Consider the following 50,052-nt stretch of genomic DNA (forward strand, 5'->3'; position numbering starts at 1 on the left):
TAGATTTCCAAACTTTGGTTTTATGAACCATTGGTCTAGAACTCTATAATCTCGTATGGTTTTAGGGTCCCAATTTGTCATCGGCTTACGCTGTGTAAGCATTAGAGACCATGATGATTTAGACATTTCATTTATTTTTTGAATTTTTGCTCTCATCTGATCTGTTATATTTTCAAAATGATCATATATTTCTTCTGTTGAATCAAATGTTCTAGCCATAGTAACTAGTCCCATAGGGTTAGACCAAGATTTTGTTAAAAATCCTATTCCTGACCATCCAAACATAGATCTTAATTCTTTTAATCCATCTAGGACTGCATCAGCATCACCAGGTGATGTTTGCTTAAATGTTCTTAACACATATTTCATATTTCAAATTCCTTTCTATTAATCAAACATTAATCTAGTTATATGTCTCCTGGGAGGCTCAATCAAAAAATCTTGAACTGATTCCATAACTTTAATATTTGATTTAGATTCTTCAAATGTTGGTAAAAAGGAAAGATTTGGAAAAGGTAATGTCATAACAATATCTCCTGGTTCCATAGATCCAATAGGTACAGATATTCCAGGCATATTACCATTTCTTCCTACAGAATTTTTAATTACTGCATCTGCAAGATCCCATCTTTTACCTATTTTAGCTTTCATCCAAAATTGAATAACATATTTATTTTTTTTCATGTTTTCAAAATTAGGCCCTGATGGTGATCTAAGTACTTCAAAAACAGTATTAACATACATATCACAATAAGAATTTAGTTCACTAATTTTGTTTCCAACTTCTTTATTTGAAGACATTTTTTCAAAATGTTGATCTATTTCTTCCATTGATTCAAATCTCTTGAAATGACTTATTAAGCTAACTGTATTTGTAAAGGGTAAAGTTATTCCTCCTTGTCCTGACCAACCCATCAATTTTCTCAATTCTATTGTTCCTTCCGTTACCTCTCTTATTTTAGAAACGTGAGGTTTTCTAAAACTTCTAAATGTATATGGCATTTTCTTTCCTTTCTTTTTACAATCTGAAGAAGATTTAAAAATAAACCTACAAGGTTTTATTATTAGATTTATGTACATTAAGTAAATAGAATGTAACAAAATTACATATTTAGATACTAATTGCTAAGGTCATTAACTTACAGCTAAGCTTTTAGTTCAAGTGTCAATAAAAACTTTTTTTTCTCTATGCCACCGCCATAACCAGAAATGTCTCCTATGTTAGATATGATTCTATGACAAGGAACTATTATAGATATAGGATTTTTATTATTTGCATTCCCTACAGCTCTGTATGCTTTAGGATTTTTTATAGATTTAGCTATATCACTATAACTTTTGGTTTTTCCATACTCAACATTCTTAAGTTCATTCCAGACTTTTTTTTGAAAATCTGTACCATAAATATATTTGATAGGTATATCAAACTTTCTTCTTTTACCTAAGAAATACTCATCTAATTGAATGATTGATTTATCTATAACTTTATTTGAAAAATTATTTATTTTTTTTTTATAAAAATACCTACTGAAATTTCTTTCAGGTTGATAAAACTTTAACATGCAAAGATTATTTTCATCAGAAATAAGTAAGAGTGGACCTACAGATGATTGATATATTTTAGAGAAATATTCCAATTATTTTACGCTAATACTTCTTTTATTTCTGAAGATATTTCCCTTGTAGAATCTACTAGATAATCAATCTCTTTTTCTGACATTAATATATTCAGGGCACCAGCATTCTTTAGCTGCAATAATATGCCTTTATTTCTAAGATAAGAAAATAAAATTTTTGTCATTTCTGAATTATTTTCAATAAATGATCTATAATCTCTTATTTGATTATCGTTAAAATTAATACCAAACAAAGATCCATATCCTGTTACCTGTACAGGTAAGTCTATTTCGTTAAAAACTGAAGATAATTTAATTCTAAGAGTTTCGCCTAATTCATTCATTTTATTAAAATTATTCTCAGTTAGATTTTCCATCACAGTTACTCCAGCTTCCATAGTAAGTGGATTTCCATTAAAAGTTCCAGCATGAGCAATATCATAATTAGGACTGGTGGGATCAAATAATTCCATAATTTCTTCTTTTCCACCAAATGCTCCCACTGGTAATCCTCCACCTATTATTTTCCCTAGAGTAGTCATATCTGGTGTAATATCAAATGATTCTTGAGCTCCTCCAGAAGCTACTCTAAAACTTTGAATTTCATCAAATATAAGTAGAATCCCTAGCTCTTCAGTTATATCTCTGATAAATCTAATAAATTCAATATCTAAAGGTAAATATCCAAAATTTGAAATAATTGGTTCCATTATTACACATGCTAAATCTTCTTTGTGGATACTTATTAATTCCTTTGACTTTTCAATATTGTTATAAGGAAGAACAATAACGTCATCTAATATACTTTTTGGTTGATAGCTATATTCAGGGATCCCTGGATGAGTATCAATATTTAGATCTTCTTTTTTAGGGTATACGCTAACAGAAACATGATCATGTGTTCCATGATAACCTCCTTCAAATTTAGCTATTTTAGTTTTTTTAGTAAAAGATCTAGCTGCCATTATTGCCATCATTGTTGCTTCAGTACCTGAATTTGTAAATCTTACTTTCTCAAAAGATGGGACTCTTTCAACTAATATATCTGCTAGCTTAGATTGGCCTTCAGTAGGAACACTATATACAGTTCCTTCTTGAACTTGCTTTGTAAGAGTTTTTACTATTTCAGGGTGAGTATGCCCCAGAATTAAGGTTGTAGCGTTTAACATGAAATCTAAATAATTATTATTATCAATGTCATTTATGTACATACCTTCTGCATTATCAACAAAAAAAGGATAAGGATCCATCCACTGAGTAGTTCTAGTATTTCCACCAGGCATTACTTTTGATGCTGCTATATGCTTAGTATGAGAATTCGGGGTATTTTTTTCATATTGAACATATTGGTCATTCAATATCTGATTTAGTTTTTCTTTCATGGATGATTTCATATATTGAAATTATATATCTTTATTTTATTAAAGAAACGTTTTTTCTTTCAGGATTCCAATTCGGGCCAAACATATTCAAGAATAGTACCAACCCAACTAAGGACATTGCTAAACCAATCGTAAAAAATAAATAGTTTATATTTAGGTCTTGGCTAATTATTAATATTCCAAAAATTGAAACTACTGACAATCTAGAAATTCCTCCAACTATTGGAAATAACATGTTTCCTGTACCTTGACTGGCAAAATATAGAGTTTTACCAAAAGCAAAAAGCATATAAAATGGACCAACGATACTGAGATACAAAGCACCAATTGCATATGCCTCAGGATCCGTTGTAAATAAATTTAACCAAATACTAGGAAATATAGATAAAGTAATACCAACTATTGCAACAATAGAAGCTATTATACTTGCACCAAACCAAGCAGATTTTCTGGCTCTAGAAAACTGTTTAGCACCAAAATTTACGCCTGTTGTAGATGTTAATACTCCACCTATGCCGAATGCAAAGGGAATTAATGTTTGCTCCAACCTTGCACAAACCCCATATCCTGCAACTGCCTCAGTACCAAAATTTGCTATGAAGCTAGTTGTTACTAAAATAGTTACAGCAATAGAGATACTATTTATTGCTCCTACTCCCCCAACCTTAAAAATATCTATAAAAATATCCTTTCTTAGGGCAGTGATTTTTATTGAAACATTATATCTACCTCTAAAAATTGAAATGAGCATACAAATAGAAGCAATAGCTTGAGGTATGATCATTGCTGATGCTAATCCGACTAGACCTAATGATGGGAAAAACCACCAACCTAAGGAAAGTGAACCTGCTAGTATAAGCTGAGTAATTCCTATAATAATATTGATTCTAGCAAGAGCTTGATAGTCTCCGAATGCCCTGAATATAGAAGTTAATAAAAAAAATAAAAAGATAAAAGGAGAGAAACCAAAAAATATTCTAGAGTAAGTTAAAGCTTCATTGACAACTTCTTCTTCAACTCCAATTAAATAGAATATATATTTTGAAAAACCAACAAAAAGAACGAAAAAAATTATTGAGATTAGTAAGTAAACTATAAAGGAATGCCACACCACAAAATTAGCTCTATTAATATCATTCGATCCTATAGATCGAGATAATGCTGAAACTACTCCCCCACCTATAGCACCCTGTCCAATCATTCCAGCTAATGAAACTAAAGGGAATACAACTGACACAGCAGCAAGTGAAATAATTCCTAGTTGACCTGCAAAAAATATTTCAGAAAAAGTAATTACTAACATAAAAAGAACTGAAATCATATTTGGAGTTGCTAACTTAAACAACATTGATGGTATTGAACCATCAAGAATTAATTTTATTCTTTCTGAATCTTGTAAGCTCATTTTAAGTACTTTATAGATTACTTAGTACTAGTAGCAATCTGTATCCCTCAGTATTATATGATAAAAACATTTTGAAAGCGGAGAATTACTATGCCATATGGTGGAAATGATTGGTTAGATTTAAATCAAGAAGAGAGTATTGAACCAGAATTACCTATTTGTGATCCACATCATCATTTTTGGGACTTGAGAAGTGAAAGAACACCATATGGAAAATATTTACTTAATGAATTATTAAGTGATTTCAAAGATCATAATATTAAATCAACTGTATTTATTGAGGCTAGAGCTATGTACAACATAAATCTAGAAAAAAGTTATCAATCTGTTGGAGAAGTAGAATTTGTTCAAGGATTATCTGCTGCTAGTGCTAGTGGTATATATGGTAATAGTAGAGCAGCTGCAGCAATAATTGGTCATGCAAATCTAAATCTTGGCTCAAAAGTAAAACCAATTTTAGAATCTTTAGTCGCAGCAAGCCCAAATAGATTTAGAGGTATAAGGCATATTGTTGCAAAAGATGATGATCCTAAAGTTGTTATGAGACAGGTTTATGACCTAAAAGAACAAATGACTACAAAAAATTTTATCGAAGGTGCAAAAGTTTTAGCTGATATGGGACTAACTTTTGATTCATGGATGTATTTTCATCAATTACCAGAGCTACTTAATTTAGCAAAAAAGGTTCCTGAATTAGAAATCGTATTAGATCATGTAGGCGGATTACTTCAAGTAGGCAGATATTCAACTATAAAAAAAGAAGTTAAAGAAATTTGGAAAAAAAATATTTCAGATTTATCTGAATGCCCAAATGTAAAAATTAAGTTAGGTGGTTTAGGTATGCCTATATTTGGATATGATTGGCATGAAAGAGATATTCCAATTGGTTCAGATGATTTAGCATTTGACATGGCTCCAATTTTAGATTTCTGTATTGAAAAATTCACTCCAGAAAGAGGGATGTTTGAGAGTAATTTTCCTGTAGATAAGGTTTCTTTTAGTTATAATATTTTATATAACGCTTTCAAAAAATACTCTAAAGATTTTAGCAAATCTGAAAGGGCTGCAATGTTTCATGATAATGCGGTTAAGTTTTATAAAATATAGTAATAATAGAAAGAATAATTCATGATTTACAACAAGATTCTTGAAAATATTAAATCTAATAAAACAGCTGTTGGATTAAATATAAATATAAACTCACCTCATTTAGTTGAGTTTTTTGGATCAATGGGATTTGATTGGGTTTTTATAGATTGTGAGCATGGATCCATGTCAGATTCAGAGGCTGAAAATATGATCAGAGCTGCAGAATTATATGATATGGCTTCAGTTGTTAGAGTTGCAGCTAATGAACCATATTTGATACTAAAAATGCTTGATGCTGGTGCTAGAGGAATTGTTGTACCTCATATTGATAATAAAGATGAGGCCATAAAAGCTAGAAATGCTGCTAAATATCCTCCTTTAGGATTAAGAGGATCAAATTATGGAACAGGAAGAAACAATAAGTACGGATCACTTATTAATGATACTGAAGAGTATTACAAGTTTGCTAATAACAATACTATTTTATTTGCTCTAATAGAATCTAAAGAGGCTGTAGAAAATATTGATGAAATTTTATCTGTTGATGGAATTGATGCTACTTGGCTTGGTCCATCAGATATGGCATTATCAATGGGCTTACCTGGTAAAAATCAAGTACAAAAATACTTAGATATCGTTGTAAAAAAGACTATAGAAAAAGGAAAGATTTCGGCAGCTACACATTCAGGACCTGATCAATTTGATGAATATGAACATTTTCATAAATTAGGATCGAAAGTTTTATCAATTACTTCTCTTTCATTAATGAAACAGGCTGCAATAAATTGGCAAAAAAACATAAGAAAATTAGATTAAGTAAGGCTAAATTTTGAACATTATAGAAGTTGAAAATCTAGTAAAAAAATATGATAAATTTATTGCAGTAAAGGGTATAGATTTTACAGTTAAACAAGGTGAAATATTTGGCCTTCTGGGTCCTAATGGTGCTGGAAAAACTACAACTGTTGAGATACTAGAAGGACTTAGAAAAGCAACTTCAGGAATTGCAAGTATAGACGGAATCGATGTTTCAAAAAATTCTAAGGGTGTAAAAAAAATAATTGGTGTTCAACTTCAAGAATGTTCTTTTTTTGATAAGTTAACGCTATATGAAATAATTGAAATGTTTTCTGTGCTTTATTCAACAAATTCAGATATAAATTCAATACTAGAAAAAGTTGGGTTATTAGAAAAGAAAAACTCATACTATAAACCCTTATCAGGTGGTCAAAAACAAAGATTATCTATTGCAGTTGCTTTAGTTAACAACCCAAAAGTATTATTTTTAGATGAACCAACAACTGGTCTAGATCCACAAGCCAGAAGAAATATGTGGGAATTAATAAGTGAAATAAAAAAAGATGGTAAAACCATAATTCTTACAACGCATTATATGGAAGAGGCAGAAATTCTTTGTGACAGAGTAGCAATTATAGATTCAGGAAAAATTGTCAAAATAGACTCTCCAAAAAATTTAATATCAGAACTCTTAAATTCTGGATTTGTAACAGAAAAAAGATATCAAGAAGCTACACTTGAGGATGTTTTTCTTGACCTTACAGGCAAAAGCTTAAGGGAATATTAATGAAAATATATCTGATTATTGCTTCATCAACCATAAAAATGTATTTCAGAAGAACTCAAAGTCTTTTCTGGACTCTATTTTTTCCTGTTGTAATGATGATTGGACTTGGATTTTTTGGTTTTGGAGAATATGAAAAACCTAAACTAGGAATAATCGATCGTGCAAATAACACAACATCTAAAGAATTTATAAACAACTTACAACAAAAACAATACATTGAAATAGATCAAAATATTGAGGAAAACTATGAAGAAAATTTATTAGAGCACTTAACAGATTCGGTTCTTATTATTCCAGAAAATTTTGGGTCAAGTAATAATAAAATCGAAATATATTATGAGAAATCTAATTCAGAATTAGCCTATTCTTTTCAAGATACCTCTTTATTTTTACTGCAAAATTTACAAGATAATAATTTTACAGTCGAAATTTTAGAAAAAAAATTTGAACATGAAAATCAAGGTTACAAAGGTTTTCTAGTACCTGGAATAGTTGCCTTAGCTATAATGCAAAGTGGTATTTTAGGAGTAGTTTTCACAATAATAAATTATAAAAGCCAAGGTGTCCTAAAACGATTACAAGCTGCCCCAATAAATCCAGGGCATTTTCTGATAGGTCAATTGATAAGCAGACTTTTGATACTAACAATACAAACTGTAGTTTTATTTATAATAGGTGTATTAATATTGGATATAAATATAGCTCTTGGTAATATTTATGCATGGATTAATATTGGCATTTTTTCAATTCTTGGATCCATCTTATTTTTATTTATTGGTCTAGCCATTTCTGGAGCTTCTCCTAATGAGGATTATGCTGCGCCATTTGCTAACTTAATAACTTTTCCAATGATGTTTTTGTCAGGAGTTTTTTTTGATAACGAGCTTCTTCCTGATTGGATATCTAATATTACAGAATTCCTACCATTAACTCCATTAGTAGAATCTTTAAGAGAATCAGCACTTTACGGAACCAATACTTTTGAATTACTTCCAGAACTTATCACCATATTAGCTTGGATAATGGTTGCGTTTGGTGTGGGAGTTAAGACATTTAAGTGGGAATGATTCTTAAGTTATCCTAATTTCTCTAATTTTTCTTCGTCTAGTTCAAAGCCTAAACCAGGTTTATTATTAAGGTGAATATGACCATCTTCTATTTTATATGGTTCTACTAATAAATTATTATGTTCAGGTATAAATGTATGTGAATGTTCTAGTTTATAAAAATTAGGAACAGAAGTTACAACATGAGCAGCAGATATCAATTCAATAGGGCCACCCGGAATTACATGAGGAGCTATTGGTATATAATAAGCCTCTGCCATAGTAGCTATTTTCTTTATTTCTGATATACCTCCAGTCCAAACAGTATCAGGCATAATAAAATCTGCTAAATTATTTTCTAGAATAGGAATAAAATCTGCTCTAGTGTAGAGACGTTCACCAACACAGATTGGAGCATTGGTACTCTCTTTTACTTGTCTTAAAGCATTTATTCCTTCAGGTGGGACTGGCTCTTCAAACCAAGCAATATTAAATCTTTCAAATAAATTATTAGAAATTCTAATAGCGTTAGGAACATTATAGTGACCATGAGCATCAATCAATATTTCAATATCAGGCCCAACAACTTCTCTTACTGCTTCTACGATGTCATATCCTAGTTGCTCCCCTTCTTGAGATATAAATCCATCTTGGTACATTGTATGATATTGAGTCATTTCTAAAAATGGATCAAGTTTACATGCATTATGGCCATTATCTACCACATTTGATTTGGCAGCTCGGGCATAATCTTCAGGAGTATTACAACCCGTAAACCATGCATTACAATATAGCCTTACTGGATCTCTGTAGCTTCCTCCTAATAGATCATAGACTGGCAAACCAGAAACTTTTCCTTTGATATCCCATAATGCAATATCAAAGCCTGCAGTAAGGGAAGTAGTAAAACCTCTTGATCCCATATAAGAAAACATTCTATATATTTTGTTCCACAATCTATCTATATCCATAGGGTTTTCTCCAATTAATTGTGGAGAAACTTCACGGATAGCAGTTGCCATAAATTCTTCAGATACATTTACAGAAGATCCAACTTCCCCCCATCCATGTATTCCTTCATTGGTTTCAACTTTAATAAAAACCCATTTTTTATTAGTAAGACTTTTTGATGTTTGAGCATATTCAGCAGCATAAATTTTTATATCAGTTATCTTCATTTTTCCCTCAGAAATATAAATTATTTGCTCATGAGTATATAAATGAGATACAAAATGTCAATAAATAGATTTTTTTTTAATCATAATTAAATTATTCTTAAATCAATAAACTATAAAAATCTTAATGAGTAATAAAAAAAATATACTAATTTCTTCTAAAGATTCAAATCTGAGTAATATATTTTCTGATTCTTTGGAAAATTATAATACTAAATTTTTAGATTTAAGTATTATTGACATAAACTCTCACGAATCATACAACGAAATTCTTAAGGATATAAACATATATGTACATCTTTGCCATGGAGGTTACAAGGATTCAAATCCTATGAAGATGATCGATTATCATACAAGAATTACATACGATATTTTATTTGCAGCAGGTAAAGAAAATGTTGAAAAGGTTTTTGCTATATCCACACTAGATTTATTCAAGAACTATGAATCTAATCTAACAATTACAGAAAATTGGGAAGTAAATTACCCTGCAAGTGAAATTGATTTACTTTGCGCTAACCTAGCTGAAAATGTTTGTAAAGAATTTGCTAGAGATAGAGTATTTGAAGTTGTTAATCTCAGGCTGGGTAATATTGATAATAAAGATAATACTTTTCTTTCTGAAGAAACACTTAAGAATAAGTTTTTGCAACTTATAAATTTTGATAATGAAGAATTTGAAAGAGCTAAAGCTGCACAGAACGAACAATTTGTTTCAGCTAGAAAAAAAGGTGCTAACTGGATAAATTTACATTTACAAGATTCTTTCGATAACCAAAAATATCTTACTAATAAAATCGAAGATTTGCTAAATCCAGGAGTTATTTAATGAAAATTTTAATTCTTGGTGGCACAGGTATGCTAGGTCCATGGGTAGTTAAAGCTCTAAAAGATAAACACGAAATTTTACTTACAGATATAAGCGAGCCTCCAAAATCTTATAATGGTAATTTCAAAAAATTAAGTGTTGATGATATTGATGGAGTAGTTAAAGCTTCCGAAGGCATGGATTGTATAGTAAATTTATCTGTTTTAAGAACTGATAGAAAGCTTGCTTTTGATGTATCAACTAAAGGGAACTTCTCAATGATGGAAGCTGCTAGGATTAATAATATAAAAAGGGTTATAAACACAGGCCCTCATTTTCAGCTTGTAGGACAATCTTATGAAGAGTGGGACTATGACCTAAATCCTGATATGCCACCACAGCCTGGTACTAGATTATACGCAATTAGTAAGTACCTTGGACAAGAAATATGTAAAAGATATTCTCAACAATTTGGAATACAATTGATCACTCTTCTTTATTACAATATGCGACATCACCTGGATCTAACTACTCCAGATTTTGAACCAGCAAAACTTCATCAAGATATGACTCCTTTCACAACTTCTTGGATAGATTGCGGGGAAGCAGTCAGATGTGCTGTTGAGGTTTCGAATGATAAGTTATTATCAAAGCAAGAAACCTTTTTCATATCACCACAAATTCCTCACAACAAATTTAATAGTGAAAAAACTTACAGAGTATTGGGTTGGACTCCGAGATATAACCTAGAAAGACTTTGGAATAAAAAAATTGTAGAATCAAGTGAGCATACAGAAGATTACTATTAGATTTCTTTTACGATCTGAACAACTCTTCCAAGTATATTTACATTATCAAGATCAAGATTTATGTGGTTATTATAAAAAGTTAATTTTTTATCGTCATTATTGGCTTTAGCAATTACGAAACTTTTTTCCTGAAAAGAATCTTCATTATTTAAAATTTCCAAAAGCCACAAGGTATTATGCTTAATTCTTCTAACAAGAGCTTCGTGCCTAACTTTTGTTAATTCAGGACTCCAACCAGTGTTAATGTAAATTCTATCTCCAGAATTTATATCAGGAGAATTTGAATCATCTTCAACAAATAACCCCAAAGCATCATCAGAAAAAATATTTGGATCCCAATAGGCATACATTGTAGGAGTAACTGGTTCTTTAGTTACGTACAATTTGTCTAATTCTGATGTTTTATAAACAGGTATTTCATTTGGTAAAGTTGATAAAACATTCTGAAGTATAGTCCTATAGCCAGTATTTACTTTATTTGAAATACCCAAAAGTTCAGAAATTTCTATCTGAAAAATTTCACATATCTTAACTAAATCCGAAGTTTTTATTTCTCTTTGGTCAGTTTCAATTTTAGATAACCAAACGGGAGATTTTTTCATTTGAGATGCTACTTCTACCTGTGATAAGTTCATTGAAAGCCTATATTTCTTGATTTTTTCACCCGTAGAAGCCTGAGGAGAAAACTTTTGACCTTCTGCATAAATAGCCATTTGCTTACTTAATATCCTTTTTGCTAATATTTAATATCAAATAATTTCCTTTTTAGTTATTTTAATACCTGAGTATATATTAAAAATAGAAAAATTTACTAATTTTATATGATAAGAATTCAGAGTTATAATAATGAAGATAAAATAGATAATAAAAAATTATAAAAATGGAAAATTTCAAAGAATCAATAATTTCTGGCCTTAATGAATACTTAACAGCACTTTATAAGGCACTAGATGGACTAAATATACATGAGCTGAAATGGCAACCATCATTGGAATCAAATAATATAATTTATCTAGTTTGGCATATGGCAAGAGTTGAAGATAATTGGATAAATAAGATTTTGGGTGGAAATCAAACTATTTGGGAAAAAAATCAGTGGGCTAAAAAACTCAATATAGATCAAAATTTAGATGATGCTGACTACGGTAAAGGATATGGAAAAGAAGATATTTCTAATTTACCTGATATGAATATTGATCAATTGAAATTATTTTATAAAGATCAAAGAAAAGCAAGCTTAGATGTAATTATTAAACTTAAAGATGAAGATTTAGAAAAAGACTATAAAAGATTAACTGGAGAATTAAAAAAAGGTTATTGGATATTAGGACATGTGTTAGTTGAGGAATCACAGCATTTAGGCCAAATTGCTTATATAAGAGGGATGATAAAAGGATTAAATAATTAATTATTCTACTAATCTGTAGGCTCTAAAACCGTAATAAGTGTCAAATACTAATAAAAATATTGCTTGAATTATAACTCCAAAACCATGACCAATTGTAGCCTCGCCTTCAAAAACAAATTCAAAGATAAGAATTAGACCAACTAAAATATAAATAATATCTAAAAAAGAATTAAAGAATAATATTTTGTACAATTTTTTTCTTTCAGAAATTTTATTTCTTATTATAGGAATTAAGCCTAAAATAAAATCAATAATTCCCCAAAGTAAGAATTGTATGGAAATAGCTTTAAGGAAAGGGTTATCAAAAAAAATTAGTGTTCCACCTAAAATAACAGAAGATAATCCCCATCCCATTAGAAAAAGAGAGATTTGCCTATTTAATTGGTATAAATTTAGGTTATTATTTATCATAAAAAATATAATATTTTCTAATTATATATAGGTTGGATAATTGATATGGTAAAAAATTGGCCAAATGTTTATAAAGAACTTGGAATAAAACCAGTTATAAATGCAAAAAGCTGGGTGACTGTTTATGGAGGAAGCATTATGCGACCTGAAGTCATCAAATCAATACAAGAAGCCAGTTCTGTATTTGTTGATATTGAAGAGTTACATAAAGTTGCAGGAGAATTTGTGGCTAAAGTATGTGGCTCTGAAATGGCTATTGTAACGAGTGGTTGTGCCACATCTATTGTACTGATGGCCGCAGCAAGTATAACGGGAAAAAATAAGGAAAAAATCTCAAAAATACCCCATACGGAGGGTATGAAAAATGAAATATTAATTCATACAGGTCAAAGAAATAACTATGATAAAGCATTTGAAATTCCGGGAGGTAAATTAGTCGAATACAATAATGAAAACTTGGAAGATAAAATTAATGATAAGACATGCGCAATATCATATGTTATTGCTCCATTTTTCGATGAAGGAATAGGTCTTCAAAATACAATAGAAATTGCACACAATAATAATCTACCTTTGCTACTTGATGCTGCAGCAGAACTACCACCAAGAGAAAATCTAACAAAATTTATTTCTATGGGAGTTGATGCGGTTGGTTTTAGTGGTGGTAAGGGTATTGGAGGACCACAATCAACTGGAATACTTGCAGGAAAAAAAGACTTAATCGAAGCTGCTCAGTTACATAGCTTTCAAAATCTACATACTAAAAAAGCAGCAATAGGTAGACCTATGAAAGTCACAAAAGAAAATATTGTAGGATTTATTACTGCACTTAAATTATTCATTGAAGATGATGAAAATATTGAAAAAGAAATTTGGTCTAAGAAAGCAGAATTACTAAAAGACAAGATCAAAGAAACTAATGGAATCAAAATTTCAGTTGAAGATGAGTATCCAAACAGACAAGGACCAACTGTCGTTCTTAGCTTTGAAAAAAATTATAAAGGTCCAAGGTCTGAAGAGATTATGAATGAACTTTCAAAAAATGATCCAAAAATATATGCTGGCGGGGGTTTAAATGATGGCCATGCATATTTAGATGAAGTAAGCTTAGTTGTTCATAGTTTAGATGAAATTGATATAGATATAATTGCAAATAAATTAAATGAAATTATTTCTTAGGTGAAAATTTTTCATACAAAGTTTCTGAGTTTCTAAGAGTCCCTGTATAAGTTTCCATAGCAATACCGTCATAAAAATAAATAAAAGTTGGAACAACAGATATATTATATTTTTTTACCATTTGACTATAATCATCATCAGCAATATTTATTTTTATCACCTTAAACTCATTAGAATATTCATTTTTAAAATTATTTATTGCACCTTCACTTAATAAGCAACCTAAACAATTAGGAGAAAAGAATTGCACAACAATCTTTCCCTTACTTTCAATTTCGCTATTTATATTAATTCTCTCTTCTAATGATGAATTTTCGGGAGCAAAAAACAGTCTAATCATAATAAAAAATATCGTAAGAATTATAAAAATACTAAATACAAAAAATTTATTTTTTGAAATATAAAAGTAGATAAATACAGATACTACAAAAGGGAAAAATAAAATTAGTATGTAAAGAGAATTATGGTTAATCCAAGTAAACATTAATTTTTCTATTCCATTTTAGAACCAACAAATTTTGAAATAGCTCTTGCTGTTGGATCTGTATGAACATTAATTATTGATGGTAATCCTGAATCAATTGCTCTTTCAATAGCTGGTTTGATATCATTTGGTTTCTCAACCATTTCACCATAGCCTCCTAATGATTCAGCAATCAAATCAAATCTTGTGAAACCAAGTTCTCTACCTGGCTTTCTTACTCCTTCTACCCTCGCAGTCCATCCTTCGTTATTTGAAACTAAAATTATTATAGGTAAATTATGCCTTACGGCAGTGTCAAAATCTTGTATATTCATACCAAGTGATCCATCTCCATGTAGTGAAAAAACTTGACTATCTGGTTTAGCTATTTTGGCACCTATTGCATAGGGCAATCCTACTCCCATACAACCAGTTGGACCAGAATTTATTGAATGTCCAGGTAAATATGAAGGTATGCTTTGTCTTCCATAGTGTAGTATCTCATTCCCATCTATAGTAACAATAGATGTCCTATCCATTATTTCTCTTAATTCCTTACAAAGCCTCAAAGGGTGAATAGGTAGTTGGTTTGATTCTTCTAAAGGCTTAACTTTATCTAATCTTTCATTTTGAAGATTAGATAAATGACTTCGCCATTTTTCCCAATTTGAAAGCTTTAAATTTTGTTTCTTAAACTCTTCACTAAGTTGAGATATAACTGTTTTACAATCTCCAACTATACCTAAACTTACATCTCTGTTATGAGAAATTTCTTCTTCAAGAATGTCAACTTGTATAATTTTTGCATCTGGATTAATTCTATTACCGTAAGTCATTATCCAATTAAATCTAGTACCTAAAACTAAAACAAAATCAGTTTCTCTAAAAGCACTTGATCTAGCAGCTGGAAATGAAAATTGATGATCATCAGAAACTATACCTCTAGTCATAGGAGTCGTATAAAAAGGAATTCCTGAATTATCAATGAATTCCTTTAATTCTTGAGAAGAATCTGACCAAAAAGTCCCACCACCTGCAAAAATAATTGGAGAATTAGAATTTCTTAATAAATCTATAGTTTTTTTTATCATTTCTTGATCTCCAGAAGGAGGTGAGGATAAATCTGATCTAGTTGGTTTAGAGGTATCATTTTCATTAATTTTTTCATATAAAACATCTTCATTACAATCAATATAAACAGGCCCTGGCCTACCAGATTGGCTTATTCTGAAAGCATGAGAGACTACCTGTGGATATTGATGAGCAAAAGTTGGTCTAAAAGTAGCTTTTGAAACTTTTTCAAATATTGATACTTGATCAATTTCTTGAAAACCACCTCTATAAAAGTCTTTAACGGGGCCAGCACCTCCTAGAGTAATCATTGGTGCACAATCTATAAAAGCATTGTATTGACCTGTTAACAAATTCAGAGTTCCTGGACCTGAAGCAGCGGTAGTTACACCTGGCTTTCTAGTTACCCTAGAATATGCATGAGCTGCCATTGCGGCAACTTGTTCATGCCTAAAATCATAAGTTTTTATTCCTAAATCTTCAGAATTATTAATAATTTCATAATTAGGTCCGCCCATTAGATAAAACAGGCACTCAGTATTTTCTTCTTTGAGTGTCCTTGCTACAAGATATGAACCATCAACTTCTGGCATTTTTTCTCCTAATCATGCTTTAACCTGTTTGCTTCCTCAGGTAAATCTATAAGTCTTTTATAATATTTCTCTGGTTCTACAATATCTAATTTTCCAATATTTGTCATGATCTTAAGAGCATTCTGATAATCCAAGATACTAATTCTCTCAGACTCAACATTTCCATCAGGATTACCATTATGCCAATTTATTAATGGTAATGTAATTCCAGTTACTCTATATCCAAAGGGTAGAAAAGCAGATGCTTCACAACCTCCAAGATTCATTAGTTGCCTCTGAAATCTAAAATCTTTTTCAGTTTCTTGGATATCTTTTGCAGAAGATAAAAGAATGATTTCACCATCATTATTAAAAGTTGAAATCCTATCTCCTGCTCTAATAATGGGACCTAAGCCAGAGGTTGCTCCAGGCAATTCACTGCTAGTTTCAATTGAAACAATTATAGAATCTTTGTGAATTCTTTTGCTCTGAGCAATCACTCTTGCCCCAACTAAACCAACTTCTTCAGCTCTTGTAAATATACCTCTTATAGAATAATTAGATTTTTTATTTTTTAGTTCTTTGAGCATACCTAATATTAGAGAGCATCCTGCTAAATCGTCTGCTACAGGAGTAATAACTTGATCCCCGGAAACAGTTGGTTTAGGAAGATCAAATACAACAGGTGCTGGTACAACTATTGGATCTTTACTTTCAATAAAAATCTCATCCTTAAGTAACCATCTATTTTCATTATTATTAACTTCATCATTTGACTTCATTATCTTAGCATTTATTTGGTAGTCTTCATAAAATACTATGACGGGAGTAGATAAATTTTCGCAATTTTTTGGTAATCCACCAAGAGGTACTGCTCTATAAGTTGATTCATTTACTTTTTCAATAATTTCAAATCCTGGATGATCCATATGAGCTAAGAAAACGACTTCTTCATTATAATTTCCTTGAAGAAAGACTTCTATATTACCCCACTCATCAATATCAAAATCTAGTCCCATTTTTTTTATTTCATGTTGTATAAAATTTGATATTTTATATTCATAAAATGAAGTTGTAGGAATTTCTGAGATTTTTAAGAAAGTTGATAATTCTTCTGATTTCATAAAATAACAATAAATTAAAATAAGAAAAAAAACTATTTTTCCTTATTAATTACGATTTCTTTTTTTAAATTATTTTATACGATAAAGCGAAATAGGAATTAAATATTATGATAGGTTATTTAGATTATTGAAAGGATATAAATAAATGGCAAAATATAAAGTAGTTTTTCTAGGTCCAGAGGATGATAATCTGGAATACGAAAAAGCAGAAATGGCAGATTTAGATGTTGAGTTTGTAAAGGCTAATCCACGTTCAGAGGGAGAGGCAATGGAAGTAGTGAAGGATGCTGATGCAATATTAAATAGAGCAGGATGGGGAAGTGAACAATTTATAAAGTCTACAAAAAACTGCAAAGTGCTAGCGGTTTATTCCCATGGATTTAATCATGTAGATGCAGAAGCTGCAACTGAACATGGAATGATGATAACAAATGGAGCAGGAATGTGCGCAGAAGAAGTATCTAATCAGGCTGTAGCTTTTACACTTGCACTAAATAGACAAGTAGTTCAGTATACACTTCAACTAAGAGATGGTGGAAAATGGAATGGTGGAGAATTTAGTCCTATTGAACCTCTTGATGAGCAAACTCTTGGTATTATAGGATTCGGAAATATAGGTAGGCAAATTGCAAGAAAACTTGGAGCATGGAGAATGAATACTCTTGTTTATGATCCGTATTGTCCTCCTTGGTTAATTAAGGAATATGGTGTTGAACAGGTATGGGAACTAAATGATATTTTCAAGAAGTCAGACTATGTCATAGCTATCGTGCCATTAAATCCTGAGACTTATCATATGATTGGCAAAGAACAATTTGATCATATGAAAGAAAGTGCTTACTTTATCAATGTTTGTAGAGGTTCTGTAGTTGACGAAAAAGACTTAATAGAAGCACTAAATAATAAAAAATTCAGAGGAGCTGGTCTGGATGTATTTGAACAGGAACCAGCTGATCCTAATAATCCTCTATTTAGTATGCCAAATGTAATTGTTGCTCCTCACATAGCTGGTCAATCAACAAGATCTGCGTGGTTATCTAGAAGAAGGGCTTCACAACAAGTAGCAGCTGTTCTAAGAGGACAAAGACCTTCAGCATTGCAAAATCCAGCTGTAACATCTAAGTTAGAAATGTTAAGTTCTATGCCAGCCAATGAGCCAAAATTATAGTAAATTTAGTCAATAAACTAACTTAATAATCTTCTATGTAAACCCAAATAATTATTTGGGTTTACAGGAAATAACATGGAGTGGAATCTCTAATTATGGTTAATAAAGAAAATGAAGGTAAAGTAATGACAGTGCTTGGGCCTATTAATCCAATAGAAGTGGGTAACACTACCACACATGACCATGTACTAATTAATTTTCAGGCAATTCTTACCGATCCGTTAAACCCTCTCGACAAAAAATATATGGAAGAAAAAATATCTTTGGAAAATATCGGTTGGGTAAGATTCAATTGGTCATCTTCTAGAGATAATCTAGTTTATGAAGATGAAGAAATAGCTTATGAAGAGCTTGGACATTACAAAAACTCTGGAGGGCAAACTATAGTTGATGTAACTAATATAGGTTTAGGAAGAAATCCAAATAAATTAAGAAATATCAGTAAAAAAACTGGTGTAAATATAGTAATGGGATCTGGGTTTTATGTAGAGCTTGCACAAAAAAAAGGATATGCGAAAGATGGAATTGAATCTATATTTGAAATTATTATGGATGACATAAAATTTGGAGCAGATAAAACAGATATTAGATCAGGTATTATTGGTGAAATTGGGTGTTCTTGGCCGTGGACTGATAATGAAAAACTTTCAATGGAAGCTTCTGTAATGGCACATAAAGAAACTGGACTTCCTTTGTTAATTCATCCTGGAAGAAATGAACTTGCGCCACTTGAAATTATAAATTACATATATAATCTGGGAGCTGACCTTAGTAATGTAGTAATGGGTCACGTAGATAGAACAATTTTTGATTTCAATATCTTAAAAGATACTTCTGAAACAGGTGTTTATATCAACCTTGATTTATGGGGACATGACAGCCCTTTCTATCCTCTTGCACCAGAAGCATATATGCCAGGAGATCATGAAAGATTAGATATGGTTGAATTTCTAATAGAAAATAGTTTTGAAGATAATATTTTATTAGCTCAAGATATTTGTACTAAACATAGACTGAAAAAATTTGGAGGTCATGGTTTTGATCATTTGCTTAAAAGAATTGTTCCATGGATGAAAAGCAGAAATATAGATAAAGAAAATATAGATAAGATGATGATTAAAAATCCTCAAACAATGCTTACAATAAAGTAATGATAAAAAAAATATTTCTAATACTTTTTGTACTATTCAGTTGTTCAAATGAAATAAGTAATCAATCTAATCCTGATAATATTTCTTTATTTGTAATCACTGAAGATATTACTTTAGGTGAAAACAGAGTAGTTTATACAGTTCTTGATAAAGAAGGAAATAATATTTCTGAAAATATGAATTTTAAATTGAAGAAAATAGATGATAGCAAAGAAATGATCATAGATGATTATGAGTTGGTAGACTGGCCTGGAAATAGGAGTGTATTTAAGAGTGATATAGCTTTTGATTCAACAGGTTACTGGGAGATTATTGGTGAATACAAAAAAAGTAATACAAAAGGGGTAATAGAAGTTAAGGAAATCTCTAGCACACTTAATACTGGGGAAAAAGTTTCTTCAATTAAGACCCCAAGTCTAGAAAATAAAAAAATAATAGATTTATCAACAGATATAGAGCCAGACATAAATTTATATTCTCATAGTTTAGATATTGCTTTAGAAAAGAAAGTTCCAATAATTCTTTCTTTTTCTACTCCAGGTTTATGTGTAACTGCTATATGTGCACCTCAGTTAAATGTCCTAAAGGAAATAAGAAGTAATTACCAAGACAAACTTATAGTTATTCATGTAGAAATTTGGGAAAATTTCAAAGAAATTATGAATACTGGCGATTTTTCTGTGGGAAACCTAAACGAATCAGTACAATTGTTTGGAATAACAAGTGAGCCTTGGACTTTCCTGATAAATAATAATGGTTTTGTAGAAAATAGATATCAAGGATTTGTTGACTATAAAGAATTAAAAAAAGACTTGAGTAAAATTAATGTTTATGATCAATAAATCTAAGATTAACGATTCTATGATAAGATTTTTCTGGACTTTCTGAGTTTTTTATTTTTTCAAACTCAACAAAAACTTTATCACCGTTTATCATATGAGATTGAAAATGTGAATATGTATAAGATAAATTTATTGTTTCTAAAGATTGAGCAGGATTAACATAGAATAATTTTGTATTGTCATCTTTATCTATAATTTTAATTTGAGAAACTCTTTTCGGATATCCTAATTTGTAAAGATTATCATGATCTTTTAGATCAGCCCAAATTGACTCTTTATTATCATTTTCAATCAAAATTCCGGGCTGGATAAAAGTAATTCTACCCTCAAAATCATTAGTAGCTGAACATGAGAATAAAAGAATAATAACTAATATAAGAAATTTATTCATCTTCTAACTCAATGAGTAATGCTTTAGCCTTATCTATAAGATGCTGCTTACGTGGATTTTTTGCAATTTCGATAGCTTCTTCAAAATCAAATTTCGCATCTGTTTTGTTACCAATTATTCTATATAATTGTCCTCTTTCAATATAGTAAGCTGGCTGAGATCTATCCATATCAATGGCTTTATTAAGTTCAATCATACCGTTATCAAAATCAAACATATTTACATAATTTTTACCTCTCCAAAAATAAATCGAAGAATCATCAGGTTCAATTTTTATAGCCAAATCAAAAATTTCTTTTGATTGATCATATAGTCCTTTTTGAGTCTTAACTGCACCTAATACAATCAATGCCCTTACATCATTCTGATCAATTTCTAAGGCTCTAGATGAGAATGTTTCTGAAGCATCATAATCTCCTAAATAATATAGAACCAAAGATTTTTTTGATAAATGAGAGGCTATTGAAGAGTTTATAGAAATAGCTTTATCTATATATTCTAATGATTGATCTAAATCATTTTGAAGTAATAATGATTCTGAATATCCTTCCCAAGCTTTAGAAAATTCAGGATCAATAATAACTAGTTTCTCAAATGAATTCTCTGCTTCTTTATATTTACCTTGATTTAAGTACCTATTGCCTCTAATGTATAAATCTAATGAAGCTTCTGGAGAATATGTATATATCTTTGGTTCTAATTCAATATTTTCCTCAAATAAATTACAAGAAAATAAAAATAAAATCAAAGATATAAAAAGTAATAAAGAGAAAATTATAAAACTAAACTTAATTGAATTTCTAAAGTACATATTCATACTACATAAATTAATTTTTGAAGAATTTCTTTTTCACTCTTGCTACCAGATTTTATTTGAATATCCATTTCAAGCAAATTTTCTAAAATTTCTTTCATTCTTTTATTTGAATGTTGTTTGGATTGATTAACTATTTTGTTAAATGCATAAGAAGAACTTACTTGAATTTTCTTTTGTAAATCTTTTAAATTCATTGTGTGATTAAGTTCTTGAGCCATGATAATTAATCTTACTTGCCTGGATAACATCTGTTGTATTGAAAAAAAATTTTGACCACTACCAACCATTACTTGTAATAGCTTACTGGATTTTAATATATTTTTTTCTAATATTGAATCAATAAGTTCAAAGATTGAACTTTCTTTTATCCCTGAGACCATCAATTCAATATCTTCTTCTTCAATAATCTTATCGGGTTTATAATTACTTAGCTTAATCAATTCATTATCTAGATAACGATAGTTACTTCCTATAAGATCAATAAGTTTATTGATCCCTGATTGAGAAATTTTTATATTATAGTGAGATTGTCTTTGAATAATCCAATTCTTTATTTTTTCCCATGATCCTCGTCCTGTTGGTATATTAAACAAAAATACTTCACTTAAATCTGAAATATTTGACACTTTATTGGATTTGAGATTTATTTCTTTGTTTTCAACAAAAATTATTTCGTTGACATTAGGTTTATTTAATGTGGATTCGTAAAAATCTTTCCATTCTTCAGATTTACTAGAAATTATTTTTGATACTAAATCATGAAATACTAAGATCCTTCTTCCTCCAAACAAAGAAATTGTATGAATATATTCCTTGTAGCTATTAAAGGAAATATTGTGTGAATAAATAACATTTAGATCCAAATCTGGATCATTTTTATCACCTATTAATTTTTCGAGTTTTTCTTTTGTTGAAAACTCATCATTCCCATGAAGTAACTTTATCAATACTTAAAAATAATTTGTTGGTATCATTTAAATTAAGAAATTTAATAATTATATTATTACAACTTTATGAGAAATTTCATTCTATTGATACCAAGATTAATTTATTTTGGGAGTCAAATATTAAGAGGCCTATTCGATCCTAAAATACCACTTAAAATAAAATTTGTGATCGTTCTAGCTTTATTTTATATTATTGCTCCCAATGATATATTGAAGGATTTTATACCTGTAATAGGACAAATTGACGATATCATAGTCATAGCACTGACTATGTTGATTTATAAATATCAGACTCTGAAAAATTCATTTAGCAATTATAAAGACGATAAAAATAATGACGATAAAATTGTAGATGGGGAATTTAGAACAGTTGAAGATGAAGATGATGATAAAGAAGATGATTAATAATAAAAGAGTAAATAAGGAATAAGGATAATGGGATTTAAGTGTGGAATAGTGGGATTGCCTAATGTTGGAAAATCTACATTATTTAATGCTCTAACTCAAACTAGTAATGCACAAGCAGAAAACTATCCTTTCTGTACTATAGATCCCAATATAGGAGAAGTTGCAATTCCTGATGATCGCCTAAATAATTTAGCCAAAATAAGTGAATCAGAATCAATTATTCCTACTAAAATGTCCTTCGTTGATATAGCTGGATTAGTAAAAGGAGCTTCAAAAGGTGAGGGATTAGGTAATAAGTTTCTAGGAAATATCAGAGAAATGGATGCAATAGCTTATGTTATAAGGTGTTTTGATGATCCTGATGTTACCCATGTGAACGGATCGATTAATCCAGTTCAAGATAGTGAAATAGTTGAAACTGAATTAATGCTTTCAGATTTAGAAAGTATTGAATCAAGAATTCCTTCAATTAAAAAAAAAGCTAAATCTGGAGATAAAGAAGCTAACGAATTATTACCTATAATAGATGGAATTCATAATCTATTGAGTAATGGTAAACCAGCTAGATTATTAAGTATTCCAGATAGTGAAACTCATAAATTAAAAAGTTTACAATTATTAACAAGTAAACCTGTTCTTTATGTATGTAATGTTTCTGAAGATGATGCAAAAAATGGAAATAAGTACTCAAAATTAATTCAAGAAATAGCTAGTAATGAAGGTGCTCTTTCAATAATTATTTCGGCAAAAATAGAATCTGAAATATCTCAATTAAACGATGAAGAAAAAAAAGAATTCTTAATAGCTTTGGGTTTAGAAAAATCAGGATTGGAGCAAATAATTCAATCAGGATACAAACTTCTGGATCTGATAACTTACTTTACATCTGGACCAAAAGAATCAAGAGCTTGGACTATACCAAAAGGATCTAATGCTCCAAGAGCTGCAAGAGAAATACATACTGATTTCGAAAAAGGATTTATTAGAGCTGAAGTGGTTAGTTACAAAGATTATGTAAGCCTAAGGGGAGAAAAAAAATCTAAAGAAGCTGGAAAAATGAGAGTAGAAGGAAAAGACTATATAGTGAAAGATGGTGACGTCATTTACTTTAGATTTAACATTTAGAAATATTCATTAAAATCATAACTTACTGATATATTATAAATAAATTGATTTATGCAGAAGTTTTTCTACTATCAAGATTTAACATAACATTAGTCTTTGAGTGAATCAAAAAAATCAGGTAAATTATTAAATAAGAATAATTAATATAATGTTAAGTATCTAAATAACATCCTATTTTGAATAAAAACGGAGAAGAAATTGAACGACGAAATTGGGAAAATTCAAAAACCTAAAGCTGAAAAGGTAATGGGTAAAAAAAAGGCTTTCATATGTGTTTTGCTACAAGCACCTCAAGAAGCATCAAAAGAATTACATGACTTAATATTTAAATATTGGGAAGCAGTTGATAAGAATATATCTACTTTGGAAGAAAAAACTGGATTAGTAAAAAAAATATTTGTAGAAGGAATTCCTGGCAAGGGAGAAGATGTAGCTATAAACCTAAAAGAAGCAAGTCTAGGTGCATGGAATATTTCAGAAGAAAGAAGGAAAACCGGTGCAGAGATATCTGAGCTAGAAAATTTAGAAAATTTACAAAAAGTTATTGATTGGTCAAAGTGTTTGAATGTAGGCTTAACAAATAGGTCTGTTGCTGAAAAAATATCTGAAGAGTTAAAGAAAGCATCAGAAGAGAGATATGAACATATAAATAAATCCTTAAGTGAAAACCTTGTAGAAGGTGAATCAGCAATTATCTTTACAGGTAATCAAGATATAAATATACCTGATGATATTGAGAAATTTATTATATCTCCCCCGGAATTAGATCAAGTAGCTCAATGGGTAAAAAATGCGCAAGCAGCTATGGAAGCTGAGTTAAAAAAAGCATATGAATCTCAGGCACCTAATGTTGAAAATAACACTCCTGAAGATAAGAAGGATAATTCTGAAAATTCAGATAGTGGGCTATGGACTCCAAGCTAATTAACCAACAAGGATTAGGTCTATACATTCATATTCCTTTTTGTCATACTAAATGTACTTATTGTGACTTCAATACTTACTCAGGTTTAGAAAACTTAATAAATAATTTCGATAATTCAATAAGTAATGAAATAGAATTTTGGTCACTCAATAAGGATTATATTGTTGAAAGTATTTTTATTGGTGGAGGAACTCCATCATATGTTGAAACCAAAGTCATAGGAAATATTTTAGAAAAAGTGAGAAATAATTTTCATTTATCTAACGATATAGAAATTACACTAGAAATAAATCCTGAAGATGTATCTTATGCAAAGTCAATAAATTGGAAAAGTATGGGTATTAATAGATGCTCTGTAGGGATACAGTCTTTAGATAATGATGAACTTAAGATACTAAACAGAAGGCATGATTCATTACAAGCTTTAGTTGCAATCAGGACTTTATCAGAAGTGTTTGAAAATATTTCTGTTGATTTAATTTATGGACTCCCACTTCAAACTAAAGATTCATATATTAATACTCTAAATCAAATTATTTCAGAAAAAATTAATCATATATCGTGTTATTCTCTTCAAGTTGAAAAAGGTACTATATTAGATCATCAGGTAAAGAATAATAAAATTAATGTTGCCAATGACGATTTATCAGCAGAAATGTATAAAAGTACTCAAATGATCTTAAAGGAAAATAATTTTAATCATTATGAAATTTCCAATTGGTCAAAAGAGAATAAAACCTCAAGACATAACTTAAAATATTGGAGGATGGAACCATACGTAGGAATAGGGCCAGGAGCTCATTCTTTCATAGATAAGAAAAGATTTAGCATACTGAAATCTCCAAAAAAATATGTAGAATTTTTCAAGAATTATAAAAACTCCAAAAGATCAATTAAAGAAAAAATAATCTATCTAGAACAAAATAAAATCTTAGATATTTATGAAGATAATATTAAAGAAAATGAAATTCTAGAATTCTTAATGTTAAGTCTCAGACTTAAGGAGGGAATTAACATATCTAAATTTTATTCTAAATTTAAGTTAGATTTCGAAGATTTATACTTGAGTAAATTAGAATATTTTATCAATGAAAATATTCTGATTAAGAAAAAAGGTAATTATATCCTTAGTGATAAAGGTAAACTATTTGCTAATGAAGTTGCCAGTAATTTCGTATGAGAAAAAAAATCTAATTAGATTTTTTTCTCAACCCATATCTCCAAATCAACATAATATTTGAAGCAACAAAGATTGAACTATAAGTTCCCACAATTACACCTAAAAGTAATACTAATAGAAAATCTCTAAGTGATTGACCACCAAATAATAACATTGCTAGAATAACCATCGAAGTAGTTAAGGATGTACCGAGAGACCTTGTCACTGATTCCATAACAGACTTATTAACAACAGACAAATATTCCATAGATTTGTTCATTGTGATATTTTCCCTAAGTCTATCAAATATCACAATAGTGTCATTAACTGAGTAACCAATTACGGTTAAAATACCCACTATAAAAATTGAATTTACAGTTGATCCAAAGAATTGACTCAATATAATAAACAATCCCATAACTACAAACACATCATGAATAAGAGTTATAATTGCTGAAATTGCATATAAGTATGCTTGGTCAATATTTCTGAATGCATACACTATATAAAGCATCACAAATAAAGAGGATATTAGAACAGCTATAATTGAATTTCTAATAGTATTTTGAGCAACTGAAGAACCTACTGTATTAGTATCTAATGTCACTGGATTATTACCAGTTAACTTTTCAAGTTCTTTATCAACTATTTCTTTTCCATTAACACCAAGGTCAGAAGTTCTGATATAAAATTCATTATTTCCCATAGATTGAACAAGAGTTCCTTTGTAACCAACTTGAGAAAATGTATTAGATATCTGTTCTTGTGATGGAGGATTATCATCCCATCTATAGGTAACAGTTGTTCCAGATGTGAAATCTATACCAAGAGGTAATCCTGGTACAAATAATAAAATTACAGATAAAATCAGCAGGATAAAAGAAAAGTATAGGAAATAAATCTTATTAGTCATAACATTCATTATTTACTCTCCTTTTTTACAGCATTCCTTGCTATTGGCATAAATAGCCCAACCTTAGATATACTCTGATTTCTGGTAATTATTCTTGTTAAGATTCTATTAACTTGAAAACTTGTGATCATACTTAATAAAACTCCTACCCCCAAAGTTAAAGCAAATCCCTGCATAACAGAAGTAGAAAAATTAGAACCAAACCAATATAAAACAATTGCAATAATTAATGTAGAAAAATTACCATCCCTAATTGATGACCAAGCTCTGTCAAAGCCTATTGTTATAGAGTTTAATAAGTTTCTTCCAGATTTAAGTTCTTCTTTTATTCTTTCAGAAATAAGAATATTCGCATCCACAGCAAATCCAATAGATAGAATTAATGCCGCAGCTCCAGATAAAGTTAGAGTAACAGGTAATATTTTAAATATAGCAACTAAAAATAACAGGTAAATAATTAATGTAACGGATGCTATTATCCCGGGAATCTTATAGTAAGAAATCATAAAAAATAGTACTAATATAAAACCAACAATTCCTGCAGTAAGACTTTTAGTTAGCGATTCAGAACCAAGAACTGCGTCAACATTCCGTTCTTGAATTAAATCTAATTTTGCTGGTAAGGCTCCAGATCTTAATTGAACAGCAATTTCTCTTGCTCTTTCTCCATCAATATCTTTACCATAAATATACGCCCTACCACCAGAGATAGCTTTATCGGCTCCAGGTGTTACCAATTCCTCGTTATCTAAATAAATAGCCAGCAAGTCTCCAGTTCGAGATATACGATCTGTTATTTCATAAAAGTTATCAGAACCATCATCATCGAATACTATGTTTACTACAGGTTGAGATAATTCAGCAACTGTTCCAGGAGATGCATCTGTTAGATTCTTAGATTCAATTCCAGTTGCTACCTCATTATAATATTGAGGGTCATAACACTTAACCATTTCCCAAATTTGTGAATCTAATTCTTCAGGTTTATTTTTTCCACATTCTCTTACTCTGAATTCTAATTGTGCGGTAGATCCAATTAATCTTTTAGCTGATTGTATTCCACCACTAACTACAAAAGTTTCTAAATTTCCTTCTGTTTGAAAATTAACTAAATTATAATCCAATTCAGATAAGGAAAGCATTATTTTTTCTCTTTGACTTTCATCACCATAACCATAATTATTAAGTTTCAAATGAAACTCACCGAATTCTTTATTTTCTAAAGATGAGTAAGTTATATCAGATTTTTTTAAAACTGATTCTAGATCCTCTGAGCTTGGAAATTCTAAATCTTCTCCCTCTTCTTTATTTTCAATTCTATTTGGAGAAAAATTTATTTTTATAAGTACTTCAATTTCATTAGATAAGAAACTCTTAAGATTATCAATAATAGATTGACTTAGTGATTCATCTGAATTTAGTTCTAATTCTCCATCAATTGCATTAAGTTCAAAAGAAGTATCAATTAATTCTTCTAATTTGTCTTTAATAACAGTGATGTTTTGGTCATTTCCAGATAAAGAAAAAACTATTTTATCACCTTTCTGAGAAGGAATTTGAACTAAAATTTTATTAGGTGGAGTTCCGAGTAGCTGTACATTAGCTTCACTAACCCCAAACTCGTTTACTCTTTTATCAATAATCTTTCTGACTCCTTGAGCATCCTCCAAGGTAGGTTCTTCTCCTGTTGATGACTCTATAGAGTAAACTAAATGAGTTCCACCTCTCAAGTCTAAGCCTAAAACCATACCTAGAAGATTATCATTATTTCCTCTTTCCCAATCATTTATTTTTATAGGATTTATAGAAATCGCAAGTATAGATAAAATTAAGAATACTACTAGTAATATTATTGCTCTGAATCTCAACAATTTTTTCCTTTTTTACTAAATATCTACAGAAGCCTCATCAATTGAACTATCTGATTTAATTTTTGATAATTGTATTTTTTTTTCTATTACTTCATCTACAATCTTATCTTGAGATGAAGCCTTAGTTTTATTTACTAAAATTTTATATCCTATATCATGCCAATGAACATCATTGGGTGTAATACCAGATTTGTGTAAATCTTCATGACTTTTAAGATGATCAAGATATACTATACCATTAAGGTGATCGATCTCGTGTTCAATAGCTTGGGATAATAGATCAGTTGCAGATAACTTTATTTTTGCTTTATTTTTATCTATATATGATGCATCAATACTAATCGATCTTTCTATTATTCCTGTGAAGCCAGGTACACTTAAGCATCCTTCTTCAACATTTCTTTTTCCATAAGAATTTTCAATCTTAGGATTAAACATAATCATAGGTTCATTTTCAGGGATTTGAATTGTAATTAGTTTGAGTAATTTACCAACTTGAGGTGCAGCTAATCCAATTCCTTTAGCTGAGCGCATTGTCTCCAACATATTAAAGCCGAGTTCTGTAACCTCTTTGTTTATTTCTTTTATTTCTTTTGACTGCTGTCTTAAAATTGGATCTGGAAATACTCTGATAGGTAAGATTGTCATATTTAACCCTCTATCTGGCTTCTTTAATTCTAGCCTTTTTACCAGTTAAATCTCTTAAATAGTAGAGTTTTGATTTTCTAACTTTACCTTTTCTGATAACTTTAACTGATTCTATTGAAGGAGAACTGATAGGAACTGTCCTTTCTACTCCAACTCCAGACGATATTCTTCTAACAGTAAAAGTTTTACCAGGCAAAACTTTATTCCCATTAATATGACTTCCTCTAATGACATTCCCTTGAAAAGACTGAACCCTTTCTCTATCACCCTCTTTGATTAAGAGATTTAATATAACAGTATCTCCACTCGAGAAAGAATCGATACTGTTATTTGAAGGTACTTTGCCTAAATAGTCTAATATTTCTTCAGCTTTTGGCTCTTCTGCTGGAGTTTCCTCAGCTTTTGGCTCTTCTTGGTTTTTTTCTTCTTCAGTCATTTATTAGATCTAAATTATTAAACTTAATTTCATACGAAGTAACTATAATAACACTTATCGACTATAAATTCTTGGATAAATTTATATTATTTTTATAAATCTTTTCTTCTTTCTTTAGTCCTATTTTTAGAAATTTTTTTTCTCCAATCTTCAATTTTTTTATGATCCCCTGACAAAAGTATTTGAGGTACTTCTCTATCCTTAATTTTTTTAGGCCTCGTGTATACAGGTCCTTTTAGTAAATTTTTATAATTTTTACCAAAAGTATCATTATCAAGAGATTTTTCATTACCAATAATCCCAGGAATAAATCTAAGGAGTGATTCTAATAGAATTAAAGAAGGCAATTCTCCTCCTGACAAAATGAAGTCTCCAATAGATACTTCTATATTAACTTTTTCTTCTATGAATCTTTCGTCAACGCCTTCATATCTTCCACAAACTATTGCAATATTGTCGTTATTTAAGATTTCTAAAATAATATTTTGATCTAATTTTTTACCTTGAGGAGACATTAAAATGGTAAATGGATTAGATGATCTTAATCCTGAAATATAATCAATAGATTTCATAAGAGGTTCTGCCATCAGAACCATGCCTGGATCTCCCCCATATTGTTTATCATCAACTCTGCTGTGCTTATCTTCAGAAAAATTTCTGAGTTGGTGTGTCTTTATAATAATATCTTTTTCTGGGATAGATTTAGTTATAGGAGAATTTTGCAAGTACAAATCTATAATTTCTGGAAATATACTAACTATATCAATACTCTTCATATTAATGCTCTGTATTACCTGAAATCATCTTGAATATATGATCAAACAAAGGTACAGAAACTAATAATCCATCCTTAACTCCCCCTGGACTACCGGGAAGATTTAAGATTATTTTTTTGTTTGAGATTCCACATAGACCTCTATATAAAACAGAAGTTTCAATATTTTTATAAAATTGATTTCTTATAAGTTCAGGAATTCCAGGAATTTCTTTTTGAATCAAATTCTTAGTAGCTTCAGGAGTTACATCTCGACTTGAAACTCCAGTTCCTCCAGTTGTGATAATAAGATCTAGATCTTTATAATTTAAGAAATCACTTATGGTTTTACTAATTATATTTTTTTCATCAGGAATTATTTTTTTTTCTAAAAACTCATATTTTTTTTCTAAAGATTCTATTATTCTTAATCCCGCTAAATCAGATATATTTGGATCTTTAGACCTAGAGTCAGAAATAGTTATGCAAACAAATTTTTTCATATTCTAATATTATAAACATCTTTAAACTCGTATTGAACTGCAATTGAAAAAACAAAGTGATAAATGAGATTATAAAACTTTATAATATTTATAAATAAGGATATTTTTTTTTGCTTTTGAAAGATTTAGAAATACAACATAATCCTGTTATGGTTCCCGAAATATTGAAATACTTAGATGTTGTTTCAGGAGGGAGATATATTGATTGTACTCTTGGAGAAGGAGGGCATAGTAAATCAATACTTGATGCCAGTAATCCAGGAGGTGAGGTTTTAGGAATAGATGCAGATCATGAAGCAATAGAAGTTTCAAAATCAAGACTTGAAAAATATCAAGATAGAGCGATTTTTGTAAACGATAATTTTAGAAACCTAAGAAAAATTGCAATGAGAAGAAATTTTATACCTGCTCATGGAATTTTACTAGATTTAGGAGTTTCCTCACTACAACTTAACATCGAAACAAGAGGTTTTTCATTTATGAGAAAATCTCCTCTTGATATGCGATTCTCATTTAACCAAAAATTGACTGCTGATCAAGTAGTAAATACCTTTCAAGAAAACGAAATAGCTGATATTTTATATCATTTTGGTGACGAAAGAAGAGCTAGAAAAATAGCAAAAATTATAGTTGAAAATAGACCCATAAAACATTCTAATGAATTAGCTGAAATTATTAAGAAAAAAATATATATTTCAAATCATAAAATAAATCCAGCTACTAAAACATTTCAAGCATTGAGAATCTATATTAATGAAGAACTTTCTGCATTATCAGAAGTCTTGGAACAATCGCTCGAAATTATAGGAATTGGTGGAAGATTAGCAGTAATTTCTTATCACTCAATTGAAGATAGAATTGTAAAAAATTACTTTCGAAGGGAATCAAAATATTGTATTTGTTTACCAAATGTAATTAAATGTGAATGTAACCATGAGCCAAAACTTAAAGTTATTACAAAAAAACCTATTTCACCTTCATCGAATGAAATAATAAGTAATAGAAGAAGTAGAAGTGCAAAACTAAGGGTTATAGAAAGAATTTTATAATGGGAAAAATCTTAACGTTAGACATAGGTTCATCTTCATCTAAATTATGTTTATCTGAAAAAAAATTTAATAATCTTGATATTTTATTCTATGCTGAAAAAACATATGCAAATCCTGTAAGAGATAACCTTTCTAATGAAATGATTGACGTAATTTCCAATCAATTAAAAAATCTAATTAGAGATTATAAAAATGTTGAAAACGAAATAATAGATTGCAATCTTTCTTTTAGCGGAACTAATGTTTCTTCAGTGATTATAGAATCTTCATTAGAAAATTTGGACAGCTCAAAAATAATAACTCAAGAACAGCTTAATCTTTTGACAAAAAACAATCCAAAAATAAACTCTTTTTCATCAAAAAAAACTGCTCATATAATTGCTTTAGATTATAGTTTGGATGGGATGATTGGAATTAGACATCCTCTTGGAATGCATTCAAAAAATATATTAGTACAAAACTTATATGTGAATATTGATAGTGAACATTATGAGAAAATAGTTAAAGTTGTTACTGACTCAGGTCTAAAGTGTAATTTTATTACATCAGACATAGTTGCATCATCTAAATATTTGCTTAATTCTGATGAAAGAGAAATTGGTTCATTGATAATAGATATAGGTTCATCAACAACAAGCTATTGTCTTTCTAAAAAAGGAAACCCTGTACTTACTGGAGCTCTTCCAGTTGGAGGATCACAGTTCACCTCAGATTTATCAATTGCCTTTTCCACTAATATTGATTTTGCTAATCAATTAAAACTTGAAACAAGCTGCACACCTGAAAATGAAAGAATAGCAGAAAAAGTCATAGTAAGAGATAAAGATTCATCAAAAACTTTTGAAATTACAAAGCGTCAAATATCTCAAGTTCTTAAAGAAAGAGCTGTAGAAATATTTACCCTCATAAAACAAGATATCATAGAAAAAATGGGAGTGGAAAATCTACCAGAAAGATTAATTCTTTGCGGTGGAGGTAGTAAACTTCAGGGTATTGTGGCCCTAGGAAGATATATCTTTCAATCTAAAGCAAGATTAGCTGAGACTAAAAACTTAAAATTCTTAGGCGAAAATTTACCTTTGGAATCTATGGCAGTAATTTCTTCAGCTAACTTAATTCATGAATTGGATTTTCAAAATGAATATATACATAAATCAAATTCAGTTACGTCAGAAAATGGGATAAATAGTTTCAGCATAGAAACAAAAAAACTTAGTAGTATTTCATCAAATGTAGAAAATAATGTTAAAATGTTACTATTGAACATAAATCAGTANATAAAAAAGATCATTTCTTTAATTAAAAGATAGGAAATAATTTTGGCAGAAGATGTAAAAGAAAATATTGGACAAGCTAAAGTAGCTGTTATTGGTGTTGGTGGTGGTGGTTCCAATGCTGTTAACAGAATGTATAGAAATAAAATACCATATATTGAGTATGCAACGATAAATACAGATGCACAAGCTCTATCTCACTCAGATGTACCACAGAAACTAAGAGTAGGTGATAGATTAGCCAGAGGTATGGGTGTAGGCGGAAACCCAGAAAAAGGAAGACTTTGTCATGAAGAAGATAGAGAGCATATATTAGAACTCGTTGGCGGTCAAGATATGGTCTTTATAGCAGCTGGTATGGGAGGTGGAACAGGAACTGGAGGCGCACCTGTAGTTGCTAGTGTTGCTAAAGAAGCGGGAGCACTCACTGTTGGAGTTGTTACAAAACCATTTGCTTTTGAAGGATCTCAACGAACAAAACAAGCAATAGAAGGAGTAGCTAGGCTTGAGGAACAATGCGACACACTAATAGTTGTTCCTAATGATAGATTATTACTTGCAACAGAAACCAATATATCTATGGATATGGCATTTAGAAGAGCAGATGATGTACTTAGGCAAGGAGTTCAATCAATCGCTGAATTAATCTTGGTTCCCGGAGAAATAAATCTTGATTTTGCTGATGTTACTACAATCATGAAAAACGCAGGACCTGCTTGGATGGCAATAGGAACAGGCAAGGGAGAGGACAAAGCAATTGAAGCTGCAGAAATGGCAATTTCATCACCATTACTAGAGCAGACCATAGATGGAGCTAAGGGAGTATTGTTTAATATTACTGGAGGTTCTGACTTATCAATCAACGAAATTGAACAAGCATCCCAAACTATTTCATCTGTCGTAGACCCTGAAGCAAATATTATATTTGGTACTGTTACAGACGAAAAACTAAATAATGAAATGAGAATTACGCTAATTGGTACCGGATTTCCTTCCTTGGAAAGTCCCTACAAGCCAGAAAAAAATGAAACTAATATTTCTTCAAGTGATCGCCCTTTACCCAATCAGGAATCAACTAGGAATAACAAAAACGATCTTGATATACCTCCATTTCTAAGAAAGTAAATTATAAATAATCTGATCTGAATAATAACTTTTTTCATTAATAACTTGTTTTATTACAATTTAGATGCACAATATGTTGTACAGGTCCCTTGACAAAGGCACAACAAATAGTAGATATTATAACTAACCCAAAATTTTTTAAGGTATTTTATATTATTTGTTATGAATTGTCCCTATTGTGAAAATGAAGAGTCTAAAGTAGTTGATTCTAGAGATGCTCAGGATGGAATAAGAAGAAGAAGAGAATGCTTACTATGCTCTCTTAGGTTTACTACTTATGAAAAAATACATTCTCAACTTCTGAACGTCGTTAAAAAGGACAATACCAAAGAGGCTTTTTCTTTAGAAAAACTTACTAGGAGTATATCAACTGCGTGTAAGAAAAGGCCAGTTTCTATAGAAAGGATTGAAAAAATTGGAGATGACATAGAAACAAATTTACTTCAAAATTATGGTGCTGAAATTGAGTCAAGATTAATAGGCCAATTAGTTCTGAATGAACTAATGAATATTGATAAGGTAAGTTATATCAGGTTTTCAAGCGTTTACAGAAATTTCGAAGATGAAAATAGTTTTGTTAATGAAATAGATAAAATGAAAAATGAAAAAAATGTAGTAGATAAAAAGCAGATGGAAATGTTTCCAAAAGAAAAAAATCAAAAAAGAAAAGGAGAAAAAGTCAATGGTTCAAACAAAAAAAACTAGCACAAACTTAGGTAGATACGGAGAAGTAATCAATGATTTTGAGCCTGCTCCATTAACCGATAATTCTAAAGTAGTTCTCGAACACAGATATTTATTAAAAGACGAAAACAATGAAGTTATTGAAACTCCTAACGAAATGTTTATTAGAGTTGCCAAAGCTCTTGCTAAACCTGAAAAGTCCTATGGTTTAGATGATGTAGGAGTAAAGCAAATCGAAAACTTATTTTATCAATCAATGGCAAGTCTAGAATTTTTACCTAATTCTCCAACTCTTATGAATGCTGGTACAGGAGCAGGAACTTTATCAGCATGCTTTGTTTTACCCTTGACTGATTCAATGGAAGGAATTATGAAAGCTGCCCATGACGCGGCTATGGTGCAAAAATTTGGTGGTGGAACTGGTTTTTCCTTATCAGAAATAAGACCTACAGGAACTCCAATTGCTACAACTCACGGAAAAGCATGTGGGCCAATTGCAGTGCTTAAACTATTGTCATCTGTTTCTACTTTGGTAACTCAAGGGGGGAAAAGAGATGGTGCTAACATGGCAGTTATGGACGTACATCACCCAAATATTCTTGATTTTATTGAATGTAAAACTATAGAAGGTCAAATTCATAATTTCAATATTTCTGTGGGAGCATCCGATGAATTTATGGAAGCAGTTAAGAATGGTACAGAATATTCTTTGTATGTAAAATCTGATCCAGCCGATGAAAATAGTGAGAAAGTAGTTGCAGGAAAGCTAGATGCTAGAGAGGTNTTTGCAAAAATTGTTCATGGCGCATGGTTAAATGGAGAGCCAGGCATGATATTTCTAGACGAAGTAAATAGAAATAGCCCAGTCAAGCATGTCGGTATGATTACTGCAACTAATCCTTGTGGTGAACAACCATTATTACCAAACGAGTCATGTAACTTAGGATCAATTGATGTAGCTAAGTTTGTAAAAGACTCAGATGGAAAAGTAGAAATAGATTGGACTAAATTAAGTAAAACAATTAGATTAACAACTAGGTTTTTAGATAATGTAATAGATGGTAACAAATATGCTATTCCAGAAATAGAAGAAATGAATTTAGGAACAAGAAAACTAGGTCTTGGAGTAATGGGGTTTGCTGATCTATTAGTAAAACTAGGTATATCATATGATTCTGATGAAGGAGTTGAGATTGGAAGAAAAATTATGGCTTTCTTTAAAGAAGAATCAGATAATGAATCAAGAGATCTAGCTATAGAAAGAGGCCCCTTCCCAAAATGGACAGGGTCAGATATGGAAAAACGTGGTGAAGAACCTCTTAGGAACGCTTGCAGACTCACAGTTGCACCAACAGGTACAATTTCAATGATTGCAGGTGCATCTTCAGGTATAGAGCCTATTTTTTCATTAGCATACAGAAAACATAATATTCTTGAAGGAGAAACTTTATTTTATGTTGATAAGAACTTTGAAAATATTTGTAGGTATGAAAATATTTATTCTGAAGATCTGATGGAATATTTGTCTGACGGAGGATCTCTTCAAGATAGATTGGACGTCCCTGATAATGTAAAAAATCTATTTCATACAGCTGCGGATATATCTCCAACTTATCATGTGCTTATGCAAAGTGCATTTCAAGAAAGTACAGATGCTGGTATTTCTAAAACAATAAACTTTCCAAATGAAGCAACAATTGAAGATGTAGAAAATGCCTATATGTTAGCTTGGGAAACAAAATGCAAAGGCATTACTGTCTATAGATCAGGTTCAAGGCAAGTTGAAGTCTTAACATCTGGGCATGATACTTCAAATGATAAAACAAGAGAAGACTTAAACGGAGAAGTAACTAATGAAGAACTGGACAATATACTTCCTGAGAAATCTGTAAATGGTTATATAACTCCCATGGATAGACCACAAGAACTATATGGAATCACTTCAAGGGTCAAGACTGGAAGAGGAAATCTTTACGTAACTATCAATATGGCCGGAGATAAACCTTTCGAAATATTTACTACACATGGTAAAGCAGGTGGAAATGATGCAGCAATGGCTGAAGCCGTTTCAAGAGTATCATCTTTATGCCTTAGGTCAGGGCTAGATCCTAAAGAGATAATAGAACAGCTTAGAGGAATAACAGATATACCTGCGTGGGATGAAGGGAATTTGGTAAGATCAGTTCCAGATGCTTTAGCAATGGTACTTGAAAAAGTTGTATCTAATAATTCATCAAGTGTTATAAATGAGGCAACTCAAAAATCTATGTTTAGTATCAATAACAGCGAAAGTCAATCATCAATGATTACAGTTGATGAAAAAAAAAAAATAGTTAAAGACACTATTTCAGTTTCAGTGCCTGCTAATGCAGCTGCTTCTATGCAAAACTGTCCAGAATGTGACGTAGGTAATTTGGCATTTGAAGAGGGCTGTCAAAAATGCTATAGTTGTGGTTATTCTAAATGTTAATAAATTGAACTATACTAAAAAAAATAAGATTGCTATTACTTTAGGTGATCCTTCAGGCATTGGTCCTGAAGTTGTAGCAAAATCAATTAATCATCTTTCTAATCATAAGATGGATGTACCCATTATTATTGGAGATACTAAAACTGTAATAGAATCATTCAAGCTTATTGGATTAGAAATTCCAGTTATTGGTATAAAAAATCTTTCTGAAATAGATAATCAATCAAATTCTGTTTTTATTTTGGATAATAATAAATATTCAAATGAAAATTTTATAAAAGGGAAAAACTCTGTTGAGGCGGGAAAAGCTTCACATGAATGGGTTGAAATAGCTACAGATTTAGCGATAGAAAATAAAGTTGATGCTATATGTACAGCTCCTATAAATAAAGAAAGTTGGCAAATGGCAAGTTTCAAGGATATAGGACACCAAGAGATATTCAAGAGAAAAAGTAAATCTAATTATGTAGCTACAATGTTAGTTTCAGGAAAATTAAGATGTATGCATTTATCAACACACCTTTCTCTATCTAAAGCGTGTGAATATGTAACAACAGAAAATGTAGAGCGAGCAATTAGGCTTACTCAAAAACATTTCTTAGAATGGGGTTTTTCGAATCCTAAAATTGGAGTTGCAGCATTAAACCCCCATGCCTCTGACGGAGGACTTATTGGTGATACTGAAGAAAAAGAAATCTTGCCAGCAATAATTAATTGTAAAAATGATGGAATTAATGCATCTGGTCCTCATCCTGCAGATTCTATTTTCTATGATGCAATAAATGACAAACATGATGTTGTTGTGGTCATGTATCACGATCAAGGGCATATTCCAATCAAGGTCTATGGATTCGAGCAATCAATTTCTGTAAACTTAGGCTTGCCTTTTATTAGGACATCGGTAGACCACGGTACAGCTTTTGATATTGCTGGTGAAAACATTGCTGATCCAACAAGTATGATAGAGGCAATAACTCTAGCAAATAACTTAGCTTATAAATCTAAACTATGAAATTAAGTAATGATGAAATAACGTTTATAGGTTATGGCAATATGGGTTCAGCGATAGTTGAAGGTATATTACGAGATAATCTATTTAAAAATATTAAAATTGTAGAGAATGATAAATCCAAGTTTAATAGAAAAAATCAAAATCTTAATTTTGAAGAAAAAATTACAGAACAAATAAGTTCATCAAAATATATTTTTTTATGCGTAAAACCTCAGTCTTTCAAAACTTTAGCTAAACAATTGAATAATAAATTATCTGAAGATCAAATTATTATATCTATCATGGCAGGTATAAAGATACCCACAATTGAAAACTATTTAAATCACTACCAAGTAGTAAGAGTGATGCCTAATACTCCAGCTCAGGTTTCTAAAGGTATTAGTGTCTGGATTTCATCAAGTAAAGTTCACAAATCAGAGAAGAATACTATAGATAAAATTCTAAATTCTTTTGGTAAATCTATAGAAGTAAAGTCTGAAAATATAATCGATATTTCAACAGCACTTTCAGGAAGTGGACCTGGTTTTATATATAAGTTTTTGGAAGATATGATTTTGGCTGGTGAAAAAGCTGGATTAGACCCTAACATGAGTGAAACTTTAGCAGTTGAAACCTTAATTGGAAGTTCTGAGCTCTTAAGAATTTCTAAGGAATCTCCAAAAAGACTACGTGAAGCTGTTACTTCTCCTGGAGGCACTACTGAAGCTGGATTAAATTTTATGGGAAAAAATAAATTTGAAAATATAATATTTGGAACTATAGAATCGGCTATTAAGAGAAGTATTGAACTTTCTAAAGAGGATAAGTTATGACTTTATTTGATTTATTAGCTAGAGTATTGGATCTTTATTCAATTATTATTGTTGTCAGAGTTCTTTCAGACTGGATACCTAATTCTAGAAATTATCAGATTGTTCAGTTTCTTATTCTAATTACAGAACCTTTCCTAAGTAGAATAAGAGGGATATTACCTCAAATGGGAAATCTAGATTTTTCACCTATTGCAGCAATATTTGCACTAGAAATAGTTGGCACAATTCTAAAAAATTTATAGATTTATTTAGGTTATTATTTCTGAAGCATTTATAGATATTTTTTTCCCATTTTTATCTAAAACCTCTAAAGTTCCGTCATCATTTAAGCTAATTATCTTATAATATGCATTTTCAGATTGTCTATCAAAAGACTTATAATTTGTTCTAAAAGCAACTCTCTTATTTAATCCATAAAGCTTATCAGATAAATTTGAAATCTTAAGTTTTCCTATTAAGATTTCGTTATAGATATTTTCAAAACTTTTCAAAACATCTTCAACTATTTCTAATGGTTGAATTTTTTCATTCAATAATTCCATAAGGCTAACTGAAGGATAAATAAAAGTATTATTTTTTTTGTGATCAGAATTGATATTAATTCCGATTCCTATAATTGAGTAATTATCACTTTTTATATGATTTTCAACTAAAACACCTGATATTTTTTTCCCATCAACTAACACGTCATTAGGCCATTTAATTTTTATTTCTGTATCAATAAATTTTTCTAAAACTTTATATATTGAGAAAGCCGAAATTATAGGTAGCGTACTCATCAATGATATTTCAGGTTTCATTATTATAGAAAACAATGCATCATTACCGTTTGATAACCATTTTCTTTGATTGCTGCCTCTGCCATCAGTTTGAAACTTTGCTACAACTACTGTTCCTTCTTCAATACCAGTATGAATAAAAAAATTTGCAATATCCATTGTTGAAGAAATTTCATTAAAAATATATTTTTTCTTTCCGATATAAATTTTTTTCATATAATTATATTATTAAAATTAAATTACTTGAAAAACCTCGTAATAAAATTCTTAGGCTTTTATTTTCATAATAATGTAAGATGAGATTATGTTTGGTCTAAACTATTTTTTTGCTTAGACATACTCCTCAAATAACTTATGAAAGGTAACTTAATGTATTGGTGTTCATCTGTTTCAAATTCACCTTCTTTAGATTCAGCTATTGAAGACGTAACAAGAGAAATATCAAAAAAATTAGAAAATAAAAAACCTGATTTAGGTTTAATATTTATTTCTTCACATCATTCTACTTCCTATGAAGAAATAACAGAAAAAATAAAGGAAAAAATTGATTGTGAATTTATACTTGGCTGTTCAGGATCTGGAGTTATTGGAGAAGGTAAAGAATTTGAGTACCTACCAGGAGTTTCCTTGACTGTGGCAAGTTTACCTAATGTAAGCTTAAAACCATTTCATTTCACACAAGATATTTTACCTAATCCAGATGAGTCACCAGATTCTTGGAAAGAATCTGTAGAGGTTTTTGATGATGATCCTAAAACAATAATTTTATTCCCTGATCCCTTTTCTATCAGAACAGAGTATGTACTTGATGGGTTAGATTTCGCATTTCCAAATACAAAAATTATAGGTGCTCTAGCTTCAGGAGGTAATAAACCTGGTGAAAATGCATTATTTGTCAACGGAAAAACTTTTTCTAGAGGATGCTCTGGAGTAGTTATTTCAGGAGATTTTGAATTAGATATTTTAGTCGCACAAAGTTGCAGACCAATTGGTGAACCGATGATAGTAACAAGGTCAGATAATAATATTATAAATGAACTTGATGGTGACCTTCCAATTATTGCAATTAAAAAGTTATATGATGAACTCCCAGAAAATGAAAAAGGTATTATGAATAATGCCCTTCAAATAGGAATCCTAATGGATCGATTAGGAGATATTGATGATGAAATAACCTATATGATTAGAAATATATCTTCTATTGACAAGGATACTGGATCTATTTCTATTGGTGAATCTATTAGTGATGGTCAAGTTATTCAATTTCATCTTAGAGATTCTAGTGCTGCACAAGAAGAACTAAAAAAAATGTTAACTGATTATAAAATCGATGACGATCAAATTATAAAATCTACATTGATGTTTTCAAGTGTTGGAAGAGGAAAATATTTATTGGGTGAATCTCATCACGATATCAACTTATATAAAAATATTATTGATAATAATTCTCCAATTACCGGATTCTTCTCTAATGGAGAGATAAGTCCTATTGGAGACAGAACTTATCTGCATGGCTATACTTCTTCTTTTGCAATATTTAAGGAGAATAATTAGATAGTTATATAGTTATATTAATTATGTCTTCCCAAGAATTCATATATTTTGGAGATAATTTATTTCTAGAGCTTGTAGATAAATGATCAATATTCTGAGAAGCTAACTTTATCATATTGGCACCATAAGTCTTATTTATATAGTCAACAGAAGCCATTAGTGAGTCTTGTTGTTTATTTGGTAATTTTAGGTATGACGACTGATATTTATTAATTTCACTGAGGTTACTCAATATAACTCCTGCTTTCTTATAAGCTAAATTTTTTCTAAATATTTTTCTCAATATATGATTAGACATAGATACTATATCTATGTAATTATCAGTCGCTACTAAAAAATTCTCCGAAGAAAATCCATAATGAAAAGAATTATTTTTACGCTTAAATTTATTGGTCACAATGAAAGTAGATAATGTATATGCTCTTAATTTTTCTTCTCTTAACTTTTTTGAACATATAAATGCATAGTCGCTTATTCTTTTTTCAAGATCTGAATAAGTAATTATGTCTTCTTTAAATGATCTAGATACCGTTATACTCTTTTTTGGAGTAGGTATACTTACTATTGGAAAGCATTCAATACCTTTTAATTCTTGAATAGTTTTCAGGACATTTATATTCATTTTTTGAAGAATCCAGTTTTTATCAGAATTTACTAAATCAACAGCAGTAAATATTTTATTCTTATTTAGATATTTAGAATACCTATACCCTATGCCCCATATTTCATGTACAGCAAGATTTTTTAATGATTGAAATATTTTAGATTCAGAATCTAAAACATAAAAATTTTGTTTAATATTCTTTGCTATTGAAGAGGCTATTTTAGATAAAGTTTTAGTTTTAGACACACCAACAGAAACAGGTATACCAATATTCTTTTTTATATAATTTTTTATCTCTTCAGATATACCAGAATAATTAGAATCGTAATTTATACTCATAAAAGCTTCATCAATAGAATAAATTTCTAAGTCTTTAGAATATCTACATAATGACTTCATAACTCTATTAGAGATTTCACCATATAATTCAAAGTTAGAAGAAAAAACTTTTACATTATTATTCTTCATAAATTTATCTATCTTAAATACTGGTTCGCCCATCTTTATACCTAATTTTTTAGCCTCATTACTTCTAGAAATGACACATCCATCATTATTAGATAAAACAACAACTGGAACGCCTTCTAAATCTGGTCTAAATATTCTTTCACATGAAACATAAAAATTATTACAATCTACTAAAAAAATCATATGAATTTTTTGACTGCACCTATTACAACGCCTATAATCTCAAACTTTTCACTCTTATCAACTAAGATAGATTCATAATTATTATTTTCTGGTTTTAGGTATATTTTTTTATTTTTTATTATTAAACGCTTAATCAAAAAATCTCCATCAAGTGAACATAAAATTATACTATTATTATTAGGCTTAATTGATCTATCTATAACGAGTATATCTCCAGAATTTATGCCTGCATTTATCATCGAATCACCAATAACTTTTACACAAAAAGTTGATGAATGATTAGACACTAGGTAATCGTGTATGTTCAAGTCTGATGATAAGAAATCAGCAGCAGGTGAAGGGAAGCCAGCAGATATTCCGGAATCATAATACTTAATTTTTTGTGTAATAATACCCATAGATCAAATATGATAATTACTACGAATATATTTTGTCAAAGAAGATGTCTTCTCTTTTCGGTTGAAGAAATATCTTCCCTAAATTCGTTCTCCGGTATAACTCTAAAAAATTCTCTATATTTCAAGTCTTCTACATCTAAATTATCAAAATTTGAGCTAGAAACACCTATTCTTCCAGCTACTATAAAACTACAATTATTTTTTTTTAGCACACTGAACAGTTCATCTAATGAAGCACCTGGAGGTAAATAAGATTCATCAAGAATTCTAAGTGCTGTGTCATAACCAACAACAAAATATGAATTTTTATAAATTTTAGACTTATCTATAAACTTACTACTTCTACTAACTATAATTTTTTCTTCAGATTCAAAATTTTTTATTCTTTTTAACAATTCTGATTCATTGATATCTGGTTTATCAACATTAGATATAGATATTTCATAATATTTGTCAATATTACACATACTAGAAGAATGATCAAGTAATCTTATATGTCCGTGATGAACCGGATTGAATGATCCTGATAAGATCACACAATTATTTATATCTTCTTGAAATATTTCTAGTTTTGAATTTAATATGAAATAGTCAATTTTTCCTTCATTTAAGGATTTTATATTTTCTTTGAATTTTTTCATTTTCAAGCAAATCTATTGAAAGCTCATCATTTATTTTGTGAATGTGAGCAATAGTATTAATAATTTGTTTACTAACAATTATATCTTCTGAAATTCTATCTCTTTTACTTTTATCAAAAAAAATAGAATATGTATTAAGATGATTTTTTGATCTTATTGATATGAATGCCTTATCCTCACCCTTTCTGATTCTATTAGTACTAATAGCTCCTGTACAACCTAATCCAAAAACAGAAATATTATCTTCAGAATCTAGTAGCTTAATTGAATTCTGATATGCCTTTTCTGCAATATTTATAGCTTCTTGCTCACTAACATGATTACTTAATTCTTTTCCCAAATAAAGCTCTAAAGATTTTTTTGAATAAGGTACATAAGTAGTTAGTATTGTTTTAGAAGCACCAGAAACAGATAATAACCATGATAATGAATTAGATCCACAACCAGTAGCAACTAATGAACCTTTTATATTTTCATTACTATGAATCTTTGTAATTATATTAGTGATTTCTTTGTCCATAATATAATATTATAAAAAATCATAACGTATTCATAATAGTATGTACTAATGAATCAATTCACAGAAGCACACTTAAATAATTGGAAAAGTGATTACTTAAAATTAACTAATAGTAATCAAAGATATAAGCTAATCGAAGATAATGTCTGGTCTTTAGGAGATAGAATTGGGATTATATGTATATTTCAAGAAGATGAAATATGTTATATAACTCACTGTAATTCTATTTATAAAACACTGAAAAATATTATAAATGTTAATAAAAATAATGAACTTATAAAGCTAATTCTAATTCATAATTTAGGAATCAATGAAAGTAGAATAAAGTCGAGCTCTTTATCTAAATCTAAAATCAACAAAATAAAAAGAATTGTAAAACAATTTGATTTCAGTATAATTTCGATTGAATCAAATCATATTGAAAAAGTATCAAATGCGTTCAAGGTTGTTGCCGACCCTATTTATAATGGACATACATCAAACTTAAATAGGATATTAGATGAACTACCTAAAAAAAATTGATTTTAAAGAGTCCCTGATCTCAATCTTCTTAGCGCCCCAGGGTGCTTTCGAAGAAAAGGAGGAACTTCAAGATCATCTATGCTTACACCTTCTTGTTTAATATTTCTATCTATAAAATCATCATCAACTAATACAGGAAATCCAGTTGCTATAACAGTTATTTTTATTTTCCCATTTAGTCTGGGATTGGTAACACTACCAAATATTATATTTGCATCAGGATGTACTCTAGATTTTATTACTTCAGAGGCAGAAGTAACTTCATCTAAGGTTATATCCTGGCCACCAGAAACATTAAAAATCACACCCTTAGCACCATCAATTGGCATTTCAAGTAAAGGAGATGAAACAGCTCGTTCTGCAGCTTCAGTTGATCTATTTTCGCCTTCACTTTCACCAATACCCATCCATGCTGGTCCAGCATTTTCCATTATTGTCCTTACATCAGCAAAGTCAAGATTAATTTCACCTGGAACTAATATTAATTCAGCTATTGATTGAATACCAACCTTAAGAACATCATCAGCTAAACTAAACGCATCAGACATTGATAAATTATTTTCAGTCTGTAACAATCTATCATTAGGAACTACTATCAAGGTATCAACATACTTCTTTATATTTTCTATACCTTGCAAGGCAGCATCTAACCTTTGAGTTCCCTCAAAACCAAAAGGTTTAGTAACTACTCCAATAGTTAAAGCTCCGGAGCTTTTAGCTATTTCAGCAATGACAGGTGCAGCACCTGTTCCAGATCCTCCTCCCATTCCTGCAGCAACAAAAACCATATCGGCATCACTCATGTAATCTTTAATTTCAGATCTACTCTCTTCTGCAGATTGCTTACCTCTAGTAGGATCTCCACCTACACCCATTCCACGAGCTATTCTGTCACCAATCCTAATTTTCTCCGGAATTATTGAGTTTTCTAGGGCTTGATTATCAGTATTTACAGCGACAAATTGTATCCCAGATATAGTATCTTTATACATTCTGTTTATAGCGTTTCCACCACCACCACCTACACCAAAAACTTTAATATTAGCTGTTCCAAATCCAATTAATCTTTCTTGAACCATGACAATTTTCCTTAATTTTTATATATTAAATATTCAAAAAATTTTTGTTGATATTTAAATGTAAAATAAATAAAGAATTTATTAACGTTCAATTTAAAACGTATTTAAGGCATTTTTGAATATATATTTATTAATAAAATAAGGTTATTTTAAAAAAAATTGATTGATAATAATTTGGAGATAAAAAATGAATGGTTATGATGCTGTTGTTGATATATTAAAAAAAGAAGGATTTGAGTGGATAGCTTGTTTTCCTGCTAATCCACTAATTGAAGCTGCCGGTAAGGGTGGACTTAAACCAATAGTTTTTAGACAAGAACGTGGTGGAATAATGGCAGCAGACGGATATGCAAGAATGTTAGCAAAAGAGGGCAAGAGAGGTGTTTTTTGTTCTCAAGGTGGACCTGGAATAGAAAATTCTTTTGGAGGATTTGCCCAAGCCTGGGCTGAAGCAGTTCCAGTATTATATCTACCGGCAGGATCTCCTGCAAGTGTAGCAGAAGTTAAGCCAGCATTTGACCCTCAAACAAACTTTGCTCATATAACTAAATGGTGTTCTTCAATAACAAAAAGTTCAGAAATTTCTACACAAATGAGAAGAGCTATGTCTGCATTAAAAAATGGTAGACCTGGGCCTGTTTTGCTTGAAATGAGAAGCGATGCTATGGCTGCAGAAGTAGATAATACAGATGATTATTCAAGTCCAAATCCTGTAATAACATCTCCGAGCCTTTCAGATGTTAAGGATGCTGTTAAGGCTTTAGGCAATGCAAAAAATCCTGTCATCTGGGCAGGACAAGGAATTTTATATGCAGCAGCAACTGAAGAGCTAAAAGAATTTGCAGAGATAATGCAAATTCCAGTAATTACTACTATGCCAGGAAAATCTGCATTTGATGAACGTCATGCCTTATCCCTAGGAGCTGCCAATAGAACCGCTCCTAAAGCTGTATGGTCTTGGCTAAAAGATTCAGACGTTCTTATAGGTTTAGGGGCTAGTTTTTCAAGGACTACATTTGGAATAGATATTCCTGAAGGTAAATTAATAATTCATAACACAAATAATGTTGAAGATATTGATAAAGAATATTCAACAGAAATTGGACTATTAGGGGATGTAAAATCAACTCTTAAAATGCTTATTGATGAAGCAAAAGGAGTTTATGGAGATTCGAGAGCTAAAGATACAAGAATTCTTGAATCAATTGCTCAAGTTAAACAAGAGTGGGAAGCAGACTGGGCTCCTCTATTAAATTCCAACGATGAACCAATAAATCCTTATAGGTTGATTACGGAAATTAACAATGCAGTTGATCATGAAAATACAATAATGACACATGATGCAGGTCATCCTAGAGACCAAATTATGCCTTTCTATCCAGCAACAGTTCCAAACAGTTATATAGGATGGGGTAAATCCACTCATCTTGGCTATGGTTTACCACTTGTAATTGGAGCAAAAATTGCCCACCCCGAAAAGTTTTGTGTAAACTTTATGGGTGATACAGCTTTTGGTCTTTCTGGTTTAGATTTAGAAACTTCAGTTAGGTCTGAAAATCCAATTACAACTATTTTATTAAACAATAGTACAATGGGAGGTTATGACCATCATATGCCTATAGCTATGGAAAGATATGGAGCAGGAAATAATACTGGATCATATACAACAATTGCTGAAGGACTAGGTGCTAAAGGTATATATGTTACAAAACCTGAAGAAATCGTTCCAGCAATTAAAGATGCTCAGAATACAAATAATGATGGGCAAAGTGCACTTATTGAAGTCATCACTCAACAAGAAGGAAGATTTAGCAGATACTATAATGATGAAAGTGTAACAGGTGGGAAAATAATAAAGTAATATGAAAACCTCAGGATTTAGACTATTACAATTAGGTACACCTTGGAGAAACTTATCTTATATTATTGTTGAAACTGACGAAGGTATAAGCGGTATAGGTGAAGCCAGGGTTCTAGGTAAAACCCATACTGTTGCAGAGTATCTAAAAGATGTTGAGCGACACTTTATCGGACATGATCCATTTGACATTGAGTCACTATATCGTAGATTTACCTTACTTGATTTTGGAAAAGCAGGGGAAGTAGTTCACACAGGTTTAGCAATGATAGAAATGGCTTTTTGGGATATCATAGGTAAAGCTACTAATCAGCCTGTTTATAAATTACTTGGAGGAAAAGTCCAAGAAAAAATACAAGCTTATGCTAACGGATGGTATACAGTCGAAAGGAATCCTGATAGTTTCTCTTTAGCAGCATCTAAAGTTGTAGCTAAAGGTTATAAAGCTCTAAAATTTGATCCTTTTGGAAATGGTGATTTAGAACTATCTAGACCAGAACTTTTCAAGTCATTAGAGATAATTGAGGCAGTTTCTGACACAGTTACAGATGATATGCAAATGATGATAGAAATGCATGGAAGATTTGCGGCCCATCAAGCAGTAGAAATAGCAAAAAAAATTGAAGATCTAAATATTGGTTGGATCGAAGAACCAGTTAGACCAAGTGATAATCCAAGTCTAGAAAAAGTAAGGATTCAAACATCTTTACCAATAGCAACAGGAGAAAGGCTTTATGGCGCTTCTGAGTTTAGGGAGATATGGTCAGCAAATAATGTTGATGTAATTCAACCAGACATAACACAATGTGGAGGTATTTTTGAGACAAAAAAAATTGCATCTACAGCTGAAATTTATTCTATAATGGTAGCTCCTCATAATGTTGGAGGTGTCATATCTACATTAGCAGCAATTCATTTATGTTTTACACTAAGAAATGTAAAAATCTTAGAACATTTCAATGATTTTGCTGATCCATTTGTAAAGGATGCTGCAGATTCTTACCCAGAAGTTAAGGATGGCTTTTTTAGCTTACCCGAAAAACCTGGTTGGGGAGTTGAATTAAATGAAGATTTTATTCTTGAACATCCTCCAGAAAAAAATAAAGATGGTATCAATTTAGACCCAGGCTTAAATATGTTTGAAAAAATGGATTGGGCCAAAAGAGGTCAATCTGAGTAAAAAGATAAGGAATGCCATAATAATATGTTCGACTTAATAATTAGTAATGGATGTATTGTTGACGGGTCAGGGAAATCAAGATTCAAGTCCGATATTGGCATTATAAATGAGAAAATTGAATCAATTGGAGACTTAAGAGATAAAGAATCAAATCAAATAATTGACGCAAAAGGATTAATCGTATCACCAGGATTTATTGATTCACATACTCATCATGATGGAGTTTTGTTAAATGATCCACAGCATGCTAGTAGTCTTAGGCAAGGAGTTACTACAGAAATACTTGGACAAGATGGATTATCTTATGCACCTCTTTCTGAGGATAATTATGAAGTTCAAAGAAAGTATTTAGGAGGAATTTTAGGCCCAGCTCCAAAAAATCTTGATATGAGAAGTGTGAATGCTTTTAGATCTCATTATCATAAAAAGGTTTCTATAAATACTGCATACCCTGTTTCACATGGTGCTCTTAGAATGGAGTCAGTAGGCTTTTATGATAAACCACTAGAAGGTAAATATCTAGATAAGGCTAAATATTTACTTGATGAAGGATTATCTCAGGGAGCTGTTGGGCTTGCTACAGGAATGTCATATCATCCTAATGCTTGGAGCAATACAAAAGAATTAATAGAATTATGC

Annotated in this window: 53 protein-coding genes and 1 pseudogene; 28 read left to right on the forward strand and 26 right to left on the reverse strand. The window is 30.3% G+C overall.

Annotated features, from left to right (window positions below; translation table 11 throughout):
- The 5 genes from MK083_05985 to MK083_06005 all read right to left on the reverse strand — a co-directional run.
- Positions 1–369, reverse strand: a 369-nt coding sequence (locus MK083_05985; GenBank protein MCH2674003.1) for a hypothetical protein, incomplete at its 3' end; no start/stop codon positions are given.
- Positions 370–387: 18 nt separating this feature from the next.
- Entirely contained in the window at positions 388–1,002 is a 615-nt protein-coding gene (locus MK083_05990) for a hypothetical protein (GenBank protein ID MCH2674004.1), read from the reverse strand.
- A gap of 143 nt (positions 1,003–1,145) precedes the next feature.
- On the reverse strand, positions 1,146–1,637 hold the full coding sequence (locus tag MK083_05995; GenBank protein MCH2674005.1) for a methylated-DNA--[protein]-cysteine S-methyltransferase: 492 nt from the start codon (positions 1,635–1,637) through the stop codon (positions 1,146–1,148).
- Between the two features lie 5 nt (positions 1,638–1,642).
- Complete coding sequence (locus tag MK083_06000) at positions 1,643–2,998, reverse strand: aspartate aminotransferase family protein (GenBank protein ID MCH2674006.1); 1,356 nt, start codon at positions 2,996–2,998, stop codon at positions 1,643–1,645.
- Between the two features lie 31 nt (positions 2,999–3,029).
- Positions 3,030–4,403: an MATE family efflux transporter gene (locus tag MK083_06005; GenBank protein MCH2674007.1), complete on the reverse strand. Its 1,374-nt coding sequence runs from the start codon at positions 4,401–4,403 to the stop codon at positions 3,030–3,032.
- A gap of 90 nt (positions 4,404–4,493) precedes the next feature.
- On the opposite strand from MK083_06005, the gene MK083_06010 reads away from it, so the two are divergent.
- The 4 genes from MK083_06010 to MK083_06025 are packed head-to-tail and all read left to right on the forward strand — an operon-like array spanning position 4,494 to position 8,144.
- Positions 4,494–5,510 (forward strand): amidohydrolase family protein, encoded by a 1,017-nt coding sequence (locus MK083_06010; protein ID MCH2674008.1) that lies wholly within the window; start codon positions 4,494–4,496, stop codon positions 5,508–5,510.
- Positions 5,511–5,531: 21 nt separating this feature from the next.
- Complete coding sequence (locus tag MK083_06015; protein MCH2674009.1) at positions 5,532–6,308, forward strand: aldolase/citrate lyase family protein; 777 nt, start codon at positions 5,532–5,534, stop codon at positions 6,306–6,308.
- Positions 6,309–6,318: 10 nt separating this feature from the next.
- Positions 6,319–7,077: an ATP-binding cassette domain-containing protein gene (locus MK083_06020; GenBank protein ID MCH2674010.1), complete on the forward strand. Its 759-nt coding sequence runs from the start codon at positions 6,319–6,321 to the stop codon at positions 7,075–7,077.
- Entirely contained in the window at positions 7,077–8,144 is a 1,068-nt protein-coding gene (locus MK083_06025; protein ID MCH2674011.1) for an ABC transporter permease, read from the forward strand. Before MK083_06020 ends, MK083_06025 begins: the two co-directional genes overlap by 1 nt.
- An 8-nt stretch (positions 8,145–8,152) precedes the next feature.
- Here the strand turns inward: MK083_06025 and MK083_06030 are convergent, their stop codons facing one another.
- Complete coding sequence (locus MK083_06030; GenBank protein MCH2674012.1) at positions 8,153–9,301, reverse strand: mandelate racemase/muconate lactonizing enzyme family protein; 1,149 nt, start codon at positions 9,299–9,301, stop codon at positions 8,153–8,155.
- Positions 9,302–9,425: 124 nt separating this feature from the next.
- Between MK083_06030 and MK083_06035 the strand changes: the two genes are divergently transcribed.
- Together MK083_06035 and MK083_06040 are read left to right on the forward strand one after the other, a co-directional pair.
- Positions 9,426–10,127, forward strand: a complete 702-nt coding sequence (locus MK083_06035; protein MCH2674013.1) for a hypothetical protein — start codon at positions 9,426–9,428, stop codon at positions 10,125–10,127.
- On the forward strand, positions 10,127–10,915 hold the full coding sequence (locus MK083_06040) for an NAD(P)-dependent oxidoreductase (GenBank protein MCH2674014.1): 789 nt from the start codon (positions 10,127–10,129) through the stop codon (positions 10,913–10,915). The genes MK083_06035 and MK083_06040 overlap by 1 nt, the downstream gene beginning before the upstream one ends.
- Here MK083_06040 and MK083_06045 read toward each other — a convergent pair.
- On the reverse strand, positions 10,912–11,628 hold the full coding sequence (locus MK083_06045; GenBank protein MCH2674015.1) for a helix-turn-helix domain-containing protein: 717 nt from the start codon (positions 11,626–11,628) through the stop codon (positions 10,912–10,914). The genes MK083_06040 and MK083_06045 overlap by 4 nt on opposite strands.
- Positions 11,629–11,795: 167 nt before the next feature.
- Here MK083_06045 and MK083_06050 point away from each other — a divergent pair, with 167 nt between their 5' ends.
- Positions 11,796–12,323, forward strand: coding sequence for a DinB family protein (locus MK083_06050; protein ID MCH2674016.1), 528 nt, complete (start codon positions 11,796–11,798; stop codon positions 12,321–12,323).
- Here the strand turns inward: MK083_06050 and MK083_06055 are convergent, their stop codons facing one another.
- The gene (locus MK083_06055) at positions 12,324–12,677 is read right to left on the reverse strand and encodes a hypothetical protein (protein MCH2674017.1); all 354 of its coding nucleotides are present in this window, start codon (positions 12,675–12,677) and stop codon (positions 12,324–12,326) included.
- A gap of 102 nt (positions 12,678–12,779) precedes the next feature.
- Here MK083_06055 and MK083_06060 point away from each other — a divergent pair, with 102 nt between their 5' ends.
- On the forward strand, positions 12,780–13,913 hold the full coding sequence (locus tag MK083_06060) for an aminotransferase class V-fold PLP-dependent enzyme (GenBank protein ID MCH2674018.1): 1,134 nt from the start codon (positions 12,780–12,782) through the stop codon (positions 13,911–13,913).
- Here the strand turns inward: MK083_06060 and MK083_06065 are convergent.
- The 3 genes from MK083_06065 to MK083_06075 form a co-directional block, all read right to left on the reverse strand.
- Positions 13,903–14,253, reverse strand: a complete 351-nt coding sequence (locus MK083_06065) for a thioredoxin family protein (protein MCH2674019.1) — start codon at positions 14,251–14,253, stop codon at positions 13,903–13,905. The two genes, MK083_06060 and MK083_06065, sit on opposite strands and share 11 nt — an antisense overlap.
- A 152-nt stretch (positions 14,254–14,405) precedes the next feature.
- Complete coding sequence (locus tag MK083_06070) at positions 14,406–16,040, reverse strand: thiamine pyrophosphate-binding protein (protein MCH2674020.1); 1,635 nt, start codon at positions 16,038–16,040, stop codon at positions 14,406–14,408.
- Between the two features lie 8 nt (positions 16,041–16,048).
- On the reverse strand, positions 16,049–17,143 hold the full coding sequence (locus MK083_06075; protein ID MCH2674021.1) for a M28 family peptidase: 1,095 nt from the start codon (positions 17,141–17,143) through the stop codon (positions 16,049–16,051).
- Positions 17,144–17,288: 145 nt separating this feature from the next.
- On the opposite strand from MK083_06075, the gene MK083_06080 reads away from it, so the two are divergent.
- The 3 genes from MK083_06080 to MK083_06090 all read left to right on the forward strand — a co-directional run bounded on the left by MK083_06080 (position 17,289) and on the right by MK083_06090 (position 20,304).
- A complete protein-coding gene (locus MK083_06080; GenBank protein MCH2674022.1) occupies positions 17,289–18,311 on the forward strand; it encodes a C-terminal binding protein in 1,023 nt (340 codons plus the stop codon).
- Positions 18,312–18,406: 95 nt separating this feature from the next.
- Positions 18,407–19,462: a hypothetical protein gene (locus MK083_06085; GenBank protein MCH2674023.1), complete on the forward strand. Its 1,056-nt coding sequence runs from the start codon at positions 18,407–18,409 to the stop codon at positions 19,460–19,462.
- Positions 19,462–20,304: a hypothetical protein gene (locus MK083_06090; GenBank protein ID MCH2674024.1), complete on the forward strand. Its 843-nt coding sequence runs from the start codon at positions 19,462–19,464 to the stop codon at positions 20,302–20,304. The genes MK083_06085 and MK083_06090 overlap by 1 nt, the downstream gene beginning before the upstream one ends.
- Here the strand turns inward: MK083_06090 and MK083_06095 are convergent.
- The 3 genes from MK083_06095 to holA are packed head-to-tail and all read right to left on the reverse strand — an operon-like array spanning position 20,285 to position 22,459.
- Complete coding sequence (locus MK083_06095; GenBank protein MCH2674025.1) at positions 20,285–20,695, reverse strand: hypothetical protein; 411 nt, start codon at positions 20,693–20,695, stop codon at positions 20,285–20,287. The genes MK083_06090 and MK083_06095 overlap by 20 nt on opposite strands.
- A complete protein-coding gene (locus tag MK083_06100) occupies positions 20,688–21,512 on the reverse strand; it encodes a tetratricopeptide repeat protein (protein ID MCH2674026.1) in 825 nt (274 codons plus the stop codon). The genes MK083_06095 and MK083_06100 overlap by 8 nt, the downstream gene beginning before the upstream one ends.
- Positions 21,509–22,459 carry a DNA polymerase III subunit delta gene (gene holA, locus MK083_06105; protein MCH2674027.1) on the reverse strand — a complete coding sequence of 317 codons (951 nt, stop codon included), beginning with the start codon at positions 22,457–22,459 and terminating at the stop codon, positions 21,509–21,511. Before holA ends, MK083_06100 begins: the two co-directional genes overlap by 4 nt.
- A gap of 66 nt (positions 22,460–22,525) precedes the next feature.
- Here holA and MK083_06110 point away from each other — a divergent pair, with 66 nt between their 5' ends.
- From MK083_06110 to hemW, 4 genes are all read left to right on the forward strand, one after another.
- Positions 22,526–22,864, forward strand: coding sequence for a DUF1232 domain-containing protein (locus MK083_06110; GenBank protein ID MCH2674028.1), 339 nt, complete (start codon positions 22,526–22,528; stop codon positions 22,862–22,864).
- Positions 22,865–22,894: 30 nt separating this feature from the next.
- Positions 22,895–23,992 carry a redox-regulated ATPase YchF gene (ychF, locus tag MK083_06115; GenBank protein MCH2674029.1) on the forward strand — a complete coding sequence of 366 codons (1,098 nt, stop codon included), beginning with the start codon at positions 22,895–22,897 and terminating at the stop codon, positions 23,990–23,992.
- A gap of 198 nt (positions 23,993–24,190) precedes the next feature.
- Complete coding sequence (locus MK083_06120; protein ID MCH2674030.1) at positions 24,191–24,916, forward strand: hypothetical protein; 726 nt, start codon at positions 24,191–24,193, stop codon at positions 24,914–24,916.
- Positions 24,901–26,097 carry a radical SAM family heme chaperone HemW gene (hemW, locus tag MK083_06125; GenBank protein ID MCH2674031.1) on the forward strand — a complete coding sequence of 399 codons (1,197 nt, stop codon included), beginning with the start codon at positions 24,901–24,903 and terminating at the stop codon, positions 26,095–26,097. The genes MK083_06120 and hemW overlap by 16 nt, the downstream gene beginning before the upstream one ends.
- Before the next feature lie 10 nt (positions 26,098–26,107).
- On the opposite strand, the gene secF is transcribed toward hemW, so the two are convergent.
- From secF to MK083_06155, 6 genes are all read right to left on the reverse strand, one after another.
- Complete coding sequence (secF, locus tag MK083_06130; GenBank protein MCH2674032.1) at positions 26,108–26,998, reverse strand: protein translocase subunit SecF; 891 nt, start codon at positions 26,996–26,998, stop codon at positions 26,108–26,110.
- A complete protein-coding gene (gene secD / locus MK083_06135) occupies positions 26,998–28,860 on the reverse strand; it encodes a protein translocase subunit SecD (GenBank protein MCH2674033.1) in 1,863 nt (620 codons plus the stop codon). Before secD ends, secF begins: the two co-directional genes overlap by 1 nt.
- A 15-nt stretch (positions 28,861–28,875) precedes the next feature.
- Positions 28,876–29,508, reverse strand: a complete 633-nt coding sequence (gene def / locus MK083_06140; protein ID MCH2674034.1) for a peptide deformylase — start codon at positions 29,506–29,508, stop codon at positions 28,876–28,878.
- Between the two features lie 10 nt (positions 29,509–29,518).
- A complete protein-coding gene (rplS, locus tag MK083_06145; GenBank protein ID MCH2674035.1) occupies positions 29,519–29,944 on the reverse strand; it encodes a 50S ribosomal protein L19 in 426 nt (141 codons plus the stop codon).
- A gap of 92 nt (positions 29,945–30,036) precedes the next feature.
- Entirely contained in the window at positions 30,037–30,720 is a 684-nt protein-coding gene (trmD, locus tag MK083_06150; protein ID MCH2674036.1) for a tRNA (guanosine(37)-N1)-methyltransferase TrmD, read from the reverse strand.
- A gap of 1 nt (position 30,721) precedes the next feature.
- Entirely contained in the window at positions 30,722–31,201 is a 480-nt protein-coding gene (locus MK083_06155; protein MCH2674037.1) for a MogA/MoaB family molybdenum cofactor biosynthesis protein, read from the reverse strand.
- A 116-nt stretch (positions 31,202–31,317) separates the two neighbouring features.
- Here MK083_06155 and rsmH point away from each other — a divergent pair, with 116 nt between their 5' ends.
- The 8 genes and pseudogenes from rsmH to MK083_06195 all read left to right on the forward strand — a co-directional run bounded on the left by rsmH (position 31,318) and on the right by MK083_06195 (position 39,869).
- The gene (gene rsmH, locus MK083_06160) at positions 31,318–32,250 is read left to right on the forward strand and encodes a 16S rRNA (cytosine(1402)-N(4))-methyltransferase RsmH (protein ID MCH2674038.1); all 933 of its coding nucleotides are present in this window, start codon (positions 31,318–31,320) and stop codon (positions 32,248–32,250) included.
- Positions 32,250–33,560: a cell division protein FtsA gene (gene ftsA / locus MK083_06165; GenBank protein ID MCH2674039.1), complete on the forward strand. Its 1,311-nt coding sequence runs from the start codon at positions 32,250–32,252 to the stop codon at positions 33,558–33,560. Before rsmH ends, ftsA begins: the two co-directional genes overlap by 1 nt.
- Positions 33,561–33,569: 9 nt before the next feature.
- Positions 33,570–34,649, forward strand: coding sequence for a cell division protein FtsZ (gene ftsZ / locus MK083_06170; protein MCH2674040.1), 1,080 nt, complete (start codon positions 33,570–33,572; stop codon positions 34,647–34,649).
- A gap of 162 nt (positions 34,650–34,811) precedes the next feature.
- A pseudogene (gene nrdR / locus MK083_06175) lies at positions 34,812–35,258 on the forward strand (transcriptional regulator NrdR).
- A 73-nt stretch (positions 35,259–35,331) separates the two neighbouring features.
- The gene (locus MK083_06180) at positions 35,332–37,803 is read left to right on the forward strand and encodes an adenosylcobalamin-dependent ribonucleoside-diphosphate reductase (protein MCH2674041.1); all 2,472 of its coding nucleotides are present in this window, start codon (positions 35,332–35,334) and stop codon (positions 37,801–37,803) included.
- Positions 37,754–38,815: a 4-hydroxythreonine-4-phosphate dehydrogenase PdxA gene (pdxA, locus tag MK083_06185; GenBank protein MCH2674042.1), complete on the forward strand. Its 1,062-nt coding sequence runs from the start codon at positions 37,754–37,756 to the stop codon at positions 38,813–38,815. The genes MK083_06180 and pdxA overlap by 50 nt, the downstream gene beginning before the upstream one ends.
- On the forward strand, positions 38,812–39,627 hold the full coding sequence (gene proC, locus MK083_06190; GenBank protein MCH2674043.1) for a pyrroline-5-carboxylate reductase: 816 nt from the start codon (positions 38,812–38,814) through the stop codon (positions 39,625–39,627). Before pdxA ends, proC begins: the two co-directional genes overlap by 4 nt.
- Positions 39,624–39,869, forward strand: a complete 246-nt coding sequence (locus MK083_06195) for a YggT family protein (GenBank protein ID MCH2674044.1) — start codon at positions 39,624–39,626, stop codon at positions 39,867–39,869. Before proC ends, MK083_06195 begins: the two co-directional genes overlap by 4 nt.
- 6 nt (positions 39,870–39,875) lie before the next feature.
- On the opposite strand, the gene MK083_06200 is transcribed toward MK083_06195, so the two are convergent.
- Positions 39,876–40,622: a biotin--[acetyl-CoA-carboxylase] ligase gene (locus MK083_06200; protein MCH2674045.1), complete on the reverse strand. Its 747-nt coding sequence runs from the start codon at positions 40,620–40,622 to the stop codon at positions 39,876–39,878.
- Positions 40,623–40,775: 153 nt separating this feature from the next.
- Between MK083_06200 and MK083_06205 the strand changes: the two genes are divergently transcribed.
- The gene (locus tag MK083_06205; GenBank protein MCH2674046.1) at positions 40,776–41,960 is read left to right on the forward strand and encodes an FIST C-terminal domain-containing protein; all 1,185 of its coding nucleotides are present in this window, start codon (positions 40,776–40,778) and stop codon (positions 41,958–41,960) included.
- A 4-nt stretch (positions 41,961–41,964) separates the two neighbouring features.
- Here the strand turns inward: MK083_06205 and MK083_06210 are convergent, their stop codons facing one another.
- Genes MK083_06210 through MK083_06225 form a run of 4 tightly spaced genes read right to left on the reverse strand, consistent with a single transcriptional unit; the run spans position 41,965 to position 44,774 of the window.
- Complete coding sequence (locus MK083_06210; GenBank protein MCH2674047.1) at positions 41,965–43,215, reverse strand: Y-family DNA polymerase; 1,251 nt, start codon at positions 43,213–43,215, stop codon at positions 41,965–41,967.
- On the reverse strand, positions 43,212–43,613 hold the full coding sequence (gene umuD / locus MK083_06215) for a translesion error-prone DNA polymerase V autoproteolytic subunit (GenBank protein MCH2674048.1): 402 nt from the start codon (positions 43,611–43,613) through the stop codon (positions 43,212–43,214). Before umuD ends, MK083_06210 begins: the two co-directional genes overlap by 4 nt.
- Positions 43,614–43,648: 35 nt before the next feature.
- A complete protein-coding gene (locus MK083_06220) occupies positions 43,649–44,254 on the reverse strand; it encodes a hypothetical protein (GenBank protein MCH2674049.1) in 606 nt (201 codons plus the stop codon).
- A complete protein-coding gene (locus MK083_06225) occupies positions 44,217–44,774 on the reverse strand; it encodes a hypothetical protein (GenBank protein ID MCH2674050.1) in 558 nt (185 codons plus the stop codon). Before MK083_06225 ends, MK083_06220 begins: the two co-directional genes overlap by 38 nt.
- A gap of 48 nt (positions 44,775–44,822) precedes the next feature.
- On the opposite strand from MK083_06225, the gene MK083_06230 reads away from it, so the two are divergent.
- On the forward strand, positions 44,823–45,296 hold the full coding sequence (locus MK083_06230; protein ID MCH2674051.1) for a hypothetical protein: 474 nt from the start codon (positions 44,823–44,825) through the stop codon (positions 45,294–45,296).
- A 2-nt stretch (positions 45,297–45,298) separates the two neighbouring features.
- Here MK083_06230 and ftsZ (MK083_06235) read toward each other — a convergent pair whose 3' ends face one another.
- The gene (gene ftsZ, locus MK083_06235) at positions 45,299–46,375 is read right to left on the reverse strand and encodes a cell division protein FtsZ (protein ID MCH2674052.1); all 1,077 of its coding nucleotides are present in this window, start codon (positions 46,373–46,375) and stop codon (positions 45,299–45,301) included.
- A 187-nt stretch (positions 46,376–46,562) separates the two neighbouring features.
- Between ftsZ (MK083_06235) and MK083_06240 the strand changes: the two genes are divergently transcribed.
- From MK083_06240 to MK083_06250, 3 genes are all read left to right on the forward strand, one after another.
- Complete coding sequence (locus tag MK083_06240) at positions 46,563–48,236, forward strand: thiamine pyrophosphate-requiring protein (GenBank protein MCH2674053.1); 1,674 nt, start codon at positions 46,563–46,565, stop codon at positions 48,234–48,236.
- Position 48,237: 1 nt separating this feature from the next.
- A complete protein-coding gene (locus MK083_06245; protein MCH2674054.1) occupies positions 48,238–49,413 on the forward strand; it encodes a mandelate racemase/muconate lactonizing enzyme family protein in 1,176 nt (391 codons plus the stop codon).
- Between the two features lie 24 nt (positions 49,414–49,437).
- Positions 49,438–50,052, forward strand: a 615-nt coding sequence (locus tag MK083_06250; protein MCH2674055.1) for an amidohydrolase family protein, incomplete at its 3' end; no start/stop codon positions are given.

Source organism: Dehalococcoidia bacterium (assembly GCA_022451965.1).
In the GTDB taxonomy this organism is placed as follows: Bacteria; Chloroflexota; Dehalococcoidia; order Lucifugimonadales; family Lucifugimonadaceae; genus TMED-70.

Bases quoted from the DNA above. Each gene is read 5' to 3' on its own strand.
- MK083_06025 (MCH2674011.1), top strand. From the start codon at position 7,077: ATGAAAATATATCTGATTATTGCTTCATCAACCATAAAAATGTATTTC.
- MK083_06085 (MCH2674023.1), top strand. From the start codon at position 18,407: ATGGTTAATAAAGAAAATGAAGGTAAAGTAATGACAGTGCTTGGGCCT.
- def (MCH2674034.1), bottom strand. From the start codon at position 29,508: ATGACAATCTTACCTATCAGAGTATTTCCAGATCCAATTTTAAGACAG.
- MK083_06240 (MCH2674053.1), top strand. From the start codon at position 46,563: ATGAATGGTTATGATGCTGTTGTTGATATATTAAAAAAAGAAGGATTT.
- rplS (MCH2674035.1), bottom strand. From the start codon at position 29,944: ATGACTGAAGAAGAAAAAAACCAAGAAGAGCCAAAAGCTGAGGAAACT.
- MK083_06030 (MCH2674012.1), bottom strand. From the start codon at position 9,301: ATGAAGATAACTGATATAAAAATTTATGCTGCTGAATATGCTCAAACA.
- MK083_06205 (MCH2674046.1), top strand. From the start codon at position 40,776: ATGTATTGGTGTTCATCTGTTTCAAATTCACCTTCTTTAGATTCAGCT.
- umuD (MCH2674048.1), bottom strand. From the start codon at position 43,613: ATGGGTATTATTACACAAAAAATTAAGTATTATGATTCCGGAATATCT.
- MK083_06220 (MCH2674049.1), bottom strand. From the start codon at position 44,254: ATGAAAAAATTCAAAGAAAATATAAAATCCTTAAATGAAGGAAAAATT.
- MK083_06000 (MCH2674006.1), bottom strand. From the start codon at position 2,998: ATGAAAGAAAAACTAAATCAGATATTGAATGACCAATATGTTCAATAT.
- MK083_06035 (MCH2674013.1), top strand. From the start codon at position 9,426: ATGAGTAATAAAAAAAATATACTAATTTCTTCTAAAGATTCAAATCTG.
- MK083_06050 (MCH2674016.1), top strand. From the start codon at position 11,796: ATGGAAAATTTCAAAGAATCAATAATTTCTGGCCTTAATGAATACTTA.
- MK083_06210 (MCH2674047.1), bottom strand. From the start codon at position 43,215: ATGATTTTTTTAGTAGATTGTAATAATTTTTATGTTTCATGTGAAAGA.
- MK083_06005 (MCH2674007.1), bottom strand. From the start codon at position 4,403: ATGAGCTTACAAGATTCAGAAAGAATAAAATTAATTCTTGATGGTTCA.
- MK083_06110 (MCH2674028.1), top strand. From the start codon at position 22,526: ATGAGAAATTTCATTCTATTGATACCAAGATTAATTTATTTTGGGAGT.
- MK083_06195 (MCH2674044.1), top strand. From the start codon at position 39,624: ATGACTTTATTTGATTTATTAGCTAGAGTATTGGATCTTTATTCAATT.
- MK083_06010 (MCH2674008.1), top strand. From the start codon at position 4,494: ATGCCATATGGTGGAAATGATTGGTTAGATTTAAATCAAGAAGAGAGT.
- secF (MCH2674032.1), bottom strand. From the start codon at position 26,998: ATGAATGTTATGACTAATAAGATTTATTTCCTATACTTTTCTTTTATC.
- MK083_06245 (MCH2674054.1), top strand. From the start codon at position 48,238: ATGAAAACCTCAGGATTTAGACTATTACAATTAGGTACACCTTGGAGA.
- MK083_06045 (MCH2674015.1), bottom strand. From the start codon at position 11,628: ATGGCTATTTATGCAGAAGGTCAAAAGTTTTCTCCTCAGGCTTCTACG.
- MK083_06230 (MCH2674051.1), top strand. From the start codon at position 44,823: ATGAATCAATTCACAGAAGCACACTTAAATAATTGGAAAAGTGATTAC.
- MK083_06065 (MCH2674019.1), bottom strand. From the start codon at position 14,253: ATGATTAGACTGTTTTTTGCTCCCGAAAATTCATCATTAGAAGAGAGA.
- MK083_06100 (MCH2674026.1), bottom strand. From the start codon at position 21,512: ATGAATATGTACTTTAGAAATTCAATTAAGTTTAGTTTTATAATTTTC.
- hemW (MCH2674031.1), top strand. From the start codon at position 24,901: ATGGACTCCAAGCTAATTAACCAACAAGGATTAGGTCTATACATTCAT.
- MK083_06090 (MCH2674024.1), top strand. From the start codon at position 19,462: ATGATAAAAAAAATATTTCTAATACTTTTTGTACTATTCAGTTGTTCA.
- MK083_06095 (MCH2674025.1), bottom strand. From the start codon at position 20,695: ATGAATAAATTTCTTATATTAGTTATTATTCTTTTATTCTCATGTTCA.
- MK083_06070 (MCH2674020.1), bottom strand. From the start codon at position 16,040: ATGCCAGAAGTTGATGGTTCATATCTTGTAGCAAGGACACTCAAAGAA.
- MK083_06055 (MCH2674017.1), bottom strand. From the start codon at position 12,677: ATGGGATGGGGATTATCTTCTGTTATTTTAGGTGGAACACTAATTTTT.
- MK083_06200 (MCH2674045.1), bottom strand. From the start codon at position 40,622: ATGAAAAAAATTTATATCGGAAAGAAAAAATATATTTTTAATGAAATT.
- ychF (MCH2674029.1), top strand. From the start codon at position 22,895: ATGGGATTTAAGTGTGGAATAGTGGGATTGCCTAATGTTGGAAAATCT.
- ftsZ (MCH2674052.1), bottom strand. From the start codon at position 46,375: ATGGTTCAAGAAAGATTAATTGGATTTGGAACAGCTAATATTAAAGTT.
- MK083_06225 (MCH2674050.1), bottom strand. From the start codon at position 44,774: ATGGACAAAGAAATCACTAATATAATTACAAAGATTCATAGTAATGAA.
- MK083_05990 (MCH2674004.1), bottom strand. From the start codon at position 1,002: ATGCCATATACATTTAGAAGTTTTAGAAAACCTCACGTTTCTAAAATA.
- MK083_06080 (MCH2674022.1), top strand. From the start codon at position 17,289: ATGGCAAAATATAAAGTAGTTTTTCTAGGTCCAGAGGATGATAATCTG.
- proC (MCH2674043.1), top strand. From the start codon at position 38,812: ATGAAATTAAGTAATGATGAAATAACGTTTATAGGTTATGGCAATATG.
- trmD (MCH2674036.1), bottom strand. From the start codon at position 30,720: ATGAAGAGTATTGATATAGTTAGTATATTTCCAGAAATTATAGATTTG.
- MK083_06060 (MCH2674018.1), top strand. From the start codon at position 12,780: ATGGTAAAAAATTGGCCAAATGTTTATAAAGAACTTGGAATAAAACCA.
- MK083_06040 (MCH2674014.1), top strand. From the start codon at position 10,127: ATGAAAATTTTAATTCTTGGTGGCACAGGTATGCTAGGTCCATGGGTA.
- MK083_06015 (MCH2674009.1), top strand. From the start codon at position 5,532: ATGATTTACAACAAGATTCTTGAAAATATTAAATCTAATAAAACAGCT.
- MK083_06075 (MCH2674021.1), bottom strand. From the start codon at position 17,143: ATGAAATCAGAAGAATTATCAACTTTCTTAAAAATCTCAGAAATTCCT.
- MK083_06155 (MCH2674037.1), bottom strand. From the start codon at position 31,201: ATGAAAAAATTTGTTTGCATAACTATTTCTGACTCTAGGTCTAAAGAT.